The 51870-nt window shown below is 64.5% G+C and carries 69 protein-coding genes, 1 other RNA gene, 1 pseudogene and 1 riboswitch; of the genes and pseudogenes, 56 read left to right on the top strand and 15 right to left on the bottom strand.

Annotated features, from left to right (window positions below):
• From rpmC to QMC81_05545, 27 genes are all read left to right on the top strand, one after another.
• Positions 1–137 (top strand): 50S ribosomal protein L29 (gene rpmC / locus QMC81_05415; protein MDI6906912.1); only part of this gene is annotated, 137 nt, incomplete at its 5' end.
• A gap of 14 nt (positions 138–151) precedes the next feature.
• Positions 152–409 (top strand): 30S ribosomal protein S17, encoded by a 258-nt coding sequence (rpsQ, locus tag QMC81_05420; protein MDI6906913.1) that lies wholly within the window; start codon positions 152–154, stop codon positions 407–409.
• A gap of 17 nt (positions 410–426) precedes the next feature.
• A complete protein-coding gene (gene rplN / locus QMC81_05425; protein MDI6906914.1) occupies positions 427–795 on the top strand; it encodes a 50S ribosomal protein L14 in 369 nt (122 codons plus the stop codon).
• A 10-nt stretch (positions 796–805) separates the two neighbouring features.
• Positions 806–1117, top strand: a complete 312-nt coding sequence (rplX, locus tag QMC81_05430; GenBank protein ID MDI6906915.1) for a 50S ribosomal protein L24 — start codon at positions 806–808, stop codon at positions 1115–1117.
• A gap of 99 nt (positions 1118–1216) precedes the next feature.
• Positions 1217–1759, top strand: coding sequence for a 50S ribosomal protein L5 (rplE, locus tag QMC81_05435; protein MDI6906916.1), 543 nt, complete (start codon positions 1217–1219; stop codon positions 1757–1759).
• Positions 1760–1779: 20 nt separating this feature from the next.
• Positions 1780–1965 (top strand): type Z 30S ribosomal protein S14, encoded by a 186-nt coding sequence (locus tag QMC81_05440; GenBank protein MDI6906917.1) that lies wholly within the window; start codon positions 1780–1782, stop codon positions 1963–1965.
• Positions 1966–1978: 13 nt separating this feature from the next.
• Entirely contained in the window at positions 1979–2374 is a 396-nt protein-coding gene (gene rpsH, locus QMC81_05445) for a 30S ribosomal protein S8 (GenBank protein ID MDI6906918.1), read from the top strand.
• Positions 2375–2406: 32 nt separating this feature from the next.
• Positions 2407–2949, top strand: coding sequence for a 50S ribosomal protein L6 (gene rplF / locus QMC81_05450; protein MDI6906919.1), 543 nt, complete (start codon positions 2407–2409; stop codon positions 2947–2949).
• A 23-nt stretch (positions 2950–2972) separates the two neighbouring features.
• Positions 2973–3341 carry a 50S ribosomal protein L18 gene (rplR, locus tag QMC81_05455; protein ID MDI6906920.1) on the top strand — a complete coding sequence of 123 codons (369 nt, stop codon included), beginning with the start codon at positions 2973–2975 and terminating at the stop codon, positions 3339–3341.
• A gap of 17 nt (positions 3342–3358) precedes the next feature.
• On the top strand, positions 3359–3868 hold the full coding sequence (rpsE, locus tag QMC81_05460; GenBank protein MDI6906921.1) for a 30S ribosomal protein S5: 510 nt from the start codon (positions 3359–3361) through the stop codon (positions 3866–3868).
• 3 nt (positions 3869–3871) lie between these two features.
• Positions 3872–4054: a 50S ribosomal protein L30 gene (gene rpmD / locus QMC81_05465; GenBank protein ID MDI6906922.1), complete on the top strand. Its 183-nt coding sequence runs from the start codon at positions 3872–3874 to the stop codon at positions 4052–4054.
• Between the two features lie 18 nt (positions 4055–4072).
• Positions 4073–4513 (top strand): 50S ribosomal protein L15, encoded by a 441-nt coding sequence (gene rplO, locus QMC81_05470; protein MDI6906923.1) that lies wholly within the window; start codon positions 4073–4075, stop codon positions 4511–4513.
• A 1-nt stretch (position 4514) separates the two neighbouring features.
• Positions 4515–5792 (top strand): preprotein translocase subunit SecY, encoded by a 1278-nt coding sequence (gene secY, locus QMC81_05475; GenBank protein ID MDI6906924.1) that lies wholly within the window; start codon positions 4515–4517, stop codon positions 5790–5792.
• A gap of 11 nt (positions 5793–5803) precedes the next feature.
• Positions 5804–6550, top strand: coding sequence for a type I methionyl aminopeptidase (map, locus tag QMC81_05480; GenBank protein ID MDI6906925.1), 747 nt, complete (start codon positions 5804–5806; stop codon positions 6548–6550).
• A 15-nt stretch (positions 6551–6565) separates the two neighbouring features.
• Positions 6566–6850: a KOW domain-containing RNA-binding protein gene (locus QMC81_05485; GenBank protein ID MDI6906926.1), complete on the top strand. Its 285-nt coding sequence runs from the start codon at positions 6566–6568 to the stop codon at positions 6848–6850.
• Positions 6844–7065 (top strand): translation initiation factor IF-1, encoded by a 222-nt coding sequence (gene infA, locus QMC81_05490; GenBank protein MDI6906927.1) that lies wholly within the window; start codon positions 6844–6846, stop codon positions 7063–7065. Before QMC81_05485 ends, infA begins: the two co-directional genes overlap by 7 nt.
• A 22-nt stretch (positions 7066–7087) precedes the next feature.
• Positions 7088–7201: a 50S ribosomal protein L36 gene (gene rpmJ, locus QMC81_05495; protein MDI6906928.1), complete on the top strand. Its 114-nt coding sequence runs from the start codon at positions 7088–7090 to the stop codon at positions 7199–7201.
• A gap of 14 nt (positions 7202–7215) precedes the next feature.
• Positions 7216–7587, top strand: a complete 372-nt coding sequence (gene rpsM / locus QMC81_05500) for a 30S ribosomal protein S13 (protein MDI6906929.1) — start codon at positions 7216–7218, stop codon at positions 7585–7587.
• Between the two features lie 22 nt (positions 7588–7609).
• Complete coding sequence (rpsK, locus tag QMC81_05505; protein MDI6906930.1) at positions 7610–7996, top strand: 30S ribosomal protein S11; 387 nt, start codon at positions 7610–7612, stop codon at positions 7994–7996.
• Positions 7997–8011: 15 nt separating this feature from the next.
• Positions 8012–8644, top strand: coding sequence for a 30S ribosomal protein S4 (rpsD, locus tag QMC81_05510; GenBank protein MDI6906931.1), 633 nt, complete (start codon positions 8012–8014; stop codon positions 8642–8644).
• Positions 8645–8674: 30 nt separating this feature from the next.
• Positions 8675–9622, top strand: coding sequence for a DNA-directed RNA polymerase subunit alpha (locus QMC81_05515; GenBank protein ID MDI6906932.1), 948 nt, complete (start codon positions 8675–8677; stop codon positions 9620–9622).
• Between the two features lie 13 nt (positions 9623–9635).
• Complete coding sequence (rplQ, locus tag QMC81_05520; GenBank protein ID MDI6906933.1) at positions 9636–9974, top strand: 50S ribosomal protein L17; 339 nt, start codon at positions 9636–9638, stop codon at positions 9972–9974.
• Positions 9975–10115: 141 nt separating this feature from the next.
• The gene (gene truA / locus QMC81_05525; GenBank protein ID MDI6906934.1) at positions 10116–10859 is read left to right on the top strand and encodes a tRNA pseudouridine(38-40) synthase TruA; all 744 of its coding nucleotides are present in this window, start codon (positions 10116–10118) and stop codon (positions 10857–10859) included.
• A gap of 128 nt (positions 10860–10987) precedes the next feature.
• Positions 10988–11440 (top strand): SsrA-binding protein SmpB, encoded by a 453-nt coding sequence (gene smpB / locus QMC81_05530; protein MDI6906935.1) that lies wholly within the window; start codon positions 10988–10990, stop codon positions 11438–11440.
• Positions 11441–11557: 117 nt separating this feature from the next.
• Positions 11558–11916, top strand: a transfer-messenger RNA (tmRNA) gene (ssrA, locus tag QMC81_05535).
• 232 nt (positions 11917–12148) lie between these two features.
• Positions 12149–12442, top strand: coding sequence for a nucleotidyltransferase family protein (locus QMC81_05540; GenBank protein MDI6906936.1), 294 nt, complete (start codon positions 12149–12151; stop codon positions 12440–12442).
• Positions 12435–12776, top strand: a complete 342-nt coding sequence (locus QMC81_05545; GenBank protein ID MDI6906937.1) for a DUF86 domain-containing protein — start codon at positions 12435–12437, stop codon at positions 12774–12776. The genes QMC81_05540 and QMC81_05545 overlap by 8 nt, the downstream gene beginning before the upstream one ends.
• A gap of 749 nt (positions 12777–13525) precedes the next feature.
• Here the strand turns inward: QMC81_05545 and QMC81_05550 are convergent.
• Positions 13526–13642 (bottom strand): annotated as a pseudogene (locus QMC81_05550) (transposase).
• 20 nt (positions 13643–13662) lie between these two features.
• Between QMC81_05550 and QMC81_05555 the strand changes: the two are divergent.
• From QMC81_05555 to QMC81_05565, 3 genes are all read left to right on the top strand, one after another.
• A complete protein-coding gene (locus QMC81_05555; GenBank protein ID MDI6906938.1) occupies positions 13663–14334 on the top strand; it encodes a YkgJ family cysteine cluster protein in 672 nt (223 codons plus the stop codon).
• Between the two features lie 88 nt (positions 14335–14422).
• Positions 14423–14611, top strand: coding sequence for an H-type small acid-soluble spore protein (locus QMC81_05560; protein MDI6906939.1), 189 nt, complete (start codon positions 14423–14425; stop codon positions 14609–14611).
• A 163-nt stretch (positions 14612–14774) separates the two neighbouring features.
• The gene (locus QMC81_05565) at positions 14775–15407 is read left to right on the top strand and encodes a LysM domain-containing protein (GenBank protein MDI6906940.1); all 633 of its coding nucleotides are present in this window, start codon (positions 14775–14777) and stop codon (positions 15405–15407) included.
• Between the two features lie 126 nt (positions 15408–15533).
• On the opposite strand, the gene QMC81_05570 is transcribed toward QMC81_05565, so the two are convergent.
• Complete coding sequence (locus QMC81_05570; GenBank protein ID MDI6906941.1) at positions 15534–16400, bottom strand: phosphatase PAP2 family protein; 867 nt, start codon at positions 16398–16400, stop codon at positions 15534–15536.
• Between the two features lie 175 nt (positions 16401–16575).
• Here QMC81_05570 and QMC81_05575 point away from each other — a divergent pair, with 175 nt between their 5' ends.
• Complete coding sequence (locus QMC81_05575) at positions 16576–16797, top strand: DUF2007 domain-containing protein (GenBank protein ID MDI6906942.1); 222 nt, start codon at positions 16576–16578, stop codon at positions 16795–16797.
• A 4-nt stretch (positions 16798–16801) separates the two neighbouring features.
• Here the strand turns inward: QMC81_05575 and QMC81_05580 are convergent, their stop codons facing one another.
• From QMC81_05580 to QMC81_05595, 4 genes are read right to left on the bottom strand one after another with little or no spacing between them, the layout of a single operon-like run.
• Positions 16802–17611 (bottom strand): histidinol-phosphatase HisJ family protein, encoded by an 810-nt coding sequence (locus QMC81_05580; GenBank protein MDI6906943.1) that lies wholly within the window; start codon positions 17609–17611, stop codon positions 16802–16804.
• Positions 17612–17627: 16 nt separating this feature from the next.
• Positions 17628–19022, bottom strand: coding sequence for a VanW family protein (locus QMC81_05585; GenBank protein ID MDI6906944.1), 1395 nt, complete (start codon positions 19020–19022; stop codon positions 17628–17630).
• Entirely contained in the window at positions 19015–19749 is a 735-nt protein-coding gene (locus tag QMC81_05590) for a PRC-barrel domain-containing protein (GenBank protein MDI6906945.1), read from the bottom strand. The genes QMC81_05585 and QMC81_05590 overlap by 8 nt, the downstream gene beginning before the upstream one ends.
• A 36-nt stretch (positions 19750–19785) precedes the next feature.
• The gene (locus QMC81_05595) at positions 19786–20913 is read right to left on the bottom strand and encodes a hypothetical protein (GenBank protein MDI6906946.1); all 1128 of its coding nucleotides are present in this window, start codon (positions 20911–20913) and stop codon (positions 19786–19788) included.
• Between the two features lie 233 nt (positions 20914–21146).
• On the opposite strand from QMC81_05595, the gene QMC81_05600 reads away from it, so the two are divergent.
• Entirely contained in the window at positions 21147–21461 is a 315-nt protein-coding gene (locus QMC81_05600) for a hypothetical protein (protein ID MDI6906947.1), read from the top strand.
• Between the two features lie 10 nt (positions 21462–21471).
• Here the strand turns inward: QMC81_05600 and QMC81_05605 are convergent, their stop codons facing one another.
• From QMC81_05605 to QMC81_05625, 5 genes are all read right to left on the bottom strand, one after another.
• Positions 21472–22275 (bottom strand): YkgJ family cysteine cluster protein, encoded by an 804-nt coding sequence (locus tag QMC81_05605; GenBank protein MDI6906948.1) that lies wholly within the window; start codon positions 22273–22275, stop codon positions 21472–21474.
• Positions 22276–22369: 94 nt separating this feature from the next.
• Complete coding sequence (locus QMC81_05610; GenBank protein MDI6906949.1) at positions 22370–22963, bottom strand: methyltransferase domain-containing protein; 594 nt, start codon at positions 22961–22963, stop codon at positions 22370–22372.
• Positions 22944–23768: a metal ABC transporter permease gene (locus QMC81_05615; protein MDI6906950.1), complete on the bottom strand. Its 825-nt coding sequence runs from the start codon at positions 23766–23768 to the stop codon at positions 22944–22946. Before QMC81_05615 ends, QMC81_05610 begins: the two co-directional genes overlap by 20 nt.
• The gene (locus QMC81_05620; GenBank protein MDI6906951.1) at positions 23765–24541 is read right to left on the bottom strand and encodes a metal ABC transporter ATP-binding protein; all 777 of its coding nucleotides are present in this window, start codon (positions 24539–24541) and stop codon (positions 23765–23767) included. The genes QMC81_05615 and QMC81_05620 overlap by 4 nt, the downstream gene beginning before the upstream one ends.
• A gap of 4 nt (positions 24542–24545) precedes the next feature.
• Entirely contained in the window at positions 24546–25430 is an 885-nt protein-coding gene (locus QMC81_05625; GenBank protein MDI6906952.1) for a metal ABC transporter substrate-binding protein, read from the bottom strand.
• A 247-nt stretch (positions 25431–25677) separates the two neighbouring features.
• Between QMC81_05625 and QMC81_05630 the strand changes: the two genes are divergently transcribed.
• From QMC81_05630 to cobS, 20 genes are all read left to right on the top strand, one after another.
• On the top strand, positions 25678–25911 hold the full coding sequence (locus QMC81_05630) for a hypothetical protein (protein MDI6906953.1): 234 nt from the start codon (positions 25678–25680) through the stop codon (positions 25909–25911).
• Positions 25912–25929: 18 nt separating this feature from the next.
• Entirely contained in the window at positions 25930–26433 is a 504-nt protein-coding gene (locus tag QMC81_05635; GenBank protein ID MDI6906954.1) for a DUF3231 family protein, read from the top strand.
• A 319-nt stretch (positions 26434–26752) separates the two neighbouring features.
• A riboswitch (cobalamin riboswitch) is annotated at positions 26753–26945 on the top strand.
• A gap of 134 nt (positions 26946–27079) precedes the next feature.
• Positions 27080–27733, top strand: coding sequence for an energy-coupling factor ABC transporter permease (locus QMC81_05640; protein ID MDI6906955.1), 654 nt, complete (start codon positions 27080–27082; stop codon positions 27731–27733).
• A gap of 24 nt (positions 27734–27757) precedes the next feature.
• Positions 27758–28039, top strand: a complete 282-nt coding sequence (locus QMC81_05645; protein MDI6906956.1) for an energy-coupling factor ABC transporter substrate-binding protein — start codon at positions 27758–27760, stop codon at positions 28037–28039.
• Complete coding sequence (cbiQ, locus tag QMC81_05650) at positions 28032–28799, top strand: cobalt ECF transporter T component CbiQ (protein ID MDI6906957.1); 768 nt, start codon at positions 28032–28034, stop codon at positions 28797–28799. Before QMC81_05645 ends, cbiQ begins: the two co-directional genes overlap by 8 nt.
• Positions 28800–28803: 4 nt before the next feature.
• Positions 28804–30432, top strand: coding sequence for a precorrin-8X methylmutase (locus QMC81_05655; GenBank protein ID MDI6906958.1), 1629 nt, complete (start codon positions 28804–28806; stop codon positions 30430–30432).
• Positions 30433–30462: 30 nt separating this feature from the next.
• Positions 30463–30948, top strand: a complete 486-nt coding sequence (locus tag QMC81_05660) for a CbiX/SirB N-terminal domain-containing protein (GenBank protein MDI6906959.1) — start codon at positions 30463–30465, stop codon at positions 30946–30948.
• A complete protein-coding gene (gene cbiD / locus QMC81_05665) occupies positions 30945–32048 on the top strand; it encodes a cobalt-precorrin-5B (C(1))-methyltransferase CbiD (protein ID MDI6906960.1) in 1104 nt (367 codons plus the stop codon). The genes QMC81_05660 and cbiD overlap by 4 nt, the downstream gene beginning before the upstream one ends.
• Complete coding sequence (gene cbiE, locus QMC81_05670) at positions 32045–32707, top strand: precorrin-6y C5,15-methyltransferase (decarboxylating) subunit CbiE (GenBank protein MDI6906961.1); 663 nt, start codon at positions 32045–32047, stop codon at positions 32705–32707. Before cbiD ends, cbiE begins: the two co-directional genes overlap by 4 nt.
• Positions 32700–33428, top strand: a complete 729-nt coding sequence (gene cobI / locus QMC81_05675) for a precorrin-2 C(20)-methyltransferase (GenBank protein ID MDI6906962.1) — start codon at positions 32700–32702, stop codon at positions 33426–33428. The genes cbiE and cobI overlap by 8 nt, the downstream gene beginning before the upstream one ends.
• Complete coding sequence (gene cobM, locus QMC81_05680; protein MDI6906963.1) at positions 33425–34168, top strand: precorrin-4 C(11)-methyltransferase; 744 nt, start codon at positions 33425–33427, stop codon at positions 34166–34168. Before cobI ends, cobM begins: the two co-directional genes overlap by 4 nt.
• Positions 34158–34997, top strand: coding sequence for a cobalamin biosynthesis protein (locus QMC81_05685; GenBank protein MDI6906964.1), 840 nt, complete (start codon positions 34158–34160; stop codon positions 34995–34997). Before cobM ends, QMC81_05685 begins: the two co-directional genes overlap by 11 nt.
• Positions 34958–35695 carry a precorrin-3B C(17)-methyltransferase gene (gene cobJ, locus QMC81_05690; GenBank protein MDI6906965.1) on the top strand — a complete coding sequence of 246 codons (738 nt, stop codon included), beginning with the start codon at positions 34958–34960 and terminating at the stop codon, positions 35693–35695. Before QMC81_05685 ends, cobJ begins: the two co-directional genes overlap by 40 nt.
• Positions 35688–37067: a cobyrinate a,c-diamide synthase gene (locus tag QMC81_05695; GenBank protein ID MDI6906966.1), complete on the top strand. Its 1380-nt coding sequence runs from the start codon at positions 35688–35690 to the stop codon at positions 37065–37067. Before cobJ ends, QMC81_05695 begins: the two co-directional genes overlap by 8 nt.
• 74 nt (positions 37068–37141) lie before the next feature.
• Complete coding sequence (locus tag QMC81_05700; protein ID MDI6906967.1) at positions 37142–38182, top strand: aminotransferase class I/II-fold pyridoxal phosphate-dependent enzyme; 1041 nt, start codon at positions 37142–37144, stop codon at positions 38180–38182.
• Positions 38179–39669, top strand: coding sequence for a cobyric acid synthase (locus QMC81_05705; protein ID MDI6906968.1), 1491 nt, complete (start codon positions 38179–38181; stop codon positions 39667–39669). Before QMC81_05700 ends, QMC81_05705 begins: the two co-directional genes overlap by 4 nt.
• The gene (gene cbiB / locus QMC81_05710; GenBank protein ID MDI6906969.1) at positions 39650–40609 is read left to right on the top strand and encodes an adenosylcobinamide-phosphate synthase CbiB; all 960 of its coding nucleotides are present in this window, start codon (positions 39650–39652) and stop codon (positions 40607–40609) included. The genes QMC81_05705 and cbiB overlap by 20 nt, the downstream gene beginning before the upstream one ends.
• Positions 40610–40638: 29 nt before the next feature.
• Positions 40639–41178, top strand: a complete 540-nt coding sequence (cobU, locus tag QMC81_05715) for a bifunctional adenosylcobinamide kinase/adenosylcobinamide-phosphate guanylyltransferase (protein MDI6906970.1) — start codon at positions 40639–40641, stop codon at positions 41176–41178.
• Between the two features lie 20 nt (positions 41179–41198).
• On the top strand, positions 41199–42257 hold the full coding sequence (gene cobT / locus QMC81_05720; protein ID MDI6906971.1) for a nicotinate-nucleotide--dimethylbenzimidazole phosphoribosyltransferase: 1059 nt from the start codon (positions 41199–41201) through the stop codon (positions 42255–42257).
• Between the two features lie 2 nt (positions 42258–42259).
• Positions 42260–43000 (top strand): adenosylcobinamide-GDP ribazoletransferase, encoded by a 741-nt coding sequence (gene cobS, locus QMC81_05725; protein ID MDI6906972.1) that lies wholly within the window; start codon positions 42260–42262, stop codon positions 42998–43000.
• Between the two features lie 68 nt (positions 43001–43068).
• Here the strand turns inward: cobS and QMC81_05730 are convergent, their stop codons facing one another.
• Positions 43069–43605: a PepSY domain-containing protein gene (locus QMC81_05730; GenBank protein MDI6906973.1), complete on the bottom strand. Its 537-nt coding sequence runs from the start codon at positions 43603–43605 to the stop codon at positions 43069–43071.
• Between the two features lie 254 nt (positions 43606–43859).
• Here QMC81_05730 and QMC81_05735 point away from each other — a divergent pair, with 254 nt between their 5' ends.
• Both QMC81_05735 and QMC81_05740 read left to right on the top strand, forming a co-directional pair.
• On the top strand, positions 43860–44558 hold the full coding sequence (locus QMC81_05735; protein ID MDI6906974.1) for a response regulator transcription factor: 699 nt from the start codon (positions 43860–43862) through the stop codon (positions 44556–44558).
• Between the two features lie 4 nt (positions 44559–44562).
• Complete coding sequence (locus QMC81_05740; GenBank protein ID MDI6906975.1) at positions 44563–45975, top strand: HAMP domain-containing sensor histidine kinase; 1413 nt, start codon at positions 44563–44565, stop codon at positions 45973–45975.
• An 89-nt stretch (positions 45976–46064) separates the two neighbouring features.
• Here QMC81_05740 and QMC81_05745 read toward each other — a convergent pair whose 3' ends face one another.
• Entirely contained in the window at positions 46065–46274 is a 210-nt protein-coding gene (locus QMC81_05745) for a hypothetical protein (GenBank protein MDI6906976.1), read from the bottom strand.
• Between the two features lie 323 nt (positions 46275–46597).
• Here QMC81_05745 and QMC81_05750 point away from each other — a divergent pair, with 323 nt between their 5' ends.
• Entirely contained in the window at positions 46598–47449 is an 852-nt protein-coding gene (locus tag QMC81_05750; GenBank protein ID MDI6906977.1) for an MBL fold metallo-hydrolase, read from the top strand.
• A 53-nt stretch (positions 47450–47502) separates the two neighbouring features.
• Here QMC81_05750 and QMC81_05755 read toward each other — a convergent pair whose 3' ends face one another.
• Together QMC81_05755 and QMC81_05760 are read right to left on the bottom strand one after the other, a co-directional pair.
• A complete protein-coding gene (locus QMC81_05755) occupies positions 47503–49731 on the bottom strand; it encodes a PepSY domain-containing protein (protein MDI6906978.1) in 2229 nt (742 codons plus the stop codon).
• 139 nt (positions 49732–49870) lie between these two features.
• On the bottom strand, positions 49871–50077 hold the full coding sequence (locus QMC81_05760) for a hypothetical protein (GenBank protein ID MDI6906979.1): 207 nt from the start codon (positions 50075–50077) through the stop codon (positions 49871–49873).
• 144 nt (positions 50078–50221) lie between these two features.
• Between QMC81_05760 and QMC81_05765 the strand changes: the two genes are divergently transcribed.
• Entirely contained in the window at positions 50222–51445 is a 1224-nt protein-coding gene (locus tag QMC81_05765; GenBank protein ID MDI6906980.1) for an HD domain-containing protein, read from the top strand.
• The last annotated feature ends 425 nt before the right edge of the window (positions 51446–51870 follow it).

Consider the following 51870-nt stretch of genomic DNA (forward strand, 5'->3'; position numbering starts at 1 on the left):
ATGAACTCTTCCGGCTCCGCTTTCAGATGGCTACCGGACAGCTTGATAACCCGATGCGGCTGAAGGACGTGCGGCGTCGGATCGCCCGGCTGCGGACCATCATCCGGGAAAGAGAGCTTAACATCAAGCGCGCGTAAGGAGGGAAGAGACGGTGGAACGTGCCAACCGCAAGACGCGTACCGGCGTCGTGGTCAGCAATAAGATGGATAAATCGGTCGTCGTGGCCGTCGAGACCCTGGTGCGCCATCCCCTGTACGGACGGATCATGCGCCGCACCCGGAAGTTCATGGCCCACGATGAGGAGAACCAGTGCCGCGTGGGCGACAAGGTCAGAATCATGGAGACCCGGCCCCTTTCCAGCCGGAAGAGGTGGCGGGTTACCGAAGTCCTGGAGCGGGCGAAGGCTTAGCAAAGGAGGTGTAGGCCGTGATCCAGGTACAAACGATGCTCAACGCCGCTGACAACACCGGTGCCAAGAAATTGATGTGCATCCGTATCCTCGGCTCCAGCTTCCGGCGCTACGCCTCCATCGGGGACATTATCGTGGCCTCGGTTAAGGAAGCCGCTCCCGGCGGCGTGGTCAAGAAGGGGGACGTCGTCAAGTGCGTGGTCGTCCGGACCAAGAAAGAGGTCCGGCGCCCGGACGGCTCTTACATAAAGTTTGACGAGAACGCGGCCGTGGTCATCAAGGACGACAAGAGCCCGCGCGGAACGCGCATCTTTGGCCCGGTCGCCCGGGAACTAAGGGACAGGGACTTCATGAAAATCATCTCCCTGGCCCCGGAGGTGCTTTAGCATGCCGAAGCTGAACGTCCGTAAGGGGGATACCGTACTCGTCATCGCCGGCAAGGACGCGGGCAAGAGGGGCAAGGTGGTCTCCACCTCACCGAAGGACCAGCGGGTGATCGTCGAAGGGGTCAACGTCGTCAAGCGCCACACCCGCCCCACCCGGCGCATCCCGCAGGGAGGCATCGTGGAGAAGGAGGCCCCGATCCACGCCTCGAACGTGATGCTCCTGTGCGCCAAGTGCCACCAGCCCACCAGGACCGGCAGGCGCGTACTGGCCGACGGGAGTAAGGTCCGCGTCTGCAAGAAGTGCGGTGAGGTGCTGACGTGAGAAGTGAGATATGAGATGTGAGATGTCGGATGTGGCGGTAAGTGCCATGACACATCACACATCACACATCTCCGTTTGAAGGGAGGCCAGGTGAAGAAAGTGTCGAGGCTCAAGGAAAAGTACGAGCAGGAAGTCGTTCCGGCCTTAATGGATAAATTCGGGTACAAGAACCGCCTGCAGGTCCCCCGGCTGGAGAAGGTGGTCATCAACATGGGCCTCGGGGAGGCCATCGCCAACCCGAAGGCCATTGACGCCGCCGTAAAGGACCTGGAAACGATCACGGGCCAGCGTCCTGTCGTGACCCGCGCCAAGAAGTCGGTGGCGGCCTTCAAGGTACGCGAGGGAATGAAGATCGGGGCCAAGGTGACCCTGCGCGGCACCCGGATGTACGACTTCGCCGACAAGTTTATGAACATCGCGTTGCCCAGGGTGCGGGACTTCCGCGGGGTTTCCCCGAAGTCCTTCGACGGGCGGGGCAACTATACGATCGGTGTCAAGGAACAGTTAATGTTCCCGGAGATCGAGTACGACAAGATCGACCGGGTTCGCGGCATGGACATCACCTTCGTCACCACCGCCGGGACCGACGAAGAGGCGCGGGAATTGCTGCGCCTGATGGGCATGCCGTTTCAACCCCATTAAAGGAGGGCCGTCAAGAAAGTATGGCCAAGAAGTCGCTTATCGCCAAGGCGCAAAGACCGCCCAAGTTCAAGGTCCGGGCCTACCACCGCTGCAAGCTTTGCGGGAGGCCGCGGGCCTATATGCGCAAGTTCGGGATCTGCCGCATCTGTTTCCGTGAGCTTTCTTACAAGGGGCAGATCCCCGGCATCCGCAAAGCCAGCTGGTAAAGGAGGTAGCGGCATGTTGACGGATCCGATTGCGGATTTCCTGACGCGCATCCGGAATGCCAACACTGTGTATCACGAAACTACTGAAATCCCTGCCTCCAACATGAAGAAGGCCATCGCTGGCATCTTGAAGGAAGAGGGTTTCATCAAGGACTACGAAGTGATCGATAACGGGAAGCAGGGCATCATCCGGATCTACCTGAAGTACGGCGGCAACCGGGAGCGGGTGATCAGCGGCCTGAAGCGGATCTCCAAGCCCGGCCTGCGTGTCTACGCCGGGAAGGACGAGGTGCCCAGGGTGCTGGGCGGCCTCGGGATCGCGATTCTCTCGACCTCGAAGGGCATTGTGACCGACAAGAAGGCGCGAAGCCTGGGTGTCGGCGGCGAGGTCCTGTGTTACGTATGGTAGGACCTGGAGCGAGCGGGGAGGTGAGCTGGTAGATGTCACGTATTGGGAAACTGCCCATTAAGATTCCCCAGGGCGTCTCGGTGGCCATCGACGGTAACACCGTCCGGGTCAAGGGACCGAAGGGGGAGTTGGTCAGGGAACTCCCGCGGGCGATGACGGTCGTGGAAGAGGACGGGGCCTTGATCGTCAAGCGCCCGAGCGACGAGATAAAGGACCGCGCCCTGCACGGCCTGACACGGTCGCTGTTGAACAACATGGTCGTGGGCGTGACCACGGGGTACGCCAAGGCCCTTGAGCTGGTCGGCGTGGGTTACCGCGCCCAGAAGCAGGGCCGCAAGGTGCAGATTACCATCGGCTACTCTCATCCCGTGGAATACGAACCCCCGGCCGACATCGAACTCGAGGTGCTGGCCCCCACCAGGATCGTGGTCAGGGGCGCCGACAAGGAGAAAGTCGGCGCGGTGGCCGCCGAGATCCGGAAGATCCGCGGCCCCGAGCCGTACAAGGGCAAGGGCATCAGGCATGAAAACGAGCACATTCACCGCAAGGCCGGCAAGGCCGGGGCGAAACGGTAGCGCGTAAGAGAGGGGGGCAGATCTTGCTTAAGAAAGTCAGCCGCCAGGAGGTGCGGGACAAAAAACGCATCCGGGTGCGGAAAAAGGTATTCGGCACACCCGAACGCCCCCGGCTCAATGTCTTTCGCAGCTTGAACCATATCTATGCGCAGCTCATAGACGACGAGTCGGGGCGTACGCTCTGCACCGCCTCCACCCTTTCCCCGCAGCTCAAGGGGAAGCTGAAGACGGGCGGGGACGTCGAGGCGGCGCGTGCCGTCGGGGAACTGATCGCCCGGATCGCCGGCGAGAAGGGCATTAAGGACGTAGTTTTCGATCGGGCCGGTTACCTGTACCATGGCCGCGTAAAGGCCCTGGCCGAGGGCGCCCGGGCCGGCGGACTGCAGTTCTAACCGAAGGGGGGAATGACGTGGCTAGGATCGATGCTTCGAAGCTGGGAGAACTCACCGAGAAGGTGGTCTTTATCAACCGCTGCGCCAAGGTGGTCAAGGGCGGCCGGCGCTTCAGCTTTTCGGCCCTGATGGTGGTCGGCGACGGCCAGGGACACGTGGGCGCGGGCCTGGGCAAGGCCACCGAGGTTCCGGAGGCGATCCGGAAAGGAATTGAGGACGCGAAGAAGAACCTCATTAAGGTACCAATGGTAGGTACGACCATCCCTCACGAGGTGGTCGGCACCTTCGGCGCCGGGAAGGTCCTGCTCCGGCCCGCTGCCCCCGGTACCGGCGTGATCGCCGGCGGTCCGGTGCGGGCGATCCTTGAGGCGGCCGGGATCGCGGACATCCTCACCAAGTCCCTGGGGTCGAACAACGCGAATAACATGGTCCGGGCGACCCTGGAGGCGATCAAGAACCTCAAAACCACCGAAGAAGTGGCCCGCCTGCGGGGGAAGGAAATCAAGGAACGGAGGCTGGAGGGCTAGGCGATGGCGAAGGTCAAGATTACGCTGGTCAGAAGCATTATCGGCCGGCCTCCGGGACAGCGGGCGACAGTGCGCGCCCTGGGGCTCAAAAAGCTCCACCAGACGGTGGTCAAGGAGAACACGCCCCAGATCCAGGGGATGATCAGGCAGGTCGGTCACCTGCTCAAGGTTGAGCAGGAAGCGTAAGGGGGTTGGCCAGAGAAGATGAACCTATCCGAATTAAGACCGGCGCCGGGTGCCCGCCGCGCCCCCAAGCGCAAGGGCCAGGGGATCGGTACCGGCAACGGAAAGACGGCCGGACGGGGGCAGAAGGGGCAAAAGGCGCGCTCGGGCGGCGGTGTCCGCCGGGGCTTTGAGGGCGGCCAGATGCCGATTTCCCGCCGCCTGCCGAAGCGCGGGTTCTACAACCCGTTTAAGAAAGAATTCCTGGTTGTCAAGCTCGAGGACCTGAACCGGTTCGAGGACGGCACCGTGGTGACCCCGGAACTCCTCGCCGAGGCCCGGCTGATCAAGGGCCGGGGCGACGGGGTCAAGATCCTGGGCAACGGGGAGCTTACGAGGTCTCTTACCGTGCGCGCCCACGCCTTCTCCAAGGCGGCTATGGAAAAGATCGCCGCTGCCGGCGGGAAGGCCGAGGTGATTTAAAATGGCCGCCGGGGCGCAGTTTCTCTCATCCCTGCAGCAGGCCCTGAAGGTCAGCGAACTCCGGTCGAAGCTCCTTTTCACCGTGGCCATGCTGCTGGTTTTCCGGATCGGGGCGCACATCCCGGTACCGGGAGTCAATCCGGACGCTATCGCCCGGCTGATCGAGAGCGGAGCGCTCTTCGGTTTCTTTGACGTCATCTCGGGCGGCGCCTTTAAGAACTTCTCCGTGTTTGCGATGGGGATCATCCCCTACATCAACGCCTCCATTATCATGCAGCTCTTGACGGTGGTCATCCCCGCCCTTGAGAGACTCTCCAAGGAAGGCGAAGAGGGGCGCAAGAAGATCGTCCAGTACACGCGGTACGGCACGGCGATCCTGGCCTTCCTCCAGGCCATCGGGATGTCGGTGGCGCTGCGCGGTTCGCTGGTGAACCCGGGTATCTGGACCTACCTGTTCGTGGCCATCGTCCTGACGGCGGGGACGGTCTTCCTGATGTGGCTCGGCGAGCAGATCACCGAGCGGGGGATCGGCAACGGCATCTCGCTCTTGATTTTCGCCGGCATCGTCTCCCGGGTACCGGCCGGGTTCGTACGCACCGTCGATTACCTGCAGGCGGGGACGATCAACATCCTGAGCGTCGTCGGCCTGATCATCATCGGCGGCCTGGTCATCGCCGCCGTGGTCGCGGTCCAGGAGGGGCAGCGGCGCATCCCGGTGCAGTACGCAAAGAGGGTGGTCGGCCGGCGGGTCTACGGCGGCCAGACGACCCACCTGCCGCTGCGCGTCAACCAGGCCGGCGTGATCCCGGTCATCTTCGCGTCGTCGCTCCTGATGTTCCCCGAGCAGATCGCGCGTTACTTCCCGGGCAACGTCGTCGCCGACACGTTCCTGCGGTTCTTCCAGTGGGGCACCTTCTTGCACACCCTGTTCTACGCCCTGCTGATCATCGGGTTCACCTACTTCTACACGGCGGTAATTATGAACCCGAACGACGTCGCCGACAATATTAAGAAATACGGCGGGTTTATCCCCGGCCTGCGCCCGGGACGGCCGACGGCCGAGTACATCAGCCGGGTGATGGCGCGCATCACCCTGGCGGGCGCCATCTTCCTGGCCCTGATCGCCATCCTGCCGAACTTCGTGCTGCTGGCGACCAGGATCCCGAACATCTACTTCGGCGGCACGGCGCTCCTGATCGTTGTCGGCGTGGCGTTGGAGACCATGAAACAGGTGGAGGCGCACCTCCTGATGCGCAGCTACCAGGGCTTCATCAAGTAGCGGAGGACGAGATGATCACCCGCAAGTCGACCCGCGAACTGGATTATATGCGCGAGGCCGGCCGCATCGTGGCCGGTACCCTGCGCGAACTGGAAAAGGCCGTCCGTCCCGGGATCACGACCCGGGAACTGGACGTGATCGCCGAAGACTTCATCCGGAAGCAGGGGGCGAAGCCGGCCTTCAAGGGCCTGTACGGGTTTCCGGCCAGCATCTGTGCCTCGGTCAACGAGGAAGTCGTCCACGGAATCCCGGGGTTAAGGGAACTGCAAAACGGGGATATTATTAGTATTGACATCGGGGCGGAAATAAATGGTTATTTTGGCGACGGCGCGGCAACTTTCCCAATTGGAACCGTCAACGGGGAAGTATTAGAATTATTGCGTGTCACCCGGGAGGCCCTCCACGCCGGTATCGAGAAGGCCCGGCCCGGCAATCGCCTGACGGACATCTCCCACGCCGTGCAGAGCGTGGCGGAGGCGTATCGTTTCGGCGTGGTCCGGGATTACGTCGGCCACGGGATCGGGCGGAAGATGCACGAGGAGCCCCAGGTGCCGAACTACGGCCCTCCGGGGCGGGGACCGCGCCTGGAGCCGGGAATGACCCTGGCCATCGAGCCGATGATCAACCTGGGCACGCATGAAGTCGAGACGCTATCCGACCGGTGGACAGTCGTTACCAGGGATCGCAAACCTTCGGCGCATTTTGAACATACCATTGCCATCACGGACGGGCCGGCGGAGATCCTCACCCGCTGCTAGGGAGGTCGATGCCGATTGGAAGGGCGTAAACTCCGCATGGGCCAGGTTGTAAGGTCGTGCGCCGGCCGTGACAACAACTGCTTCTACGTGGTGGTGGGTATCGTGAGCGAGGATCGCGTGGCTTTGGCCGACGGTATCAGGCGGAAAATCGATAACCCGAAAATGAAGAACATAAAGCACGTTAAAATTATCTCGCACGCCGATGAATCCCTGAAACGCAGGCTGGCCGGCGGTGAGAAGATTTCCGACGCCGATGTACGTAAAGTTCTCCGGGGTTTTGTGGAGGAGGAGGGATGCTGATGAAGCAGGACGTGATAGAGGTCGAGGGGAAGGTCATCGAGCCCCTGCCGAACGCCATGTTCCGCGTGGAATTACCCAACGGCCACAAGGTGCTGGCCCACGTCTCGGGAAAAATCCGGATGCACTTTATCCGCATTCTCCCCGGGGACCGGGTGATGGTGGAGCTGTCTCCCTATGACCTGTCCCGGGGTCGAATCGTGTATCGGTATAAGTAGTCACTGGAGGAGGGCGCAGGAAGTGAAGGTTAAGCCTTCGGTAAAGGCGATCTGCGAGAAGTGCAAGATCATCCGTCGCAAGGGACGGGTTATGGTCATCTGTGAAAACCCGAAACACAAGCAAAGGCAAGGATAGGGGGGTAATGAGGCTTGGCACGAATTGCCGGGGTTGACCTGCCCAGAGACAAACGGGTCGAGGTCGCGCTGACGTACATTTATGGCATCGGCCGTTCCACTTCGCAGAGGATTTTGGCGCGGACGGGGATCAACCCGGACACCCGGGTGCGCAACCTCACGGAGGACGAGGTAACGAAGCTCCGCGAGGTCATCGACAAGAACCACCGGGTCGAAGGCGATCTGCGGCGCGAAGTGGCCCTGAATATCAAGCGTCTCATTGAAATCGGGTCCTACCGCGGACTGCGGCACCGCCGGGGATTGCCGGTTCACGGGCAGCGGACGCGCACCAATGCCCGGACGCGGAAGGGTCCGAAGAAGACCGTCGGCGTGCGCCGGAAGAAGTAGGGGAAAGAGAGGGGGTTAGAGCGTGGCGCGCAGAACAAGGGTCAAGAGGAAGGAACGCAAGAACGTTGAACAGGGCGTAGCCCACATCAAGTCTACGTTTAACAATACGGTAGTCACCATTTCGGATACGCACGGCAATGCGATCTCCTGGGCCAGCGCCGGGACGGTAGGGTTCAAGGGCTCCCGGAAGAGCACGCCGTTCGCCGCTCAACTGGCGGCCGAAAAGGCGGCCCGCGAGGCGATGGAGCACGGCATGAAGGAAGTCGCCGTAATGGTCAAAGGTCCGGGCGCCGGGCGGGAGGCGGCCATCCGCTCCTTACAGGCGGCCGGTTTGGAAGTCAACCTGATCAAGGACGTTACACCCATTCCACACAATGGCTGCCGGCCGCCCAAGCGCCGGCGCGTTTAGGAGGTACACAGTTCGATGGCGAGATACACCGAAGCGCGATGCCGTCTGTGTCGCCGCGAAGGTACCAAGCTCTACCTCAAGGGGGACCGCTGTTTCGGCCCTCGTTGCACCATCGACCGCCGCCCCAATCCCCCCGGCGCCCAGGCTCACGGCCGCCGGCGGGCGAAGGTGACCGAGTACGGGTTGCAGCTTCGTGAAAAGCAGAAGGTGCGCCGGATCTACGGCATACTGGAGACGCAGTTCCGGAACTACTTCGCCAAGGCCGAGCGGCAGCCGGGCGTCACGGGCGAGAACCTGCTGCGGCTGCTGGAGCGGCGCCTGGACAACGTGATCTACCGCCTGAACATGGCCGGATCCCGCGTGGAGGCCCGGCAACTGGTCAGGCACGGTCACTTCATGGTCAACGGGCGGAAGGTGGACATCCCGTCCTACCTGGTCCGGGTGGGGGACGTCATCACCGTACGGGAAAGGTCAAAGTCGTCGCCGAGAATACAGGAGCTTCTGGAACGGGCGGCGGAGAACGCGCCGGCGCCCTGGTTGGAGTACGACGCCGAGCGGGCCGAGGCCCGTGTGGCGGCTCTTCCGACCCGGGAGCAGATCGACATCCCGGTTAAGGAATCGCTGGTTGTCGAGCTGTATTCCAGGTAGACGGCGGCCTTCGTATTGAGGGGGTTCGCAATGCTTGAAATTGAAAAGCCGAAAATAGAGTGTGCCGAAATGGACCTGGATGCCGGCTACGGCAAGTTTATCGTGGAGCCCCTGGAGAGGGGTTACGGCACGACCCTGGGCAACTCCCTGCGCAGGGTGCTGTTGGCCTCGCTGCCCGGCGCGGCGGTGGTGGCCGTCAAGATCGACGGCGTGCTCCACGAGTTCTCCACCATCCCCGGGGTACGTGAGGACGTCACCGAGGTCATCCTCAACCTGAAGAACCTCCGGGTGAAGCTGCACTCCGAAGAGGAGCGCATGGTTCGCATCGAGGTCGATAAAGAGGGTGACATCAAGGCCGGGGACATCGTGACCGACCCTGACGTGGAGATCCTGAACCCCGATCTGCACATCGCCACCCTTGGGCCCGACGGGCGGCTGTACATGGAAATGACCGTCGCCCGGGGCCGGGGCTACGTGCCGGGAGACAAGAACCGCCGGGGGCCGCATGTCATCGGGACCATCCCCGTCGACGCCATCTTCACCCCGGTCACCAAGGTGAACTTCGACGTCGAGAAGACCCGCGTTGGGCAGGACACCAGCTTCGACAAGCTGGTCCTGGAGGTCTGGACCGACAAGAGCATCCGCCCCGACGAGGCCGTCAGCCTGGCCGCCCGCATCCTGTGCGAGCACCTGCGCCTGTTCGTCGGCCTGACCGAGTCGGTCGGCGATGTCGAGATCATGGTCGAAAAGGAAGAGGAGAAAAAGAATAAGCTCCTGGAGATGCCGATCGAGGAACTGGACCTTTCGGTCCGCTCGTACAACTGCCTCAAGCGGGCGGGCATCAACACCGTGGAGGAACTCATCCAGCGCAACGAGGAAGAAATGATGAAGGTCCGCAACCTGGGCAAGAAGTCGCTGGAGGAAGTGGTTCGCAAGCTGAACGATCTGGGTCTTGCCTTGCGCAAGGACGAGGACTGAGGAGGGAACTCACGTGGGCTACCGTAAGTTGGGCCGCCCGACCGACCACCGCCGGGCCATGCTGCGCAACCTGGTGACGTCGCTCTTCCAGAACGAGCGCATCACCACCACCGAGCAGCGGGCCAAGGAAGTGCGGGGCTTGGCCGAGAAAATGGTGACCCTGGCCAAACGGGGTGACCTGGCCGCGCGCCGGCAGGTCCTGGAATACGTATTCGACGAGGGTGTGGTGCGCAAACTCTTCAGCACCATCGCCCCGAAGTACGAGGACCGCAGCGGGGGCTACACCCGCATCGTCAAGACCGGCTACCGGCGCGGCGACGCGGCGCAGATGGTGATACTTGAACTGGTCTGAAAGACGGGAATTCGAAATTGGAAATTAGAAATTGGGAGTGGGAGGCGCTGGACGGGTCGCCCACACCCAATTACCAATTCGTTACCGCCAATCACGCTCACGCGCCCCGTTGGGGCGCTTTTCGTCTCCGGGGGTGCACACGTGCGTAACATAAAACTGATCCTGGCCTACGACGGGACAAACTACAGCGGCTTTCAGAAGCAGAGCGGGAGCGGTCTGCCCACGGTCCAGGAGCGGCTGGAGGAAGCCCTGGCGACCCTGGCGCATGCGGCTATCCCCGTCATCGGCGCCGGGCGGACGGACGCCGGGGTGCACGCCCGGGGGCAGGTCGTCAGTTTCCGGACCGGGACCTGGACCATCCCCACCGGCCGCATCGTGCCGGCCCTCAACAGCGTCCTGCCCTTGGACATCGCCGCCCTCGCGGCCCATGAGGTGCCGCCGGAGTTCCACGCGCGCTACAGCGCCCGGGCCAAGACCTACACCTACACGGTCCACAACGGCCCGGTGCGCTCGCCTTTCCACCGTCTCTATACCTACCATCTTCCGCATCCCCTGGATGTGCGCAAAATGGCCGAGGCGGCGCGCCTCCTGGTCGGAGAGCACGACTTCTCCTCCTTCCGGGCCGCGGGCCGGCCCGTACACTCCGCCGTACGCACGGTCTTCGCCTGCGACGTGGCGCGGGACGGCGACCTGGTCCGGCTGACGGTCCGCGGCAGCGGCTTCCTTTACAAGATGGTGCGCGCCATTGCCGGGACCCTGATCGAGGTCGGCTGCGGCCGGCGCCGGCCGGAGGAGGTCGCCGAAATCCTGGCCGCCCGCGACCGCTCCCTCGCCGGGCCCACCGCCCCGCCGCACGGCCTCTGCCTGGAGTCGGTGGAGTACTGAAACCAGATGTCATTTAATGGTAATAATTTCTCTGCCCACGTTGACATTAACCCCGATGTACCGTAACATGAGAGATGTAGATCTGTCGGCGCGGGAGGCGAGGCGAAGCGAGAAGAGGTGTGTGAGCGATGGGCATCAAGGTCATCTGTGAAAACCGCAAGGCCCGGCATGACTACCAGATCCTCGAGACTTACGAGGCCGGGATCGCGCTCGCGGGGACCGAGGTCAAGTCGCTCCGCGCCGGGAAGGGCAACCTGAAAGACAGCTTCGCCCGGGTCGAGAACGCCGAACTGTGGCTCTACAATATGCACATCAGCCCCTACGAGCAGGGCAACCGCTTCAACCGCGACCCGAAGCGCGTGCGCAAGCTCCTGATGCACCGCAGCGAGGTCATGCGGCTCTGGGGCAAGGCCCGGGAGAAAGGGCTGGCCCTCGTCCCCCTGAAGGCCTACTTCAAGGACGGGAAGGTTAAGATCGAACTGGCCCTGGCCCGGGGCAAAAAGCTCTACGACAAGCGCGAGGACATCGCGGCCCGCGAAACGCGCCGGGAACTGGAGCGCGTGGCCCGCGGAAAGGTGTAGGTCTAACCTGGGGTTAACCCCCACAAATTCCGTGCGCGGAGCGCGCTATCACGCGCCCGCAGGGCGCAATCCCGACCGAATTTCAGCCGCGTAAGCGGCGTAATTACACACTACATTGGGGGCGACGTGGTTTCGACGGGGGAACTGGTGGTAAGAGGAGCGAGCCGGGGTTGCCGCCCGCCCGTAAAAACGGTGGCAAAGGCATAACTGCCAAGAACGAAGCTTACGCTCTAGCCGCTTAGTTGTGGCTAGCATCCTGCCGGCCTTCGCCTGCGTGGCCGGGCCAGGGTGTCACACCAGCGGGCTTGCTCAGGGACCAATTCTCGGAGGTCTCCGGGGACACTCATCGAGATAGCTCCAAGGGAGCCTGGCTGCGGGCGCCCGCCGGAGCGAAACCTTAAAACACAGCCTGCGCTCGGAGAGCCTCTTGCGGTCATTCTTCCGGACGGTGGGTTCGACTCCCCCCGCCTCCACCAAATGAAAGGTAGAACCGTGGTCCGGCCGCCACGGTTTTTTGGTTCGCAATATCCAGCTACAGCTTCATATGGCAGAGGTAATTCCAATTAAGGTTGGAACCTTGTTGTCAGGGATTCGTCCCAATCGGCTTCAGCTTATAGACGCATAGCCGGATGGCAATTATACTATTAGGAAAGAGATACTATAGACGACAACAAAACCATTGTTTTTGCCTTCACCGGAGGGATAGCTATGGATTCTTCCTCTGTTGTTCTCGAAAAGCTAAGAGCAAAAATGCCAGAAATGAAGAAGTATGGTGTAAAACGTATTGGCTTGTTCGGGTCTTTTGTTAGGGGAGAGGAAACTGAAAAAAGTGATCTAGATATCATTGTTGAGTTTGAGAAAAAGAAGAAAACCTTTCGTAACTATATGGAGTTAAGATTCCTATTGGAGGATCTCTTCGACCGCCGAGTTGACTTGGTTACTCGTGAAGCACTGAAGCCTGACCTTAGGGCGAGGATTTTACGGAGCGCCAAGTATGCCTAGGGATCATAGGACATACTTACTTGATATAAGCTTACGCATCAACAGAATTGAAGAGTATACAGAAGGCCTATCCTTTAGGGATTTTAGGAAGAATCACCAGGTTCAAGATGCCGTAATTAGAAACCTCGAGGTCATCGGCGAAGCTGCCAAGGGTATTCCGGAGAGTGTTAGAATTCTAGCACCTGCCGTAGCATGGAGGAAGATAGCCGGATTGCGTGATATCCTGATCCACGAGTACTTCGGAGTAGACCTTGACATAGTATGGGATATAGTCCAAAACGAAATTCCTCACCTAAAAACAGAGATAGAGAAACTGTTAGACCGTTGGATTTAGCCCCAAGGTTATAGTTTGGGCCTAGTGAATGCATATTCGATAAGACAGCCTCCGACCATCTCTTTCAGTTGGTCAGGGGCCTATGAAAACGGGGCCACCTCTAAAACCGCCTCCTCCACGTCAGGGGGCGTTTGGTTGGGCCTGATACGCGGGCCTGGCTGGCGATCATAAAGACCTTCATCGCCTTCGTCCTGGTAGCGGTGCAGGTACTTGTAAAACGTCGTATGGGAGATCATGCACCGCCTTGCTATCTCCCGTCGGCTTATGGTCTTACGAGTATCGAGTTGCATGGCTTGCCTGCGGCAGCGCAATGCTGTAGGATGAGTGTGCACAGCTCGCTCCTCCTCAAAATTGGTTTGTTGGTAACTACCATTTTAAGGGGAGCGCTGTGTACACTCAACCATCCGGCTAACCCCGGGTGGTTGATCCTTTATTCCACATCATTACAACTTAATGCACTTTTAATCATTAAGGCGCCTGCCCTTTTAAAAAAGTAGGGCTCTGACTACAGATGACAACAACTATTTGTCTTGCGTAAGGCCTTGTCGTAGGTAGTCTAGGAAGGCTACTCCCCAGGCAAGCACAACTGTTACGAGAGCTATCCAGAGCAGCCACGTTAATGAGTCTCTGTCTCCTATCACGAACAACACTACGGCAGCAAATAGACCTGCAGCCACAACGCATTTACGTCTAAAGGAAGAAAGATACAAGTTACACATCACCAATCTGCAGGTAATTCCAGGCGAACTATCAAGGTAACGGCGCTCGGTCGACCACTCCTCGTGGTACTCCATCATCAGCGCTCCCAGCAGGAGCTCGGCCCCTTCCTGGTTGGGGAAGATCCGGATTACCCGTTCCCGCCATCGCCGGCTCCGGGGGATGCGAGGTGACAAGAATTAACAGGACGAGCTGCATACGGTGCGGCACCTGCTGCCGGAAGGGCGGCCCGGTCCTGCACCACGAGGACAAGGGGATCCTCCTGGAAGGCCACGCGGGGCACCCGGACCTGATAACCATCAGGAAGGGCGAACTTGTGTTCGACCCCGCCGCCGGGGGCATAAGGCCGGCGGAGCGGGAACTGGTGAAGGTGCGCGGGAGAGGGGCGGAGTGGACCTGTCGCTTCTTTGACGATAGAGCCCGGGCGTGCACGATCTACGAACACCGCTTCCTGGAATGCCGCCTCCTGAAGTGCTGGGACCCCTCCGCGCTGTTGTCCGTCATCGGCAGGAACACCATCGCGCGGGCCGACATCATTAATCCCGGTGACCCGATCCTGAAGGTGATCGAGATGCACGAGCGGGAGTGTCCCGGCCAGGAGGTGCAGGAGTTGATTGCCGGACTGTCGCGTGGGGAGGATAGGGTTCAAACACTGAAGAAGCTGGCCGGGTTGGCCCGGAAAGACCGGGCCATACGTTCTTACGCCATATCGGAGCTGGGACTGCGCGGGGAGTTTGAGCTGTTCATTTTCGGACGGCCCCTGGCCAGTATCCTGAGGGCCCACGGCATCCCGGTTCACCGTACCCCCTCCGGAACGGGCCTGGAACCGGCCGGGTGCTAGGCCCCCGATTCAATAACCTCTAATCTTTGTGCCGGATTTGGGCAAGTTATGGACAACCACAAAACTTCCCAAGGGGGCTGAGGCTATAATGAACTTCGAGCGGGCGCGCCGGATCGTAAACGCCGAAGAGACGATTGATGTCCTGCTGAACGGTGCCCCGGTCTGGATCGAGGACCTGGACCCCGAGACCAACATGGCCAGGGTGAGGCTGGTGGACGGGACGAAGAAGAGTGTAGAGGTCCCGGTCGCCGAACTGGTGGAAGGCCGCTTTATGTAGGGGGAAGGCCTTGCGATTAAAGGATCCTGAGGTTTAGGGATTCCCGCGGCGAACCGGCCGCGGATTTCTTTTGGGCAGGAGTGGAACGAGAGCGAACCGGCGGTGCCTTCCTGAGCGGTCGAACATATGATGTTCAATAAGGCTCACAAGGGAGGTGCCAAAGGTGCATTACACCGTCAGGGATGGCGATACGCTTGATATCATATGCCGTCGCTTCAAAGTCAGGGAGGATGACGTCCTGCGGTTTAACCCGCACCTTAGAAAGATCCGCCGGCTGAGGCCCGGCCAGGTGATCGTAATCCCCATACACGAATTCATCGAGGAGTGCCCTGTTCCGCCGCCGCCCATCGAACGCTTCGTGCCGCCCGGGGCCACGGTGGTGGTCAGGACCGTGCGGCTCAGCGGCCGGCGCGTCCCCGAGCGCGTCATCATCTTCACGGTCGAAACGCCTACCGGTCCGGAAACCGGGATCGTGGTCATCCGCTTCACCTGCGAACGCGGCTGGTTTGTCGTGTTCCGGCGCCTGAACATCAGGCTCCGCCTGCGCTTCATTACGACCGTGAGGATACTGGACGACGACCGGGAACAGGTGGTTATCGGGACCACGACGGGGCCCGACCAGGCCCTTTCCTTCATCCTCCTTGGATGGGCCGGCGGCCGGGTTGTGGTCCTTGACCGGCTGAATGTCCGGTTCCCCCAGGGCGCCGTCTTCGTCCGGGACCGCCGGCTGATCGTCAGGTCGGGCCCAAGGGTCGTAACGTTCACCTGGAGCGGCACGGAGTTCGTGGAAGGGTAGGCGAGGACGAGGAGCTTCTTGTTACCGTCCTCGGAAAGTAGCGGCAACGGCGGCTGTGTACTTTTGCGGCGTATGCCTGTCGTGTCGTGCACCGTTATTGGGTGCCGGGCGTGCTACGGGTGGCGGCTACTCCCGGGGCGCCAGCCCGAGGCGGACGAAAAGCCACGGGGTGGCGAAGGTGACCCACAGGCCCAGGATCGCGTAGCGCACAAAGCGAAAGGCGTCCGTCGCCGGGAACAGGGCGTACATCCCCAGGTACAGGGCGAACATGGTTCCCAGCCCTACGCCCAGCTTGGCCGCCTGCGTGCCGGGGCCTCCCCCCGCCGCAAAGCGGACCAGCCGCCGTTCCAATACGGCGCCGGTCCCCAGGCCCAGGATCAGCCCCGCCACGCGCACCGCGCCGCTGCCCTGGGAAAGCGAGAGGATGATCAGAGGGACCAGCACGGCAAAGAGCAGGGTGATGCCGGGACCGATGTTGATCTGCCTTACGATCGCCGTTCCCAGCAGGAACAGGACCAGGATGACGGCCCCGATCAGCCAGCCGCCGATCACGTCGTGCGGGTAATGGACGCCGAGGTAGATGCGCGACAGGCCTATGGCCAGGGGCAGGACGACTGCCAAGGCCCAGGTCAGCGGACGGCGGAACTGGGTGGCCAGGTAGCCCCACAGGACGGTCGCGTTCTGGGCGTGCCCGCTCGGGAATCCCGGCGAGGTTTCCTCCCGGAGCACGGTGATCCGGGGATCGTCGGGGCGGGGGGCGTTGAAGGTCTCCTTCAGCAGACCGTTGGTACAGTCGTTGAGGAACAGCAGGACGCCGAGACGAAGCCCGGCGTCGCGACTGACGCACCAGAGAACGGCGGGCAGGAAAAGGAGGAAAAAGAACTCTTCGCCCATAAGTGTCAGCAGGGTGAACAACCCGTCCAGGAACGGGTTCCGCAAGGACTGGACCCGGATAATGAGATCGGTTCCCCATTGAAACAGGCTGTCCGGCACGCCCTTCTCCCTTCCTTTCGTAGCGCACGACGGCTAAAGGTCACACTCTCCTGATGCACTACTGTCCGCTGACCGTCAAGGGGCAGCCCATATTTATGGTGCGATCACTTTGACATGGACACGGAAATGTCCTTTCCGGCCGGGTAGAATGGCTGTAGAAGGGGGCTTGACACTAATGTGGCTTGTCAAGGTAAAGAACTTCCCCAGCAGGATGTTCGCCGAGCAGGCCGAGCAGATCCTGAAGGGCGAAGGCATCCCGGCGGTCATCGTCTCGCCGGACACGGGCATCACGGGCACCACCGGTTCACGGGTCGTCCAGGGTGCCGATCTCTACGTCCCCGAACAATTCGCGGAAAGGGCCAAAGAACTGGTAACGGCCCTGTTTAACGGGATATGAGGGCCTACTCCAGCGGGACGAACCGGGGCCGGCCGCCGCGGAAGGCGGCGACGTACCTGAAGCCGGCCGCCAGCAGCAGTTCCCGCCCCAAGTCAAACCGCAGGCCGACGTGTTCCGGGCGATGGGCGTCCGAACCCAGGGTCACGACCTCGCCTCCCAGCCGCCGGTAGAGCTTGAGCAGTTCGAGACCCGGGTAGGTACAGCGCAGGGCGTTGCGGTAGCCCGAGGTGTTGACCTCGATGCCTCTGCCCGAGGCGATCAGCACCTTAAAGGTATCCTCGACGATATCCCAATACAGTGACCAGTCGATATCCTCCGGCCTGCAGGACAGGAAATGGAGATAACGCTTGAAAAGGTCGGCGTGCCCCAGGACGTTGAAATGGGGAAAGGCGCGCACGTTTCTGTTGACGGCTTCAAGGTAGAGGCGGCCGGCCTCTCCCAGGCTCCGGCCGACAAAGAACTGCCCGTTATCCAGGTCCTTGTCCCCCACGATGTGGACCGAACCGATGACAAAGTCAAAGGCATGGGTCTTGATAAACGCTGCGTTCCTCTCGTTGGCCGCGGGGTGCAGGCCCAGTTCCACGGCCTTGAGCACCCTCAGGCCGCCACCGGCGCTTTCCGCGCAGCGCTCAATTTCCCGGGCATAGTCCCGGTACTCGAACTCCCATTTCAAGGGACTCCCGGGGTAGTAATAGTCCAGGTGGTCCGTGAAGGATATCTCCGTAAGCCCGATTTCCAGGGCCCTGCGGCAGGCGGCGAGCATGCTCATCCTGGCGTCCGGGGAGAACCGGGTGTGGACGTGGTAATCGAACATCGGCCGGTGATCTCCATTACTTGTCAATTGTGTAGCGCGAACGGTCGGCCTCGGCCACGTAAATCACCGCCGTATGCGGCTCGGCCTGCTGCAGGGCGATGGGGTAGCGCTGCACAACGCGGTTATCAATATATTTCACTTCGTAAGTGGTGATGACATAGCCGTCCCGGCCGGGATCGGCCACGCGCATCTCCCCCTGCGGAAGGGAAGGATCGACCCGGAAGATGGTCTTCGGCTTCAGGACCCTTCTCTCGGTCTCCGTCCGGTAAACGATGTTCTCGCCCTGCTCCTCGTGGCCGAAGATCCCGACGTGAAGCTTGTTGTCGCGTATTTCGGCGGTGATCAGGATGGGGTGAGACCGGTCGTTGCGGAAGCGGAGGTCCAGCACGTCCTGGTAGATGGTCGCGTCCCGTCCCTGGGGGACGTAGGGCACCGGGCGGGAGTGGCCGGTACGTTTGGTGACCGGCAGTCCCGCCCCCAGGACGGCGTTGTAGAGGGTGGACGCCACCTGGCAGACGCCCCCGCCGTAGTCCCGGAGAAGCCCGTTGGAGGTGAAGAGCAGCGCCTTTTCATATCCGCGCTCGGGGGTGCGCGGGCCCAGGTGTTTGTTCAGGGAAAACTCCGCCCCCGGGGGCACATAGGCGTTGTTCAACAGCCGGGCGGCCAGGGTTAAGTTCTTCGTCCGGGGGACGTCTTGCGGGTTGAAGGATGTGATGAAGTACCCCAGGCGGGCGTTGATGTCCCGCAGCTTGTCCGCCGTTAATTCAGGGGTGACGGGTGTCAGGGCGAGAGGCACCCGGTACCGGCGGGGGTCCAGCGCTTTTACCTCTTTGATGGTGCCCCTGGTGTCCAGCCGGCGCCCCACGGATTCCGGCAGGATGGTGATCCTGGCCTCGTCAAAGGCCAGCTGGGCGCTCTTCGGCTCGATCCGGCACTCACCGGCGATGCCCTCGAGGAAAGCCCGCAGCCGGCCTTCGTTAAAGCTGTGTTCAAGGGGCAGGTCGATGCCCACAAGGAGCAGGCGGAAAAAGGATGCGAGATGCTCCGGCTTCCGCAACTCCTTGCCGGCCCGCAGGGCCTCGTCGACCGCTCCCTCGTAATCCAGGCGCCAGTCCAGTTCACCGTATGACAGGGACCAGCTGTGCCCCTCGGGAGTGGACAAAAGGAGGCGGCTGTCGCGGCTGGGCTGGGGAATGTTGTTGCGCAGCGCCGCCAGAGCCTCCTCGCGGCCCAGTCCCCCGACGTTGACCCCGGCGACCCGGACGCCGTCAAGGATGACGTCCCCGTAGCGCCAGCGCAAAAAGGCCGTCGCCGCGGCGACGCTTACCAGGCACTGGACGAGGACAAGAAGGGAGACAAGGGCGACCAGGCGCCCCCCGGACAGTTGTAATGGGAATCTTCCACTAGACACCGGTGTACAGGGCCAGGTCTACGTACTTGTCGTACTTGACGGCCTGATCGATGATCTCCTGGGTCACGGTGTCGCCCGCCTCGGCGATGACCGTTCCGTCATCCGCGGTGATGCGCTGCGCGACCTTCCGCCCCAGGAGGAGCTGTTTCTGCTGCTGTTCGAAGTACTGCAGGGGGTCGGACACCTTCGGTGCTTCGGACGGGGAGGGCTGAGGCCCGGCCTCCAGGTTATCGAAACCGGAGACCAGGATGCTGTCCAGGTCCTGGTCGACGACGACGAGGTCCCGGCCGTAGGTTACGACGTTGGCGGCGGGGACGACGCCGGCCGGGTTGCCCTGCCCGGAAAGGACGACCTCCAGGCCCATAAGGCGGCCGCTTTCTTCGTCGACGGCGTACTCGCTGATCACGCCCGTGATCTGTCCTTTACGGGTCATGACGCGGGTATCGATCAGGCGCACCTGCCGGTCAAGCAGGTTTAAGGCCTCCGGTACCGACGAAAGGGTCCTGGCCGCTTCCCCGCCGGCGACGGTAAGGGCGTCGGGGCCGATGCCTTCCAGGCTCGTAAAGGGCACCACGAGGCACTCCCGGAAGCCTCCGTCGCGGTCGACCGCCACGAAGTCCACCGTTCCGGTCGCCGGGTTGACCAGCAGCCCCTTGGCGCTCCCCAGGGTCGCTACCTCGCTGATGCTCAATACCGGCAGGCCGATGATCTCTCTGCTCTTACGCATTGGGGTATTCTCCTTTCGAGTTCTTATTTTCCAGGTCTAGGCCGCGGGAACGGCCATTGCTTCCCGGAAGGCCAGGCCCTTAAGGTCCTCCGGCACGGAGGCGTAGGCCAGGTTCGGGGTGCCGCGGCGGGTCAGGAGCCGGTCAAGGCTCCGGCAGAAGGCCTCCTTCTGCCAGAGGATGGGGACCAGGGGGTGATCCGCGGCCTTCCGCATGGACAGGAAAGCGCTGATAAGCTCGGCGGCCAGGCGGTACTGTCCCAGGTGCTGGTAGATGTCGCTCATCTGCGCCACGATGACCCACTCGAGAGCGGGCTCGGGGTGCAGGCGCAGCGCCTCGGTCAGGATGGTCACGGCCCGGACGAAATCCCTTCTCCGGGCCGCCGCCAGGGCCCGGTTCACCAGGTCGCGCGGTGAGTCATCATCCCTCTCCTCGACGGCGGCCGCGGGTGCCGTATCAGCGGGTTCCTCCGCCACGGTATCCGCCGGGGTCTCCTCGGCCCCGGCCGGCATCTCTGCCGCTTCGCAGACGGCTTCCGCCGGGGGTTCTTGGGTTCCGGCGGGCTCGTCCGCCCCGGCCGGCATGTCCGCCTCGGCTTCATCAGCGGCTTCCGCCACCGCCTCTGTTGCAGCCGTCAAGGCGTCTCCGGCGGGGGACGGCAGCTCCTCCCGCGGAGTCCCCGCCGCCTCCCGGGCGGATTCCGGTACGGCCTCGGCCGTGGCCGTCAGCGGGCCGTCCACCCGGATTTCCGGGGCGGTCCGGGGTAGGACCTCCGCGGCACTGACGGCGAAGATCCCGGCCGGGCCTTCAACGGGTGCCGGCTGCGCTTCAACTCGTCCGTCAACTGCTTGAACTTTTGCCGGGGGCAGGGCGGCGACGGCGGGCGCGGGGGGGAGAGCGAGGGGTGGGGACTGGATGCCGTCCGGCCTGGCGGTCCGGAGCCGCGTGAGGTAGCAGCAGGCGCCCAAGGCGATGAGAGGCGCGGTCCCCAGGTACAGGAGAACGGTCTTTACCGGGCCGAAGGAAAAAGCGGAGAAGGGGAAGAGCCCGGCGAGCACCAGGGCCGCCAGTCCGCTGACACCGGCCGTCCGCTGGTCGAAAAGACGACCGTTGATTTTAATAAACAGGATAGACAGCAGCCCCAGGACAACGAAATAGGCGAACAAGAAACTGCAGCACCCCCAACCCTACGATTACCGGACACAGGGCGCCATTATCAGACAATATTTTACACGCGAACGCCCGGTAGAACAAGACAAATATTGCCTTTAAAGGCAAGAGCTTTGAAGGGGTGGGGTATTGGCAAAAGACAGAACCCGACAGTTCTCCCCCCTTGTCGGAAAGGGGGATTATTGTCTATGGTAATTACAGGCAAGAAAACGGGAAGGGATGAGACCCCTTGCAGGTACCGCGCTGGTTGTTCTTGTTGACCGTAGCCGCCGCGTTGGTTCTCGGGCTGGAAGTCGAATACCACTGGCACGTCGTCGGGCCGATGGGGGCCGTGTTGGCCCGGGCCGCGGGGACGGCCTGGCTGCAGCAGATTTTCCTGGTGGCCGTGGGGGTGGTGGCGGGGCTGGCCGTCGGCTTGGTCCTGTTCAGTCGCCGGGCGGGAGTATCGCGGGAAGCAAACCCGCCCCGCTGGCCGGAGCCGCGGGGCGGGGAGATTGAACGTGAAGAACTGCGCCGGAAGATCCGGGCGAGCCGGGGAAGTTAGTAGACTGAGACTACATCGGCAGCCCTTCGTCTCCGAAGGCCTCGTCCCGCAGGGCGATGGTCGTCTGGAGGTCGGGCCCGGCGGCCAGCCACTCGAGGCCGAACCGCAGTAACGCCACGTCCTCGGTCTTGATCCTCTCCACCGTCTCCGGCGGGGCGGGGAAGACCTCCAGGAAGCGCGAGTGGAAAACGAGCCGGCGGAAACGGTCCACATTGTAGCACACCGTGTAGAAGAGGCGCACCAAGTGCTCGTCGAGGAGCGAAAAGCCCGTGAACTGTAAACGCCCCGGCAGTTCCCTGAACCCGGCCTCGACGGGGTCGTAGGCCGGCAGCCCCTGGTCCTCCATCCACTCCGCCACCGTCCATTCGCGGGACTCCAGCAGGCCCAGGCAGCGGGCCGGGTCGAAGTTGACCCGGTAGACGCCGTCCTCGGTCTGGTCCACCGGGGCCATGCGGCAGGACCAGGGTCGCGCTGCGTACACCCGGCATCCCTTGTCGGTCAGGAAGGGGCAGGTCTTCTTCTCGTTGTCCTGCATCCTGATCTGGACCACCGGCAGGCCGCGCCCGGCGCGGTGCCGCAGGGTGTAGCGCGCCAGGAACTCGTCCGACGTCAGGTTGAGGGCCTGCTTCAACCGGATGACGTCGTAAGGCGTCAGGTAGATATTGACGTCGCGGCAGCAGTCCCCGAAGCATTCCAACCCCGGGTGACAATGGAACTTGAACCTGCCGTCCGGGCCCATCTCCTCCTTGAAGCCGAAACGCCTCCTGACGGGCTCTTCCTTTTGTTTGCCTTGTGCCGCTTGCGTTTGCGCCATCGGGCAACACCTCGTCCTTTCTCTCTTGTGACTTTCCGCTCAAACCTCCTCTATTGTAGCTGATCGGTTGACGAACAGGCAAGTGGCGGCCGCGTCACGTGCGCCGGCCGGCGGCGATGAAGCGGTCGTTTCCGTCGAACACGGTCACGTCCCTAAAGCCTCCGGCGGTGAGCGCCGCCTCCAGCTCGGCCGCGGTCGGCAGCAGGTGATCCCTCACCGGCCCGCCGACAACCTCCCGGTGGAGGCGGTTGATCGCCTCCCGGCTCTCGGTGTGGCAAATGATCAGGTTTCCTCCGGGGACAAGCACCCGGCGCATTTCCGATAGGGCGGCCGGGATGTCGGGGAAATGGGGCAGGGCGCTGTAGCAGAAGACGGCGTCGAAGTGCCCGTCGGGGAAGGGCAGATCGGAGACGTCGGCCTCGACGAAGGTCGCCCGGGGGTCGAACCCCTTGGCCCGCGCGACGGTGAGCATGGCGGGGGCGAAGTCGACGCCGACGACCTCCCCCTCCTCCCCGACGGCGGCGAGCAGCAGCGGGGTCAGGACGCCGGTGCCGCAGCCGACGTCCAGCACGCGCGCCCCCGGCGGGGGACGATGCGCGGTGACGATTTCTTCGAGCCGGGCTATGGTTTGAGGCGCAATCCGCTCGTCCCACCGGGCGGCCAGGCCGTTAAAGTAATCCCGTATCATTTCCGTTTGCCTCCGTTTCGTGGCGCTTGACCCGCCTCTTGGGCGAAAAGGCGGCGGCCAGCAGGAAGATAAGGGTCGAAACAACGACGATGGTCGCTCCGCCGGGCCAGTTCGCGTAATAGGCCAGGGCGAGCCCGGCCCAGCAGGAGAGGACGCCGAAGCCCGCGGCCAGGGCGAAGAGCCGGCGCAGGTCGTACGTCAGTTGATAGGCGGCGGCCGCCGGGTTGAGGATCAGGCTGTAGACCAAAAGACCTCCCACCGGCCGGAGGCCGGCGGCCACGGTGACCCCGGTCAAAAAGAGGAGGGCGTAGAAGATCCAGGTCGCCGGCAGGCCGACGGCCAGGGCGACCTCCCGGTTGAAGAGCAGGGCCTGGATCTCCTTGAAGAAGAGGATCACCGTGCCGGTGACGAGGGTCGCGCCGACGGCCAGGACGGCCAGGTCGGACGGCGTGACGGCGAGGATGCTGCCCCACATCAGACCCAGGGCCGCGGTCTTCGGCCCCGGCATCAGGCCCATGAAAAGAAAGGCCAGGCCGAGCATCAGCGTGAAGACGATGCCCAGCGAGGTGTCCGGGTTGAACTCGCCGCGGTCGGCCAGGGGACCGATCGCCGCCGCCGCGGCCAGGCTGAAGACGAGGGTGCCGGCCAGCGGGTCGAGGCCGGCGAAGGCGGCGTGGGAGATGCAGACGCCGATGAAGGAGAGGTGCATGCCGACCACCAGCACCCCCACCAGGGAGCAGGCCGCCCCGCCGAGCAGCCCGGCCAGGAGGGCGTGCTGCATGAAATCGTAGCCGAGGACGCTCACCGGCAGCACCCCCCGTAGACGGCGGTCAGGCGGGCCTCGGCCAGCGCCTCGGCCGGCGGGCCCAGGGCGGCCAGGCGGCCCCGGTGCAGGAGCGCCACGCGGTCGCAGTGGTCGAAGGTCGCCCGGGGATCGTGGGTGACCAGCAGCGTTGTCAGGCGGCGCTCCCGGTGGACCCGCACGAGCAGGGACATGATCTCCCGCTGCGAGCGCCAGTCCAGGGAGACGGTCGGCTCGTCCAGCAGCAGCACCCGCGGCTCCTGGGCCAGGGCGCGGGCGACGGCCACGCGCTGCTGTTCCCCGCCGGAGAGGTGCCCGAAGGGGCGATGCGCCAGGCGGGTCATCCCGACCAGCTCCAGGAGCTCGTCCACCACCCGCCGGTCCTCCGGGCCCGGACGGCGAAAGAGCCCGAGGCGGCCGTAGCGGCCGAGCATGACCACCTCGCGCGTGCGGATCGGCGCCCGCGGATCGACGGCGCCGCCCTGCGGCACATAGCCGATCAGGCGGCGGAGGGCGGTCGCCCGGCGGTCGGCGCGGAAGTCCCTCCCCCGCCGGCCGGCCGCCAGGCGCAGTCCCAGCACGACGGCTTCGCCGCGGACCAGGCGGCCCAAGCCGTTCACCACCGTCAGGAGGGTGGTCTTGCCGGCGCCGTTCGGGCCGGCGACGCCCAGGAACTCCCCTTCGTATACGTCCAGGCTCACCCCGCGCAGGGCGACCTCCTCCCGGTAGGACACGACCACCCCGCGCAGGCTGATCGCGACACGTTCCTGTCCCATCGGCCTACTTTCCGATCGCTTCCAGCACCAGATCTACGTTCTTTCTCACGGCCTTCTCCCAGGTATCGGTGTCCGGCAGCCCGCCGGGGAAGTTCGAAAGGGTGACGTGTTCGGCGCCGAGTTCCTTCGCCATCCCGACCCCGGCCTCGTGCCCGCTCTGCAGGTTGTCAATGACCAGGGTCACGCCCTCCTGCCGCGCCTTGGCCAGCAGTTCCTCCATCTGCTGCGGCGTGGTGTCCTCGGGGCGGCCGTAGACGCCCACGACCGTGAAGCCCATCCATTTCACAAACCCGGCCTGCATGTCCGCGCACAGGACCTTGATGTCCTTGACCTCGGCCTGCTCCAGCCGGGCTTTCAGTTCCTGCCCTGTCCTCTGCACCGTATCCGCCAGCGCGGCGGAGGCAGCCCGGTAAGCTGCGGCGTTGGCCGGGTCGGCGGCCTCCAGGGCGGCGGTTATCCGCTCGATGGCCTGCGCCTGTACCGGCGGGGCCATCCAGTTGCCCTGGATGTCCAGGACCACCTTTTGCAGGGCGGGGTTGCCGGCCGAGCGGATGAGGCCGTCCGAGAACTTCTCGCCCTGCCAGTCGTGCAGCATAAAGAGCCTGGCGTCGGCCAGGGCCTTGAGGTCCCCCGGTTTGATGTCGAAGTGTCCCGGGCAGGAAGCCGGAGGGATGATGTTTGTCACCTGGACCCTGTCACCCCCTACAGCCTTGACGACGTCGGCGATCAGGGAGGTCGTGGTTACCACCTGCAGCTTCGGCTGCGCCGGGGGGGTAACGGCCGGGGCGCCCTGTTCGGGGGCCCGGGATGCGCAACCGGCGGCGCAAAACACCAGGGCCAGAAGTATAAAGAGCAATGCCGCGGGGCCGATTGGGACACGTTTACTCACCGATGGAATACCTCCTTATAGAATTGGTTGAGATAAAAAAACCACGAAGACAAGCTTTGCTCCGGCAAAGCCTGACCTCCGTGGTTTAATCCCGTAAGATTGCGGCGGATTCCAGGGCGGCTCCACGCCGTCCGTTATGTGCTTATGCCGATTATAGACAAGCCGGACCCGGTTTGTAAAGGGGGAACCGAATTATTCGGCGCATTTTTGGCCACGATAACGACAAATGGAATGGGGAGGCGGGAGCGTGAGCTGCAGCAGCCTGAAACACCGCTTCGAGGAAGAGCGGCAAAAGGGTCTCAGTTTCAAGCGGGCCATGGAGATCTACCAGGAGGCGCGGGGCTCGGTGGCCGCCCACGAGACCGAGTTGGAAGAACTGCGCCGCGCCGGGGCCGAGGCCTCCCGCGTCGACCACCTGCGGGAGCATCTGAACGACGGGAAGGCGCTGCTCCGGGAGATCGAGGGACTGCGCGTCCACTAAAGAGGGGGGATGGTCGCCGTGTCGACGTTGTTATCGGGTATTCTGGGGAAACATCCCGCCGAGGAACTCACCGCCGGCGAGGCGCAGGTGCTCTGGGAGGACCTCGTCGTACGCTACGATGTCCTGGAACTCTCCGAGTTCTTTAGGAGTTGCGCCGAGGACAGCGAGTTCAAGCTCCTGCTGACGCGTGGGTGCGAGGGGACGCTTAAGTCCCAGATCACCGAGCTGGAACAGCTGTTGCAGAAATACAAGATCGCCCTGCCGGACCGCCCGCCGAAGATGAACACCGACGGCGGCGCCGTCAAGGAAGCGGTCCGCGACGAACTGATCTTCCGTACCATCCTGCGCGGGATGCAGGACTGCATGGACATGCACGCGCGGGCGCTACGGGCGGTCGTCAACGACGGCCTGCGCAACCTTTTTATGGGGCACCTGACCGACGAGCTGAAGATGTATGACAACTGGGTCAAGTACGGTAAGGTCAAGGGCTGGATCAAGGCCCCGCCGGCCTACCGGCACTAGCGGCCCGGGGTGCCGGGGCGACGGCGGGGCGCTCCTTCTCGAAGATGGGATGGCAGTGTTCGATCACTGGCTTATTGATTGACTGGTCCCTGTACCAACAATTGACTTAGCCGGCTTGAGCTTCCGGACACCTGGAGTCGTTCATCGCCGTGGTCCGGACCGTTGTCAGTTTCACTCTGTGCCGCGCCGTCCTCCGCCTTGCCGCCCCCTTCCTCGTCAAGGACATTAGAAGAGAATTGGAAAAGGATTAAAATTGATTTCAGGCGTTTTCTAAGCGCTTGACAGGCGGTTTAACGGGACTTATACTTTGGACAAACACCATAAAGCAGTAATCCTGGGTGCCCTGCTCAAAGGCAGGGAGAATAGGGAAACCGGTGCGAATCCGGTGCGGACCCGCCGCTGTAACCGGGTACGAAAGCCATAGCAGATCCACTGGCGGAGCAACCGCCGGGAAGGTGTGGCCGTAGGACGATCCGGAAGCCAGAAGACCTGCCCAGGGTGGAAAAGCGTACCCGCCTCGCGGAATAGGGGGTATCTCGGTAACGTCGGGATTGAATACGTAATCCCTGACCCATTGCTTGGGGTCAGGGATTTTTTATCTCGGTTTATCGCCAAAAAGTTTGAAAGGGTGGTCATTGTGCACATTATGGAAGGGTTTCTGCCCATTGGTCACGCGTTGGCCTGGACTGCGGCCTCGGCGCCGTTTCTGGCTCACGGGCTGTATTCCATCAAGAAAAAAGCGGGCGCCCAACCCGAAGCAAGGATGCTTCTGGGGCTGTCGGGGGCATTTACTTTTGTCCTGTCAGCCCTCAAATTGCCTTCCGTTACCGGTAGTTGTTCACATCCCACGGGTACAGGCCTGGGCACAATCCTCTTCGGCCCCAGCGTAATGTCTGTCATCGGCTGCGGCGTATTGTTGCTGCAGGCATTGCTGCTGGCACACGGAGGTATTACCACACTTGGCGCCAATACTTTTTCAATGGCTGTGGCGGGACCGTTCGCGGCGTACGGTGTGTTCCGCCTGTGTCAGTCTTTGAGGGTTCGCTTTAGCATAGGGGTGTTTTTGGCTGCCTGCGTAGGGGATCTAATGACCTACGCGACTACTTCCTTTCAGCTTGCCCTGGCTTTTCCTGATCCCGTTGGCGGGTTTGCCGCTTCGCTGGTCAAGTTCGGAACGATTTTTGCCGTGACGCAGGTGCCTCTGGCCGTAAGCGAGGGGTTGCTTACCGTGTTGGTGTTCAGCGCTCTGCATATACACAATGACAAACAGGTGCGCGATTTGTCGATTGGGAGGCGTTAAGATTTGAAGAGGCTATCAAAAAATATGTTACTCATCGTTGGCGTTGTTTTGTTGTCTGTCTTGCCTTTCTTTCTCGTTGCCGGCACGGGCGATTCGAAAGCCGAAATGTTTACGGGCGCTGACGGACGGGCCGAAGAGATGATTATGGAAATCAGACCCGACTATAAGCCGTGGATCAAACCCATCTGGGAACCGCCCTCCGGTGAAATAGAGAGCTTGCTGTTTGCTTTGCAGGCAGCTTTAGGGGCTGGTTTTATCGGATACTACTTCGGCCGCAGGAAGGCCCGGAGGAATTACATTGATTGACCGGTATGCCTATGCCAGTCCCCTGGCGATGAGACCCGCGGCGGAAAAGGTAGTCTCTGTGTTGCCGGTCCTTCTTGCCTGTTTCGTGGCGCGCTCTTTCTGGATACCCTTGCTGGCGTTCGGCTTTATAACGCTGTTGACGCTGGGTGTCGCCCGCACTCCGTGGCAGGTGTACCTGCGTGTCATGCTGGTACCGGCCTTCTTTATACTGGCCGGTTTACCGGCGGTGGCGCTGTCGGTTACCACCGAATGTCCTTCCGGAGGATACTGGCTGACCGTTTGCGGTATTCATTTGGGCTTTACTTCAGCGGGGTTGTCCCAGGCGCGTGATATTCTGACTCGTACCCTGGGTGCTGTCTCCTGTATGTGCTTTCTTGCCTTGTCTACACCGATGCCCGACCTTATCGGTTTCCTGCGGCGCTGCCGGGTGCCGGCCCTGTTCCTGGACCTGCTGGCCCTTATTTATCGCTTTGTGTTTGTTCTCCTGGAGACCGGGCTGGCGATGCAGAGGGCGCAGGCACTTCGCCTGGGTTACATCACGCCGGGGACCGGCTTCCGCTCGGCGGGCTGCCTGTTCGCCAACCTCTTCATGCGGGCGCAGCATCGCGCCCATAGCCTGTATGTGGCCCTTTCCACCAGGGGCTACGAAGGTCGCCTGGATGTGGTGGAAAAGCCGTACCGCCTGTCTGTATGCAATGTGGCGTTATCGGCAGTGACGGGCGGGTGGCTGCTTGTGCTGGCTGTGGTGACCAGGGGTTAGGCTGGTGGACGACGCGATTTTTGAAATGCGGGGAGTAACCTACCGCTATCCGGATGGCACGCCCGCGTTGCGGGGAGTCAGCGCGGCGCTGCGCCGGGGACAGAGAATCGCCGTTCTGGGCGCCAACGGAGCGGGCAAGACGACGCTCTTCCTGCACCTGGTAGGCGTACACAGGCCGAACGAGGGAAGCGTGCATTTTCGCGGCCGGCCCCTGTCTTACGGCCACCGCGCCTTGCAGTCTTTGCGGCGCCGGGTGGGGATGGTTTTCCAGGACCCCGACGCCCAGTTGTTCTCGGCCAATGTTTACCAGGACGTTTCCTTCGGTCCTCTTAACCTCGGTCTTCCGGAGGCCGAAGTGCGCCGGCGTGTTGAACAAGCACTTGCTACGGCAGGCATCGCCGGTCTGGCCGAACGTCCCACGCACGCGCTGTCTCACGGGGAAAAGAAACGGGCGGCGTTGGCGGGGGTGCTGGCTATGGAGCCGGAGGTCCTGATCTTTGACGAGCCCACGGCCGGGCTTGACCCGCGGGGGGCTTCGGAGATGATAGAACTCCTGCGCCGCCTCCGGGCGGGGGGAAAGACCGTGCTTTTCTCCACCCACGACGTTGATCTCGCCTATACCGCCGCCGACTGGTGCCTGGTGCTTGCCCGGGGTCGGGTCATCGGGCAGGGGGCGCCGACAGAGGTTTTTAGGGATCAGGCCCTTCTTGCCGCCGCCGGCCTGGCCACACCCTGGCTGTTGGACCTTTTTGAGGAGGCCCGCCGCAGGGGCTGGGTGGCTGAAGGCGGGAAGCCCCCGTTGCACCGAGGAGACCTTTTTAAGATTCTGGAGGCCGGCTTCGGCGCCGGGAAGACGCCGCCGGGAGGAAGCGTGGGCGTTGCGGCGCCCGGAATCGCCGGGGACGACGAAACGGGGAACATGCTGCCGCCGCCGGAGGTTGCTTTCCGGGAGAGCAGGGTTTATGCGCTCTACGAACGGCCGGTGTCGGGGGATGAAATCGAGGCCGAGTCCCTCCGCCGGATTGAGGCCGAAGCGCCGCCTCACAGTTACAGGCCCGAAGAATGGAGCGTGGTCCGGCGGCTCGTCCATACCACGGCGGACTTCGGCCTGGTAGGAATGGTGCGCTTCGCGCCGGGAGCCGTCGAGGCCGGGATAAAGGCACTGAAGCGGGGCGCCCCTGTTTTTACCGACGCCAATATGGTCAGGGCGGGGATTTCCCAAACCAGGCTCCGGCGGGCGTGTCCCGCTTATACACCGGAACACATTCACTGCCTGATCGCCCATCCGGCCGTCATTGCCGAGGCCCGGGCCGCCGGCCTGCCGCGCTCGCTCTTCGCGGTGCGAAGGGCCCGCCCCATCCTCGAGGGGGGCATCGCGCTCATAGGCAATTCGCCGGTGGCCCTCCTGGAACTGAACAGGATGATCCGGGAAGGAGAGGCCAGCCCGGCTCTGGTCGTGGCGATGCCGGTGGGTTTCGTCCACGTGGAGGAGAGCAAGCAGGAACTGATGGAACTGGGTGTGCCCTATATCTGCCTGGCCGGCCGGCGGGGAGGAAGCACCCTGGCGGTGGCGGCGCTGCACGCTTTAGCCGTCCTGGCCGCCGGCGATCAACGACCGACTACCGACCACTGACGTCTGACGACTGAAAACGAGGTGCTGTTGATGCGTGCGTTAATTCTGCTGGGGCACGGAAGCCGCGTGCCCGAAGCGGCCAGGGAAATGGAGATTCTGGTCGGGATGCTGCGGGAGATCACCGGGATCCCGCTGGTGCGGGTCTGTTTTCTCTCCCGCTTGGGACCGCACCTGCCCGAGACCCTGGCGGCCTGTGCCGCTGACGGCGCCAGGGAGATTATCGTCATCCCCTACTTCCTGCACACCGGGCTGCACATCCTGGTCGATATTCCGCGCGAGCTGCAGAAGCTGGCGGCGGACTACCCGGGTGTAAAAATCGTCTACGGGCGTCATCTGGGCTGCGACCCGGTCTTCGCGGACATCCTGGCCCGCCGCGTGCAGGAGTCCTTGACCCTGCCCGACGTGCGGGAGATCAGGGTACCCGACCGCTCCCGGTACCCGGTGCCGCCCGGGCAGGGCGAGTTCGTGGAAGTGCTTCCGGATTTTTGCGCCTGCGGAGGTATTGAACAGCGTTGACGGGCGGGAAAGGGGCGCGAAAACGGGACCACTGCGGCAAGAACAGCCTGAGACGTGGCTACACGACCGGAACGTGTGCTGCACTAGCGGCGCGGGGCGCCGCCCTCTGGCTGCTTGAGGGGCGTTTCCCTGAAACGGTCACGATCCTTCTGCCCGGAGGTGAACCCGTAACCATGCCGGTGCATGCAGTCTACCGTGACACGTCTGCCGCCGAGTGTTACGTGATTAAGGATGCGGGCGACGACCCCGATGTAACCAACGGGATGGCCGTGCACGCCCGCGTCGAACCTGCCGCGTTTCCGGGCGTTGTCATCGATGGAGGACAGGGCGTCGGTCGCGTTACCAAACCCGGCCTTCCCGTCGCGGTGGGAGAGGCGGCCATTAACCCCGTGCCGCGGGCGATGATCGCCGGCGCGCTGGCCGACCTTGTGCCTCCCGGCGGGGGCTGGAGGGTTGCCGTTTCCGTTCCCGGAGGAGCCGGGATCTCCGGGCGTACCTTCAACCCGCGGCTGGGTATCACCGGCGGGATTTCGATTCTCGGCACCACCGGCTATGTCGAGCCGCGCAGCCTTGACGCCCTGCGGCGTTCGCTCCCGCCGCTCCTGGACATCCTTCATGCCGCCGGATGCCGGGAGGTCTGTCTGGTCCCGGGCAATATCGGCCGACGGGCGGCACGGCGCTTGCTGCCGCCGCCCGCGGAGGAGCAGATCGTGGAGGTCAGCGATTTCCTGGGCTTTATGCTGGACGAAGCATCCCGGCGGGGCTTTACCCGGATCGTCCTCGTCGGGCACCCGGGTAAACTGGCCAAGGTCCTGAACGGGGACTGGCAGACGCACGCCAAGTACGCCCGGCCGGCCAACGGCGCCGTTATCGAATTTTGCGCCGCCGCCGGTCTGCCGGAAAACCTCCTCCGGCGTTTAAGGGAACTGCCGACGGTGGAAGCGATTCAGCAGGTGCTGCTTAATGAAGGGTACGGCCGTTTGCTGGGGATGCTGGCGGGCACGATCAGGGTTTTGGTGCGGGAAAGGCTGGGGCCGGAGCCTTACGTGGCGGTGCACCTCTGCGACCTGCAGGGGAACATTGTGGGGGAAGCGCTGTGAAACCGGAACGAGGGAGACTGACCATTGTCGGCTGCGGGCCGGGCGGGGCGGAGTATTTGACGCGGCAGGCGCTTTCGGCGGTAGCCGGGGCCGAAGTGCTCTGCGGCCCCCGGTTCCTGCTCGACCTCTTCCCGGAGGCCGGGGCCGAGCGGGTGGTGACAGGAGCCGGCGCCCGCCAGGTGGCCGGCCTGGTCAGATCCCGTATGGAGGAAGGAAGCCGCGTGGTGCTCCTGGTGACGGGGGACCCCGGCCTGCACAGCCTGGCCGGTCCGGTGACGCGCCTTCTCGGCCGGGAAAGGGTGCAGGTCGTTCCCGGGATCAGTTCGCTGCAGTTGGCTTTCGCGCGCCTGGGCCTTCCCTGGGAAAATGCCCGGATCTTCAGCCTGCACGGTGTCTCCGGGGAAGAGGCGCGGCTTGTCTTAGGCGCTCTGGCTGCTGTGTCGACCGCCGCCGTACTTTGTTCGCCGGTCTGGACACCCGGGAAAATCCTTGGCGCCCTTCGGGATACGGCAGGACAACGCGAAGTACACGTCTTCTGGGACTTGGGGCGACCTACGGAAGGGCGCATGACCGGGACGGTCGATGAACTGGCCGGGCGTTTTGAGGGTTCCGGTCGAAGCGTACTGGTTTTGACGGAGGCGGAGGAGAGTGATGAGTGAAACGCAGGGATCATTCTGGGGCATCGGGCTCGGTCCCGGGGACCCGGAGCTGATGTCGCTGAAAGCGAAACGCCTTATCGAGGAAGCGGACTGCGTGGTCGTGCCCAAGTCCAGCCTGGCCGGGGAGAGCCTGGCCCTGGATATCGCCCGCCCGTTTATTGGTCAAAAACCCGTGCTTGAATTCGAGTTCCCCATGCGCCGTGACGAGCGGGAACTGATCCCTTACTGGGCGGCGGCGGCCGAGGAAATCGCCGGCCGTGTCCGGCGGGGGGAGAAGGTGGTCTTCCTGACGCTGGGAGATTGCCTTACTTACAGTACCTACTGCTACGTCCTGCGGGAATTGCGGCAAAGGCTTTCGCCGGAGCTGATCCGCTCGGTGCCGGGCATTACCAGTTTTGCCGCTGCGGCATCGGCCGCAAACTTCCCCCTGGGTGAAAAGGACGAGCGGATCGCGGTGGTGCCGGTGCCCCGCGGCGACCTGGCGCCCGTGCGTCAAGCCCTCGAAGAATTTGAGACGGTGGTGCTGATGAAGGTGGCCAAGCAACTGCCTGCCGTAATCAACCTCTTGCGCGAAATGGGCCTGGACAGGCACGCCGTCTTTATCAGCCGCGTTTCCCAGCCGGAGGAGTACCTTACGTCCGACCTGCAGTCCCTGCCGGAGGGCGAACACGGCTACCTGTCGGTGATCCTGGTGCGCAAAAAAGGAGGACGTGCGTCTTGACCGTTTATTTCATCGGCGCCGGACCGGGGGACCCCGAACTGATCACGGTGCGGGGCAAGCGCCTTCTGGAACGCTGCCCGGTGGTCATCTACGCGGGCAGCCTGGTCAACCCGGAAATCCTGAATTGGGCGCGGGCCGACGCGGAGAAGCACGACGCCAGCCGGCTCGACCTGGAGGCGCAGATGGCCGTCATCGCCGAAGCCGCGGGTGCGGGACGGGACGTCGCCCGGCTGCACACCGGGGATCCCTTGCTTTACGGGGCCCTCGCCGAACAGGTACGCGCCCTGGAGCGCCTGGGCGTTTCCTATGAGGTCGTGCCGGGAGTCAGCGCCTGTTTTGCGGCGGCCGCCTTGCTGGGGAAGGAATACACCCTCCCCGGAGGCTCGCAGACCCTGATCCTGACGCGCCGTGCGGGGCGGACGCCGGTACCGGAAAGCGAAAGCCTGCCGCGGCTGGCGGCGGCCCGGGCCAGCCTGGCGCTGTACCTGAGCGCCGCCGACGCGGACGGGGTGCAGGCCGACCTGCTCCCCGCCTACGGTGCCGACTGCCCGGCGGCCGTGGTTTACCGGGCCACCTGGCCCGACCAGCGGGTTATCCGCTGCCGCCTCGCGGATCTGGCCGCAACCGTCCGGGAGTCGGGGGTGAAGCGGCATGCCCTGATCCTGGTCGGGTCCTTCCTGGGGCGGGACGGCGGGACGAGCTATCTTTACTCGAAGGAGCGCCTGCGAGGTGAAGGATAAGCGGCCGCCGGCGGTAGTCGTCATCAACGAGGCGGGGTTCGGCCCCGGCGCGGTGGTGGCCGGAGCCCTCGAAGGGGCCCTGTACGTTCCTCTCCGCTTATTGCCCGAAGAAGCGGCCTCACCGCGCCCCGGAAATCTTTTCGGTTACGAGGGTTCGGCAGGGTACGCCGTTAGGCAATTATTCCGGAGAGGCCACGGGTTGGTGCTGGTCATGGCGGCGGGGATCGCCGTGCGCCTTTTGTCGGGCCTGCCGCAAGACAAGCGGCGCGACCCCCCGGTAGTGGTCCTGGATACCGCCGGGCGGTACGCGGTGAGCCTGCTCGCCGGGCATGAAGGCGGCGCCAACGGGCTGGCTTACCGGGTGGCGGCCGCGGTGGGCGCCGAACCGGTGGTCACCACCGGCAGCGAGGTCCACCGGACGCTTGTCGTCGGACTCGGCTGCCGCCGGGGTGTCGGCGCGCCGGCCATCATGGCGGCCATCGAGCAGGGACTCGCTCTGGCGGGACGGGAGAAGGAGCAGCTCCGGGTTGCGGCCACCGCCGATTTCAAGGCTGAAGAGCCGGGCATCCTTGAGGTTTGCGCCGCCCTGGGCGTGGGACTGCGGGTGTTCGGCCGGGACGCCATCCGGAGCGTCGACAGGCTGTTCGGCGAGTCGCGTTGCGCCCGCAAGTATTTTGACGTGGGGGGAGTTGCTGAACCATGTGCCTTTCTGGCCGCCCGCAACGGCCGGATTATCCTGCCGCGCCTGGTGGCGGGCCAGGTGACGGTGGCCTTGGCCGAGGATCGCTTGTGGTCGCCGGGATCGGACCGGGAGACGCCGGACACCTGACGCCTGCCGCCCGCGCCGCCTTGTCGGCAGCCGAAGTGGTGGCCGGCTACCCCCTTTACCTCGACCTCGTCCGGGAGCACCTGGCGGGGAAAGAACTGATCAAGAGCGGAATGCGCCGGGAGGTCGAGCGGGTCCGGGAGGCCATCGCCGCCGCCCTGGAAGGCCGCCGGGTATGCCTGGTTTCGAGCGGGGATGCCGGGGTCTACGGGCTGGCCGGCCTTGTCCTTGAGGAACTTGCCCGCCGCGACCTGGTGCTCCCCTTCAGGGTCGTCCCGGGGGTAACGGCCGGCCTTGCTGCTGCAGCGCTCCTGGGGGCGCCGCTGGCCCACGACCATGCCGTGATCTCCCTTTCCGACCTCCTCACCCCTGTCGGCCTCATCAAAAGGAGGGTGCGGGCGGCTGCCGAGGCCGACTTTGTCCTTGCCCTGTACAACGTCCGTTCGCGGACGCGCGTCGAGCCGTTTGCGGCGGCCCTGGACATCCTGCGTGAAACGCGACCGCCGGAGACGCCGGTGGGCATCGTCCGCAACGCCTTCCGGGAGGGACAGGGGAGGCGCGTCGTCACGCTCGCCGAACTGGATCTCGACGACGCCGATATGTTGACGCTGCTCATCGTGGGCAACACGCGGACCTTCACCTGGCGCGGGTTTATGATTACGCCCCGCGGCTACTTAAACAGGGGAGACCATGATGATTAAGGTGCCGCGCCTGCTCGTGGCCGCGCCCTCGAGCGGGCAGGGGAAGACGACCCTGACCCTGGGCCTGCTTCGGGCCTTGAGGCGGCGGGGTTTGGCGGTGCAGCCCTTCAAGGTGGGCCCCGACTATATCGATCCGGGCCACCACGCCGGGGCTGCCGGGCGCGCGTCGCGGAACCTGGACACCTGGCTTATCGGGGCCGAGGCCTCGAACGAGCTGTTCCAACGGGCTGTCGCGGGAGCGGACATAGCGGTCCTGGAAGGGGTAATGGGCCTGTACGACGGGCTGGGGGACGGCACGACGCGGGCCTCCAGCGCCGAACTGGCCAAGATGCTGCGCACGCCGGTGATCCTCGTTATCGACATCTCCCGGCAGGGAGCCAGCGCGGCGGCTGTTGTCCTGGGCTTTCAGGCTCTCGATCCCGAAGTGAACGTTGCCGGGGTCATCCTCAACCGTGCCGGGTCGGCGCGGCACGCCGCCGTGGTCACCGAAGCCGTTGTGCAATATTGCCGGGTGCCTGTCCTCGGGGCGATTCCCAGGGAAGAGAAACTGAAGATCCCGGAGCGGCATCTCGGGCTTTTTACGGGAGCGGAGGGCGACTGGGAGATAGTCTACGAGCGGCTGGCCGACGCGGTCGAGCAGCACGTCGACCTTCCAGCCTTGCAGCGGTTAGCCGGGACAGCGCCGGGCCTCTCCCCGGCAAGGCCTTGCATCTTTGCCGGGGAAGCCCCCGGAGGCGCGATGCGGGTGGGGGTGGCCCGTGACGAAGCCTTCAGTTTTCTTTATGCCGACAACCTGGACATCCTTCGCCACCATGGCGCGCAACCGGTTTTCTTCAGCCCCCTTCACGACGACCGTCTGCCGCCTGACTGTGCCCTGCTTTACTTCGGCGGCGGTTACCCGGAGCTGTATACCGGGGTGCTTGCATCCAACCGGACGATGTTGGCCGCCGTCAGGTCCTACGCGGCAGCGGGGGGGCCAATCTACGGCGAGTGCGGCGGCCTAATCTACCTGGGAGAGGGGTTGACCGATCTGGATGGCCGTTACCACCCGATGACCGGTCTTCTTCCGGTGCGCGCCGGCATGGCCGGCCGGCGGCTTTCCCTGGGTTATGCGGTGGCTCAAGCCCGGTCTGACACCCTGATCCTGGAGGAAGGCGCAGAGGTCCGGGGGCATGTTTTCCATTACTCGGAGGCCGAGCCGGAGCCCGGAAGCCGGGCCTGCCTGATGGTCCGCCAGGCTTGCGGAACACAAGTCCGGAAGGATGGCTGGCAGGCCGGGTCCGTTTTCGGCTCCTACCTGCACCTGCACTTTGCCTCGGCCCGCCACGTACTGCAGCGCCTGCTGAACAAAGCCGCGGGCTGTGGGCTGTAAGCTGTTGGAAGGCCGTTACGAGGCGAGTCGTGGCCAGGTAAAGTTTTCCAACAGTCACCCCTGGAGGTGGTGTTATGAAATGGGACCATGGCGGCAACATTGCCGGGGTGACGGCCGATTTCAGCGTAAGCCTCAACCCGCTCGGGCCCCCGGACTGTCTCGCCGGGCTGTTGCGGGACGCCCTTCCCTTGATAACCCGTTATCCTTCCCTTGATGCACGTCCCGCGCGCTGTTCCCTGGCGGCATTTCTCGGCCTTGATCCGGGTGAGGTGCTGGTGGGAAACGGCGCGACCGAGCTGATCAGTCTCCTCGTGCGCACCTTGCGGCCGGGGCGGGTCTGGGTTATAGAGCCGTGCTATTCGGAATACCGCGGCGCCGCCGAGGCTTGCGGGATTCCTGTGGCGGCGGTGACCTCACGGGTTGTGGACGGCAGTTTCGAACCGGTGTGGGAGACGCTTACGCCCGTGCCGGGTGACGTGGTCTTCATCGGGTACCCGAACAACCCTACCGGACAGCTTCCGTCTCCGGACGCGCTTGAGCGCCTGCGGGAGTCCTGTCCCGGGGTGTACTGGGTGTTTGACGAGTCATTTCTGGCTTTTGTGGATCCCGCAAGGGGCCGTTCCCCGGCCCTGCCGCCCATGCCGGGGGTGGCGGCGGTATGCTCGCTGACCAAGTTTTACGCGGTGCCCGGGCTGCGGCTCGGTTACCTTGTCGGGACGGGGGATCTGGTGCAGCGGCTCCTGGCGGCGAAGGATCCCTGGAGCGTAAACGGCCTGGGCGAGCACCTCGTCGGCCGGCTGCTCGCCGACACGGCTTATGCGGAAAAGACCAGGGATTTTGCGGCGACGGAGCGGGAACGGGTAACGGCCGCGCTCGTTAAGCTGGGGCTTCGCGTTTTTCGCGGAGAGGCGAACTTTCTGCTCTGTGAGCTGCCCGACGGTTATGACGTCCAAACCCTCAACGCCTGCCTGTTTAGACATGACATGGCGGTAAGGGACGCCTCTACTTTTGCCGGGCTTTCGACACGGCACTTCCGCATGGGGCTGCGCAGGGCTGAACAGAACGACCGGCTGCTCGAAGTCTTGTCGGGCTTTTTACGGGGTGAAAACGTATGACGGCACGCGTGCTGATGGTCCAGGGCACGGCCTCTTCCGCAGGCAAGAGTCTTGTGGTGGCCGGGCTTTGCCGCCTCTATGCCCGGAGAGGCTTCCGGGTGGCTCCTTTCAAGAGCCAGAACATGGCCCTCAACTCTTACGCCACCCGGGACGGCGGGGAAATCGGCCGCGCCCAGGCGTTGCAGGCCGAAGCTGCAGGCATCCCGCCCCACGTGGACATGAACCCCATTCTCTTGAAACCGACAGGGGAGGCGGGCAGCCAGGTAGTGGTGCTGGGGCGGCCCCTGGGCGTCTACAAGCCGGCTGATTATTACGCCTTAAAGGAAAAGCTGTGGCCGATGGCCGTCGCCGCTCTCGACCGGCTCCGGGCCGACTGCGACCTGGTGTTTGCCGAAGGGGCGGGAAGCCCGGCCGAGATCAATCTCCGACCGCACGACATCGCTAATATGGATGTGGCGCTTTACGCCGGGGCCCCCGTCCTGCTCGTCGGGGACATCGAACGCGGCGGGGTGTTCGCTTCCCTGCTCGGAACGATGGAACTGCTGGCGGAAAGGGAACGGGAACTTGTCGCTGGTTTCGTTGTCAATAAGTTCCTGGGCGATGAAGAGCTTTTGCGGCCCGGGCTGGCCTTAATCGAGGAGCGGACAGGCCGGCCGGTGCTGGGCGTGTTGCCTTACCTGCGCGATCTCCACCTCGACGAAGAGGACTCGGTGAGCCTGTCCGGGCGGGGAAAGACGCCGGTTCCGGGCGACCTGGCGGTGGCGGTCGTCCGTTTGCCCCGGATATCCAACTACACTGATTTTCTGCCCCTCGAGACCGAGGACGGGGTAGCGCTGCGTTACGTCGACCGCCCGCAAGAACTGGACGGCGCGCACATGGCCATCCTTCCCGGCAGCAAAGAGACGCTGGCCGACTTGGCCTGGCTCAACCGCCGCGGGCTGGAGCGGGCGCTGCGCGGCTTCGCCGCCCGGGGAAAGCCCTTGCTGGGCATTTGCGGCGGCTTCCAGATGCTCGGCCGGACCATCCGGGAGGGGGAGACGACGGTTTCAGGGCTTGGCCTGCTGCCCGTGCACACCCGGTTTGCGCCCGAGAAGCGCACTGTCCAGGCGAGCGGCGTCACGGCCGGCGGGGTTTGGGGTATTCCGGGCGGGCTTCCCGTCCGGGGATACGAGATCCACATGGGGTTCTCCGAGGTATGCGGGGGAAGACCGTGCTTCCTGCTCGACGGGCAGGGAACAGGCATCGTGCCTGAAGGCTGCGCCGCCGAAGAAGGTTACGTGGCGGGGACTTACCTGCACGGGTGCTTCGACGCTGACGCCTACCGGGCGCACTGGATAGCAGCCGTGCGCCGCATTGCGGGACTGCCGGCCCGACCATCCATACAGCCGCGGTTTGCCGCGCGCCGGCAGAAGGACCTGGACCGGATCGCCGACCTGCTGGCGGAAAGAATCGGGGTGGAGCGGCTGGATGGAGTTCTTGGCCTCTAGAGCCGGCGTAATCCTGGCCGCCCTGATCCTGGACCGGCTGCTGGGCGATCCCCGCCGGCTTCCGCACCCTGTCCGGCTGATCGGCCGCTTGATCGCTTCCGGCGAATCCCTGCGGCGCCTGCCGCTGCCGGCGCGCTGGTCAGGAACCCTGCTGGCCCTGGGCGTGATCACGGCAGCCGGCGGAACGGCCTGGCTGCTGGTTAATCTGGGGCGGACGGCGGGCCTTTGGTGGGGCCTGGGTGTTGAAACCCTGCTGGTTTACCTGGCCGTTGCCCCTTGTTCCCTGGCCGGCGAGGCGCTCGCGGTGGACGCCGCCCTGCAACACGGCAACCTGCCGGGCGCGCGCCGGAGACTGGCGATGATCGTCGGGCGCGACACCGCCGGGCTTGATGAACGGGAGGTCCGCCGGGCGGTGGTGGAGACGGTGGGCGAGAATACGGTCGACGCGGTGCTTTGCCCCGTTTTCTATGCGCTTCTCTTCGGCCCGGTGGGAGCCTGGGTTTACAAGGCTGTCAGCACGCTGGATTCGATGATCGGTTACCGGCACGAGCCGTACCGTGATTTCGGCCGGGCCGCCGCCCGGCTGGACGACCTCGCCGCCTTTGTCCCGGCGCGGTTGGCCCTCTTTTTCGTGCCAACGGCGGCCCTGTTATCCGGCCTGTCGGCACGGGACGCCTGGCGGGTGGGCTGGCGGGACCGTTTGGCCCACCCCAGTCCCAACGCCGGCCACGGGGAAGCGCTGTTCGCGGGGGCGCTCAAAGTTCGTCTCGGCGGGCCGTCAACCTACCACGGGATGCCCTCGGAAAAACCGTACCTCGGCGCGGAATTTCCGGCGCCCGGGCGGTCAGCCGTGCGCCGGGCGGTGACCCTGCTCTGGGCGACCACCTGGCTGTTTGCCGTAGCGGGCTCGGCGGTTCTGGTGTTCCTTGGCTTATTTTAGCAAAGGTGGGAGAAGGGCTGGTCTTAACGATGGCGCAACAATCGCCCGAAGTAGTGCTGGTCCTCGGCGGCACCCGGAGCGGGAAGAGCGACTGGGCCAGGCACTATGTCGAAAACCGCTACCGGAAGCCGGTCTTCCTGGCCACGGCCCGGGATGGCGATGCGGAGATGGAGGCGCGCATCGCCCGCCACCGGCGGGAGAGAGGCGGGGAGTGGGGCCTGGTTGAGGAGCCGATGGAGATCGCGGCCGTGTTAACCGATCCCGCCCGGCGGCCCGGGGCCGATGCGATCCTGGTCGATTGTCTGACCATGTGGCTGACCAATATCGTCCTGACCGAGGGGGAGACGGCGGTCGAACGCCGCACCGCCGAACTGTTGGCGGCGCTGCGTGATCCGCCCTGTTCTGTAGTGCTTGTCGCCAACGAGGTCGGGATGGGGATTGTACCCGAGCACGAACTGGGCCGGTGGTTCCGGGACGCGGCAGGCCGGCTGAACCAGCAGGTGGCCGGCCTGGCGCGCCGCGCAGTCCTTGTCATTGCCGGTTTGGCCCTTGATCTTAAAAATGAATAAGGTGGGAGAGAGAGGAGAAAATGCAATCCACGTCCCTTTCTGAAATCATCAGTGCCATCCGTCCGGTTGACCCCGACCGCCTGCGCGCGGCCCAGGACCACCTGGACAACCTGACCAAGCCGCGCGGGAGCCTCGGCATGCTTGAAGAGATCGCGGCCCGGATGGCGGCCCTGAGCCGGGAAGTCAGGCCGGCCGTCCGTGCGGCAAGGATCTTTGTCTTTGTGGGGGATCACGGGGTGGTGGAAGAGGGCGTTTCGGCCTACCCTCCCGAAGTCACCACGCTTATGGTCCACAACTTCCTTGCCGGGGGCGCGGCTATCAACGTGCTGGCGCGCCGCGCCGGGGCCGAGGTGCGCGTCGTCGACGTAGGCATGCGGGACAGGGTTGATGTCCCGGCACTGATTAACCGCAACGTACGGCGGGGCGCCGGCAACATCGCCCGCCGGCCCGCCATGTCGGTGGAGGAAGCGATGCAGGCCCTGATGGCGGGGGCGGAGATGGCTATGCAGGCGGACAGCGAGGGAAGCACCCTGATTGGGCTTGGCGAAATGGGGATCGGCAATACGACTCCTTCGGCGGCCCTGTACGCGGCCCTGTTGCCCTGTGCGCCGCGGGAAATTGTCGGAAAGGGCACCGGGCTGGATGCGGCCGGCGTCGCGCGGAAGATCGAGACGGTAGCCACAGTGCTGGCGGTCAATCAGGAGCGCCTGACCGACCCTCTGTCCACCCTCGCGGCCGTAGGGGGCCTGGAAATCGCGGCCATCGCCGGCTGCTGCCTGGGGGCGGCCGCCTGCGGCCTTCCGGTGGTGGTGGATGGTTTCATCTCGGGAGCGGGAGCCCTGGCGGCGATGCGCATGGCCCCGGCGGTCCGCGACTACCTGTTCTTCTCGCACGTCTCGGCCGAAGCGGGACACAAGCTCTATTTTAACCGCGAGGGCTTGCGCCCCATGCTGGACCTGGACATGCGCCTGGGTGAAGGGACGGGAGCCGCTATCGGGATGCAAATCATCACGGACGCGGTGGCGATCTACAACGAGATGGCCACCTTCGCCGACGTCGGCATCGAGCCGGGAGCCTAAAGTTGCGCGGGTTGATTACAGCCATCCGAACCTTGACGGTCGTACCTGTCCCGGGACGCGACGCCTCGCGGCTGGCGGACGCGCTGCCGTACTTTCCTGCGGTCGGGGTCATCCTTGGGGGTCTCGTAACCCTTGGGGGGCAGGGGTTGCTGGCCGCCGTCCCCGGGTGGACGGCAGGGGCGGCGTCCGTCATGCTGCTGGCGGAAATGCTGCTGACGGGGGCGATCCATACCGACGGCCTGGGCGACGCCGCCGATTCCCTGGGGGCGGGACGCGACCGGGGGCGGGCCCTGGCCATTATGAAAGATCCCCGGCAGGGCAGTTTCGGCGTCGTAGCCATCGCCCTCTCGCTGCTGTTTAGATGGGTAGCCTACGCACGCCTTCTGGAAGGGGCCGACGGATGGGGACTCGTTATCGGGGCCTTTGCTGTATCGCGGGCGGGCACAGCTCAATTGGCCGCCTTCCAGCCTTACGCCCGAGCGGAGGAGGGAACGGGCCGGCCCTTTGTCGGCGAAGGGCGTATCCTGCCGGTGGCTGCGGGGTGGCTGATTACTGCGGGAATCGCCGTGTTTATTGCGAAGTGGGCCGGCTTGGTGGCATTGGGCCTCGGTACGGGTTTTGCCTGGGCTTTTGGGTGTTGGTGCCGGGGGCGTTACGGCGGCGTAACGGGCGATCTGCTGGGGGCACATACGGAAATATCTCTGGTTCTCGCCCTGTTTTTACTGGCTGTCTTGCACCGGTAAAGGCCTCGGGCGCGCCGCCTGCCGGCGTACCCGGGGCCTGTTCAATTCAGCGTGGTGAACCTCCCGGATTACTCTTCGACCTCTTCCTGGACCCGGTCGTGGTCCGCACCGTTGTCAGTTTCACTCTCTGCCGCGCCGTCCTCCGCCTGGCCCCCCTCTTCCTCGTCACCGGCGTTCTCCCGGGCCAGGACCTTGCCGTCTCCGGCGTCGACCTTAACATCCTTTACTCCCTGGGTCGTCTTGACCTCCACGCTGTAGACCAGGTTCCCGTTTTCGTTGTCGAGTTCGGTCTTCAGCGCCGTTCCCGGCACGGCGGCCAGCGCGGCGGCCTGCGCCTGTGCGGGGCTGATCTTCGCCTTCCCCTGCAGGGCCGCGGCCTCGGCGGCCTCATCCGCGGCGTCCTTCGCCTGCTCCTCGTTCTTGTCCTGCGGGTCGGCGACCTGGATGCCGGCCCGATAGGACGGTTGCTCCTGCCGCTGTTCCTGGGCGACCGCAGCCGGGGCGGCCTTTGCCGGCGCGTTCTGCGCCCAGGCGGCGCTCAGCCCGCCCGCGCCGCCGAGCAGGAGCACGCCGGAAGTGACGTAAGCCAGGATTTTCTTATTCATGGTGATCCCCCTTCAAAGTATTATTCACTGTTCGTTCCGGCACTGTTCGTTCCGGACTGTCCCATCGCTGTTGGTGTTCCCTCACACCGGTCAACCCTCCTTTCCCTGGATTCCCTGCCGGTGTTTTTCCTCGGCAGGGATAATGTAACCCGGGACGATGAGAAGGACATTAGAAGAGGATTGGAAAAGGATTAGAATTGACTCTAAGCGTTTTCTAATCTCCAGGGTGTACAATCGGTCGGGGTGAAGTGACGGTGAACGAGCAAACGGAGACGGCGCGCATCCTGATCGTCGAGGACGAAGCCAGCCTGGCGCGGGCCCTGCAACTGGAACTCGAACACGAGGGCTACCGGGCGGAGACGGCCGGCAACGGGTACGAGGCCGCGGCCCGGGCGGCCGAGGGCGGCTGGGACCTGATCCTGTTGGACATCATGCTTCCCGGACTGGATGGCTTCGAGGTCTGCCGGCGGGTGCGGGAGCGCTCCGCCGTGCCGATCATTATGCTGACGGCGCGCGACGCCACGGGAGATAAGGTGACCGGCCTGGACGCCGGAGCGGACGACTATGTGCCCAAGCCCTTCGCCATCGAGGAACTGCTGGCGCGCATCCGGGCCCGCCTGCGCCGCGCGGCGCCCGCGGGCCGGGACGGGGACCGGCTGGTGGTCGGCGATCTCGTGATCCGCCGGGACACCCGGCAGGTCGAGCGGGCCGGCCGGCCGGTCGCCCTGACGCGGCGGGAGTTCGATCTCCTGGCCTACCTGGCGGAGAACGCCGGGCTGGTCCTGACGAGGGAAATGATCCTCAACGGCGTCTGGGGCTACGACTATTACGGGAACACGAATGTCGTGGACGTTTACATCCGCTATTTGCGGGCGAAGGTCGACGAACCCTTCGCGACACGTCTCATTCATACGGTGCGCGGCATCGGCTACACCCTGCGGGAGGAGGGCTGAAGGGGTGCGCTCGCTTTCATGGCGCCTGACACTCTGGTACGCCGCGGTCCTGCTGACCGTCCTGTCCATCTGCGGGGCGGTGGCCTTTTGGGGGGTGCGCTATATCCTTTTCACCGGGGCGGCGCGCGAGGCGGAGGCGGCGGTGGCCACCATCCAGCGCCTGACGGGAGGGGGTAACGAGCAGGGTGACTACAATCATATGGATCTGGATGATCCCGAGTTCGCGACCGTTCTGGGAAGTAACCTGTTGTGGGTACAGATCACGACGCCCGACGGCCGGGTGTTGAACCGCTCCCACGCGCTGCAGGGTGATGTGCGGGCCCCGGCCTACCTCGGCCCGGCCGTACAGGGGCGTCTGGGGGATCAGGACGTGATCCTGGTCGGCGGGCAGCTCGCCGACGGGGTGCGCCTGCAGGTGATCCGCCCCCTGGAGCGGGAGGAGAAGTTTCTCGCCACCCTGACCAGGGTTTTCATCCTGGTGGCGCTGGCCGGCCTGGTGCCGGCCGTCGTCGGCGGGCGGGCCATCGCCCGCGCCGCGCTGCGGCCGGTCGAGACCCTGACCCGTACGGCACGGGACATCACGGCCAGCGACCTGAGCCGGCGCATCCCCCTGCGCGGACCGCGCGACGAGCTTTACGTCCTGGGGGAGGCCGTCAATGCGATGCTCGGACGCCTGGAGGACGGCTTTTCCCGCCAGCGGGAGTTTGTCGCCGCGGCTTCGCACGACCTGCGCACCCCGCTGACCGTGGTCCGCAGCTACGCCGACCTCCTGGCCCGCTGGGGCGGGAACGACCCCCGGGTCGTCGCGGAGTCGTCCCGGGCCATCGGCCGGGCGGCGCAGACCATGGAACGGCTGGTCAACGATCTGCTGCTCCTCGCCCGCGTCGACGCGCGGCCGCCGCTTAAGACCGCGCCCCTGGCACTGGACGAACTGGCGCTGGAGACGGTGCAGGAGGCCGGGGCCGTGGCCCCGGGGGTGGCCGTGGAGCTGGGAGCGGTGACCCCGGTCACGGTGACGGCCGACGAGGCCTGCCTGCGCCGGGCCGTATGGGCCCTGGTGGACAATGCTATCAAGTACGGCGGGGGGCGGGTGACGGTCTCCGTGGCCCGCGACGGCGGGGAGGCCGTTCTGGCCGTGGCCGACAACGGCCCCGGCATCGACGCCGCGGACCTGCCCCGCATCTTCGAGCGCTTCTACCGCGCCGACCGCGCCCGCGGCCGGGAGGGCGGCTTCGGACTCGGCCTCTCCCTGGCCCGGGGCATCGTCGAGGCGCACGGGGGACGGCTGGAGGCGGAGAGCGCGCCCGGCCGGGGCAGCCGGTTCACAATCCGGCTCCCCGCGGCCCTCGTGTCCGCCTCCCGTCCGGGCGAAGAAACGGGGACCGCTCATCACGGGGGGCCGAGGCAACGTCTGTAGCTCTTTGATGCCCTGTTGTTGTCCCGGGCAATTATGAGGGCCTTGCCGCTGCGGCAAGGCCCCTGGCCGGTCAACTATACGGTCTGCGGCTACACGCCTTCGCTGGTGGACTTGTCGTTTCTGACACAAAACTCGTCAACAAAGCTGGGAACGAGGTAGATCAGGGCCGCCAGCCCCAGGCCGGCCATATAGGCCGAAAAGGTGGTCCCATGGATCCCCGCCACGGTCTCCATCCCGTAGGCGAAAAACGAGTAGACAATGAGTGCCGATCCAACAACCAGGGATAGGAACGTCCGCATAACCTGAGCCCTCCCTTCGATTATTGAAACCAACCTCATGTTTGACGATAGCCCCCGCCGGTGATGGGGTCAAGTTGCAAAAGACTTTCGAAAAAGGGCTTTAGGACAGGTTGAAGACCTTAGACCGCCCCGCAGCGGACCGCAAGGCCTGTAAAAGGAAATCACCATGGTTTCGCCCTTTCATAAGGCAAGATAACACCGGCACGCCGGCCCGATCAGGGCAACGGCCGGAACCCGACCGCCAGAGGACCACGCGGACCAACCAGGTATTCGAGCGCCCGGAGGAGAATAGACCTGGGGTTAAGGTAAGGGAGGCGCGGAACTTGATTACGTCGATGAAGGTCACGATGGTCTGTGAGAACACGGTGGGCACGCCGGCCGGCCTCACCGGGGAGTGGGGGCTGGGTATGCTGGTGGAGATCCCGGGGCTCACGGTCCTTTTCGACACCGGCGCCCAGGGCGCCCTGGTCCCCAACGCGCGCACGCTGGGCATCGATCTGGACAGAGTCGACGTGGTGGTCCTGAGCCACGGCCACTACGACCATACCGGCGGCCTGCCCGCCTTCCTGCGGTACCGCCGCCGGCGGCTGCCCGTCGTCGCCCACCCGGACGTATTTACCCCGAGGTTCATCCGCGAAGACGGCGGGTTGCGGCACATCGGGGTGCCCTTCCGGCGCGTGGAGCTGGAGAGCCTCGGCGCGGACTTCCAGCTCGGGGCCGGCCCGCGCGAACTGGCGCCGGGCCTGTTCGCCGGCGGGGAGGTGCCGCGCCGCCTGAGCTTTGAGAAGGGCGACCGGCGCCTGGTGCTGCTGGACGGGGAACGGGAGAAGCCCGATCCCCTGCGCGACGACCTTTCCCTTTACGCCGTAACCCCCCGGGGGCTGGTGATCATCCTCGGCTGCGCCCATGCCGGAGTGGCCAACATTGTCACGCACGCCCGGGAGGTTACGGGCGTGGAAAGGGTGCACGCCATTATCGGCGGGACCCACCTGGGGGCGGTGGACCCGGCACAGCAGGAAGCCACCGTGGACTACCTGCGGGCGCTGGACGTCGAACTGTTGGCCGCCAACCACTGCACGGGGCTCCCCATGGCCGCCGCCCTGGCGCGCGTTTTCCGGGAGCGTTTCCGCTTCGCCCCGGCGGGGAGCAGGTTCGTTCTGCCTTTTGGGTACTAGAAAATAGGGCCCCGGGAGACCCCGGGGCCCGTGGCGGTCGCCTCGGTGCCGGCCTACCTGGCGGTCAGGGCGCGGACGAGCATAGATGCCGCCTCGCCCCTGGTGACCGTGCCCTCGGGGCCGAACCGGCCGCCGGCCTGCAGGGTCAGGTAGCCCATGGCCAGGGCGGCGGCGACGTAGCCGCGGTCGGCCTGGGAGACGGCCGCCGCGTCGCCCGCCTTAAGGTTGAAGATCTCGCCGTGGCGCGCCAGCGGCCCGAAGCCCTGGCTGTTGACCAGCCAGCGCGCCGCCTGCAGCCTGGTTACCGGGGAAGCCGCCTTGATATCCTCGCCGGCGGCGATAATCCCCAGGGCGCGGGCCCGTTCGATAAGCTGCTTGTCGTCCTCTTTGGCCAGGGGCCGGTACCCGTCCCGGTCGGCGGAGGCGACCAGCCACGCCAGCAGTTCGCCGCCCGTGACCCGGTCGTTGGGCCGAAACCGCCCGTCCTCGGCCGAAACAATGCCCTGGTCGGCCAGGAGCTGGATGTCCCTGGCGGCCGGGTGGCCGGCGATGTCCGTAAACTCGGCCTTGCGGCCGGCGACCGGCTTCCCTTCACTGTCCAGTTCCTGGCCGGTCCTGGCGTCCAGGACTCCCATCGGCCAGCCGGTGGGGTGGTAGACCAGGAAGTACTTGGGCCGGTCGGGGCCGTCGGGGTAGCGCTCGAAGGCCCGTGCGTACTCGAGCAGCAGCGGATGCTTCTCCAGGTAGAGGGCAGCCGCCTTGGCCTTGTCGATGAGACCGGCGGGCGCCGGGAAGGATGTGTCCCACCACCCCATGTTGTAGTTGGTGACCTCCCCGGTGGTGGAATTGACGGTCACGTTAAAGCCGTTGGCGGGGTACACGACGCCGTTCACCAGGCGGGCGTACTCCAGCGAATAGGCGCGGGGACTCTCGTCGCCGAACTTGGCCCAGGGGCCGATATCCTTATTGCAGCGGCGGAACGTAACCTGCCCGGCGCGTTCCGGCTGTTGTTGCTTGATGAACTCCTCCGCGAGCTTCCGCGCCTGGTCCTCGCTGACCTTTACTTCGGGCTTCTTCAGGTAGTCCTCGGGATCCAGGTTTTCATAGGTGGAAAAGCCCAGCAGTTCGCCGGTGGCGGCGTCGACCCGGATCTCGACCGTGCGCTTCTTTTCCTTGTTACTGTAGCTGAAGTTCCAGGCCTTGGCCCCCGGCACCTCCCAGTTCTGCCACAGGCGCTTGCCCGTGAGCTGCATTCCGTCCGGCAACGGGTAGGCCGCCTCGGCCTTCGCCTGCGCCTGCTCGGCGGTCAGGAGCCGCCCCAGCTTTTCCACCGCCGCCTGCTCGGCATCCGAGAGGGGCTCCTCCTTCTTGGCGCGGGAGTACATCGGTTCCCCGCCGCCCCCGCCGTAGCCGCCGATGTCTAAATGGTACGGCCCTTCCCGGGGGTCCTGCACTTTGCCGGTGAGGGCGTCCAGGATGAAGTTCCCGTCCTTTACCTGGTAGACCAGCTTGGGACGCTCTCCCGTATCCCGGTCGCGCGGGCCGTAGTAGGCGTAGGCCAGCTCCAGGCCCTGGCCGGTGAAGATCGCCGCCGCGCGGTCGGCCGAGATGCGGCCCGAGGGATCGGGCACGTCCAGCTTGTCTTCCCAGTTGACGTTGAAGTGCTGCATCTCGCCGGTTTCGGCGTTGACTACCACCCGGATTTCGTTGCCGGTGACCGGGATGCCTTTTACCGTCCGCGCGAAGGTGAAGTTGTAGACCACCGGGTAAGTGCGGTCCTTCAGCGGGAAGATAATGGGTTCCTCAAAGGGCCTTTCCGGCACCAGCTTGCACTGGGCGAACTTCTCGGGGAGTAGCCCGCGGGCCACCTTCTCGGCGACGGCCTGTGCCTGGGCCCTGGTATAGGCCGGCATTCCGCTGTAGCGCCCGGACGGCGAGCCCTGCCATATGTTCAGGTGAATGATCTCGCCGGTGTCGGCGCTGATCGTCACGTTGCACGATCCGCCCGGCTCTCCTTTTTTGCTCCAGCGCAGCTCCCATACCCCGCGGCCTTCGTACTCATTGTAATCGGAGTTGAACTCGTCGAACCTGCCGACGTCGGGGTAGGCCTCCTTGGCGATCCGGATGGCCTGTTCCAGCGTGACCTTGTTCTGCGCCGCGGCCGACGCGGCAACGGCCGGCGCCGGACCCGCGGCGAGCGCCGGTGCCGGGAGCGCCCCGGGCAGGAGCAGGCTGGCGGCGGTCACGGCCACGACCAGCCGCCGGCGGCACCCTTTAAGCAAAGCTATCCCCTCCCTGTCAAATTTTTCATCGCATATATTTAAGGCCGTTCACCGCCGAAAAATGACAGGTGCCGGCCAAATGATAAAGGCCCCCGGGCGGACCCGGAGGCCGGTCGCGGATTAGTCCGTGGGCCGTGCTTCAGTCGTAGCAGCCCTTGCGCAGTACCTTGTACATGACATAGACCGAGGCGAGCCAGAGGAATGCCAGCCCCACGAGGGCGATCGCGGCGGCGACGGGCTGGGCGGCCGCTGCGGCGGCGATCAGGGCCGCGCCGTAACTGGTGAAGAGGACGGCGTTGACAATAACGGCGACCACGGCGAGGAGGGCCAGGACGCACTTGTTCACGTTGCTCCCCCCTTTCCTTTGGGTTCGGAGGGCCCTCTCCATAGCATATGCCGCACCGATGCCAGGAGTTACCACCAGGGAGGAACCGGGGGCCGGAGGGCGAATAGGGACCGGGAAAGCTGTGGCGCGACGGGGGTGGAAGCGTTGGACGCACCGGCCGGATCGACGGGCGAACTGCTGGCTGCGCTGAGCACGGCTCTGGATTTCACGGCCCGCGGCCTTTCGGCTCACCACCGGCGGGTGGCCTATGCCGCCCTGGAAGTGGGGAAGGCCGCCGGCCTGGGGACCGCCGAAACCGGGCGGGTCTACACCGCGGCACTGATTCACGACCTGGGGGCGCCCACTTTTGTCGAAAAGATGGAGCTGCACCGCTTCGAGGTCGCCAGCCCCTTCGAGCACTGCGCGCGGGGAGCCGCCCTGGCGGCGGCGATTCCCGGCCTGGAAGGAGTGGCGGAGGTCATCCTCAGCCATCACGACCGCTGGGACGGCGCCAACCCGAGCGGCCTGGCGGGGGAGGCCGTTCCCGTGGAGAGCCGGCTCATCCACCTCTGTGACCGCCTGGATGTCCTGATCGACGCGAAACACTACATCCTGGACCAGGCAGACGTCATCCTGGCGCGCCTGAAGGACGGCGCGAAATCGCTCTTCGACCCCCTGCTGTACGAGGCCCTCGAGGACGTGGCGGCGCGGGAGTCTTTCTGGCTCGACCTCGTCTCCTGGAACCTGCCCGAGCTCCTGCGGGAGAAAGCAGGTCCGCCGGTGCCGGAACGGGACGGGGCCGCGTCCCTGGCCGGCATCGCCGGGATGTTCGCCCGCGTCGTCGACAGCAAGAGCCCCTTCACCCACCGGCACTCCCGCCTGGTGGCCCGGGTGGCCGGGGAGCTGGCCGCGCGCCTGGGCTTCGGCGCCGCGGAGCGGGAACGGGTGTATATCGCCGGGCTCTTGCACGACCTGGGCAAGCTCTCCGTCCCCGAGGCCGTCCTCGACAAACCGGGCCGGCTGGCGGCCGCCGAGTACCGCGTGATCAAGCGCCATACCTATTACACCTACCATATCCTGCGGCGGGTTCCCGGCCTGGAAGAGATCGCCGGCTGGGCGGCCTACCACCACGAGCGCCTCGACGGGCGGGGCTACCCTTTCCACCTGCGGGGGCAGGAACTGTCGACCGGCGCCAGGCTGATGGCCGTCGCCGACCTCTTCGCCGCCCTGGTCGAGGACCGTCCCTATCGTCCGGGCCTGCCGCGGATGCAGGTGGAGAGCATCATCCGCGACCAGGTGCGCGACGGCGCCGTCGACGGGGACATCGCCAGCGTCCTGCTGGCCGGCTACGAATCCTTCGCCGCCCTGGACGAGGTCTTTCGGCCATGACAGGGTGTTCCACCGGACTTTCATACGGGTTTTGGCATCTGGCCAAAGACGCTCATTATAAAAGTGCAGGGCTCCAACTTGGATATCGAGTCCTTGATGGAGAGTGCCCGGCGCATAAGGGTCGATAGGCGGTTACGGGCGCTCCTTGCGAAAACGACATTGCCAGGGGGGCCGGACGCGTAAGACTGCAACGTGTCAGTTAATCCAGGGCCTTCCGTTTGGGTGGGTCAATTCCCTACCGGTGCCAGTGGGTCAAAGAGTAAGTCGTTGACAGGGGTACCAGTATCAGACCAGGAGCAAACACCAGGTTTACCACGACGGCGTCTACGACCCCAGCTCTCCAAAGATATGCTACAGCAGTGTCATAACCGTGAAATAGCACTCTCTCACCGGCCAGGCTCTCCCGGTCAGTTGTTGTTTGTCGG

The sequence above is a fragment of the Thermoanaerobacterales bacterium genome (genome assembly GCA_030019475.1).
Classification (GTDB): Bacteria; Bacillota; Desulfotomaculia; order Desulfotomaculales; family JASEER01; genus JASEER01.

Bases quoted from the DNA above. Each gene is read 5' to 3' on its own strand.
- QMC81_05540 (MDI6906936.1), top strand. From the start codon at position 12,149: ATGGATTCTTCCTCTGTTGTTCTCGAAAAGCTAAGAGCAAAAATGCCA.
- QMC81_05440 (MDI6906917.1), top strand. From the start codon at position 1,780: ATGGCCAAGAAGTCGCTTATCGCCAAGGCGCAAAGACCGCCCAAGTTC.
- rpsD (MDI6906931.1), top strand. From the start codon at position 8,012: ATGGCGAGATACACCGAAGCGCGATGCCGTCTGTGTCGCCGCGAAGGT.
- cobT (MDI6906971.1), top strand. From the start codon at position 41,199: ATGCAATCCACGTCCCTTTCTGAAATCATCAGTGCCATCCGTCCGGTT.
- cbiB (MDI6906969.1), top strand. From the start codon at position 39,650: ATGGAGTTCTTGGCCTCTAGAGCCGGCGTAATCCTGGCCGCCCTGATC.
- QMC81_05580 (MDI6906943.1), bottom strand. From the start codon at position 17,611: ATGTTCGATTACCACGTCCACACCCGGTTCTCCCCGGACGCCAGGATG.
- rplF (MDI6906919.1), top strand. From the start codon at position 2,407: ATGTCACGTATTGGGAAACTGCCCATTAAGATTCCCCAGGGCGTCTCG.
- cobI (MDI6906962.1), top strand. From the start codon at position 32,700: ATGAGTGAAACGCAGGGATCATTCTGGGGCATCGGGCTCGGTCCCGGG.
- QMC81_05515 (MDI6906932.1), top strand. From the start codon at position 8,675: ATGCTTGAAATTGAAAAGCCGAAAATAGAGTGTGCCGAAATGGACCTG.
- QMC81_05695 (MDI6906966.1), top strand. From the start codon at position 35,688: ATGATTAAGGTGCCGCGCCTGCTCGTGGCCGCGCCCTCGAGCGGGCAG.
- rpmD (MDI6906922.1), top strand. From the start codon at position 3,872: ATGGCGAAGGTCAAGATTACGCTGGTCAGAAGCATTATCGGCCGGCCT.
- QMC81_05560 (MDI6906939.1), top strand. From the start codon at position 14,423: ATGAACTTCGAGCGGGCGCGCCGGATCGTAAACGCCGAAGAGACGATT.
- infA (MDI6906927.1), top strand. From the start codon at position 6,844: ATGCTGATGAAGCAGGACGTGATAGAGGTCGAGGGGAAGGTCATCGAG.
- rplO (MDI6906923.1), top strand. From the start codon at position 4,073: ATGAACCTATCCGAATTAAGACCGGCGCCGGGTGCCCGCCGCGCCCCC.
- QMC81_05700 (MDI6906967.1), top strand. From the start codon at position 37,142: ATGAAATGGGACCATGGCGGCAACATTGCCGGGGTGACGGCCGATTTC.
- cobU (MDI6906970.1), top strand. From the start codon at position 40,639: ATGGCGCAACAATCGCCCGAAGTAGTGCTGGTCCTCGGCGGCACCCGG.
- QMC81_05640 (MDI6906955.1), top strand. From the start codon at position 27,080: ATGGAAGGGTTTCTGCCCATTGGTCACGCGTTGGCCTGGACTGCGGCC.
- QMC81_05705 (MDI6906968.1), top strand. From the start codon at position 38,179: ATGACGGCACGCGTGCTGATGGTCCAGGGCACGGCCTCTTCCGCAGGC.
- QMC81_05645 (MDI6906956.1), top strand. From the start codon at position 27,758: ATGTTACTCATCGTTGGCGTTGTTTTGTTGTCTGTCTTGCCTTTCTTT.
- smpB (MDI6906935.1), top strand. From the start codon at position 10,988: ATGGGCATCAAGGTCATCTGTGAAAACCGCAAGGCCCGGCATGACTAC.
- QMC81_05660 (MDI6906959.1), top strand. From the start codon at position 30,463: ATGCGTGCGTTAATTCTGCTGGGGCACGGAAGCCGCGTGCCCGAAGCG.
- QMC81_05605 (MDI6906948.1), bottom strand. From the start codon at position 22,275: ATGGCGCAAACGCAAGCGGCACAAGGCAAACAAAAGGAAGAGCCCGTC.
- secY (MDI6906924.1), top strand. From the start codon at position 4,515: ATGGCCGCCGGGGCGCAGTTTCTCTCATCCCTGCAGCAGGCCCTGAAG.
- QMC81_05730 (MDI6906973.1), bottom strand. From the start codon at position 43,605: ATGAATAAGAAAATCCTGGCTTACGTCACTTCCGGCGTGCTCCTGCTC.
- QMC81_05620 (MDI6906951.1), bottom strand. From the start codon at position 24,541: ATGGGACAGGAACGTGTCGCGATCAGCCTGCGCGGGGTGGTCGTGTCC.
- QMC81_05610 (MDI6906949.1), bottom strand. From the start codon at position 22,963: ATGATACGGGATTACTTTAACGGCCTGGCCGCCCGGTGGGACGAGCGG.
- QMC81_05575 (MDI6906942.1), top strand. From the start codon at position 16,576: ATGTGGCTTGTCAAGGTAAAGAACTTCCCCAGCAGGATGTTCGCCGAG.
- QMC81_05745 (MDI6906976.1), bottom strand. From the start codon at position 46,274: ATGCGGACGTTCCTATCCCTGGTTGTTGGATCGGCACTCATTGTCTAC.
- QMC81_05545 (MDI6906937.1), top strand. From the start codon at position 12,435: ATGCCTAGGGATCATAGGACATACTTACTTGATATAAGCTTACGCATC.
- QMC81_05590 (MDI6906945.1), bottom strand. From the start codon at position 19,749: ATGCGTAAGAGCAGAGAGATCATCGGCCTGCCGGTATTGAGCATCAGC.
- rpsH (MDI6906918.1), top strand. From the start codon at position 1,979: ATGTTGACGGATCCGATTGCGGATTTCCTGACGCGCATCCGGAATGCC.
- map (MDI6906925.1), top strand. From the start codon at position 5,804: ATGATCACCCGCAAGTCGACCCGCGAACTGGATTATATGCGCGAGGCC.